At 53.6% G+C, this 57,671-nt stretch carries 49 protein-coding genes (1 of these 49 running past the window's edge); 23 read left to right on the forward strand and 26 right to left on the reverse strand.

Annotated elements, in window-relative coordinates; all coding sequences use genetic code 11:
* Positions 1–152 precede the first annotated feature (152 nt).
* The 3 genes from FJM65_RS20150 (at position 153) to FJM65_RS20160 (ending at position 1,917) form a co-directional block, all read left to right on the forward strand.
* On the forward strand, positions 153–698 hold the full coding sequence (locus FJM65_RS20150; RefSeq protein WP_140623996.1) for a hypothetical protein: 546 nt from the start codon (positions 153–155) through the stop codon (positions 696–698).
* A gap of 90 nt (positions 699–788) precedes the next feature.
* The gene (locus FJM65_RS20155; protein ID WP_140623998.1) at positions 789–1,172 is read left to right on the forward strand and encodes a hypothetical protein; all 384 of its coding nucleotides are present in this window, start codon (positions 789–791) and stop codon (positions 1,170–1,172) included.
* Positions 1,173–1,272: 100 nt separating this feature from the next.
* Complete coding sequence (locus FJM65_RS20160; RefSeq protein ID WP_140624000.1) at positions 1,273–1,917, forward strand: hypothetical protein; 645 nt, start codon at positions 1,273–1,275, stop codon at positions 1,915–1,917.
* Positions 1,918–1,985: 68 nt separating this feature from the next.
* On the opposite strand, the gene def is transcribed toward FJM65_RS20160, so the two are convergent.
* The 6 genes from def to FJM65_RS20190 all read right to left on the reverse strand — a co-directional run bounded on the left by def (position 1,986) and on the right by FJM65_RS20190 (position 9,233).
* Positions 1,986–2,555 carry a peptide deformylase gene (gene def, locus FJM65_RS20165; RefSeq protein ID WP_140624003.1) on the reverse strand — a complete coding sequence of 190 codons (570 nt, stop codon included), beginning with the start codon at positions 2,553–2,555 and terminating at the stop codon, positions 1,986–1,988.
* On the reverse strand, positions 2,552–2,968 hold the full coding sequence (gene ruvX, locus FJM65_RS20170; RefSeq protein ID WP_140624005.1) for a Holliday junction resolvase RuvX: 417 nt from the start codon (positions 2,966–2,968) through the stop codon (positions 2,552–2,554). The genes def and ruvX overlap by 4 nt, the downstream gene beginning before the upstream one ends.
* A gap of 82 nt (positions 2,969–3,050) precedes the next feature.
* Positions 3,051–5,471 carry a TonB-dependent receptor gene (locus FJM65_RS20175; RefSeq protein WP_140624006.1) on the reverse strand — a complete coding sequence of 807 codons (2,421 nt, stop codon included), beginning with the start codon at positions 5,469–5,471 and terminating at the stop codon, positions 3,051–3,053.
* Positions 5,472–5,477: 6 nt separating this feature from the next.
* Positions 5,478–6,848, reverse strand: a complete 1,371-nt coding sequence (locus tag FJM65_RS20180; protein WP_140624008.1) for an HTTM domain-containing protein — start codon at positions 6,846–6,848, stop codon at positions 5,478–5,480.
* A gap of 67 nt (positions 6,849–6,915) precedes the next feature.
* Positions 6,916–8,031, reverse strand: coding sequence for an imelysin family protein (locus FJM65_RS20185; RefSeq protein WP_140624009.1), 1,116 nt, complete (start codon positions 8,029–8,031; stop codon positions 6,916–6,918).
* A 95-nt stretch (positions 8,032–8,126) separates the two neighbouring features.
* Positions 8,127–9,233, reverse strand: a complete 1,107-nt coding sequence (locus FJM65_RS20190) for a DUF4856 domain-containing protein (protein ID WP_140624011.1) — start codon at positions 9,231–9,233, stop codon at positions 8,127–8,129.
* A gap of 278 nt (positions 9,234–9,511) precedes the next feature.
* Here FJM65_RS20190 and FJM65_RS20195 point away from each other — a divergent pair, with 278 nt between their 5' ends.
* The 5 genes from FJM65_RS20195 to FJM65_RS20215 all read left to right on the forward strand — a co-directional run bounded on the left by FJM65_RS20195 (position 9,512) and on the right by FJM65_RS20215 (position 16,392).
* Positions 9,512–11,164 carry a S41 family peptidase gene (locus FJM65_RS20195; protein WP_181163815.1) on the forward strand — a complete coding sequence of 551 codons (1,653 nt, stop codon included), beginning with the start codon at positions 9,512–9,514 and terminating at the stop codon, positions 11,162–11,164.
* A 283-nt stretch (positions 11,165–11,447) separates the two neighbouring features.
* A complete protein-coding gene (locus FJM65_RS20200; protein ID WP_140624015.1) occupies positions 11,448–12,653 on the forward strand; it encodes a homogentisate 1,2-dioxygenase in 1,206 nt (401 codons plus the stop codon).
* A gap of 95 nt (positions 12,654–12,748) precedes the next feature.
* On the forward strand, positions 12,749–13,276 hold the full coding sequence (locus FJM65_RS20205) for a hypothetical protein (protein WP_140624017.1): 528 nt from the start codon (positions 12,749–12,751) through the stop codon (positions 13,274–13,276).
* 16 nt (positions 13,277–13,292) lie between these two features.
* Positions 13,293–13,670 (forward strand): co-chaperone GroES, encoded by a 378-nt coding sequence (locus FJM65_RS20210; RefSeq protein WP_140624019.1) that lies wholly within the window; start codon positions 13,293–13,295, stop codon positions 13,668–13,670.
* Positions 13,671–13,881: 211 nt separating this feature from the next.
* A complete protein-coding gene (locus tag FJM65_RS20215) occupies positions 13,882–16,392 on the forward strand; it encodes a DUF5916 domain-containing protein (protein WP_140624020.1) in 2,511 nt (836 codons plus the stop codon).
* Between the two features lie 30 nt (positions 16,393–16,422).
* Here FJM65_RS20215 and FJM65_RS20220 read toward each other — a convergent pair whose 3' ends face one another.
* Genes FJM65_RS20220 through FJM65_RS20230 form a run of 3 tightly spaced genes read right to left on the reverse strand, consistent with a single transcriptional unit; the run spans position 16,423 to position 18,160 of the window.
* Positions 16,423–17,019, reverse strand: coding sequence for an NADH-quinone oxidoreductase subunit C (locus FJM65_RS20220; RefSeq protein WP_140624022.1), 597 nt, complete (start codon positions 17,017–17,019; stop codon positions 16,423–16,425).
* Between the two features lie 33 nt (positions 17,020–17,052).
* Positions 17,053–17,604: an NADH-quinone oxidoreductase subunit NuoB gene (gene nuoB / locus FJM65_RS20225; RefSeq protein WP_140624023.1), complete on the reverse strand. Its 552-nt coding sequence runs from the start codon at positions 17,602–17,604 to the stop codon at positions 17,053–17,055.
* A gap of 37 nt (positions 17,605–17,641) precedes the next feature.
* A complete protein-coding gene (locus FJM65_RS20230) occupies positions 17,642–18,160 on the reverse strand; it encodes an NADH-quinone oxidoreductase subunit A (RefSeq protein ID WP_140624025.1) in 519 nt (172 codons plus the stop codon).
* A 568-nt stretch (positions 18,161–18,728) separates the two neighbouring features.
* Here FJM65_RS20230 and FJM65_RS20235 point away from each other — a divergent pair.
* Complete coding sequence (locus FJM65_RS20235) at positions 18,729–20,165, forward strand: thioredoxin-like domain-containing protein (protein ID WP_140624027.1); 1,437 nt, start codon at positions 18,729–18,731, stop codon at positions 20,163–20,165.
* 6 nt (positions 20,166–20,171) lie between these two features.
* Here FJM65_RS20235 and FJM65_RS20240 read toward each other — a convergent pair whose 3' ends face one another.
* From FJM65_RS20240 to FJM65_RS20255, 4 genes are all read right to left on the reverse strand, one after another.
* Entirely contained in the window at positions 20,172–20,735 is a 564-nt protein-coding gene (locus tag FJM65_RS20240) for a DinB family protein (protein WP_140624029.1), read from the reverse strand.
* A 60-nt stretch (positions 20,736–20,795) separates the two neighbouring features.
* Complete coding sequence (locus FJM65_RS20245) at positions 20,796–21,299, reverse strand: Crp/Fnr family transcriptional regulator (protein WP_140624031.1); 504 nt, start codon at positions 21,297–21,299, stop codon at positions 20,796–20,798.
* 48 nt (positions 21,300–21,347) lie between these two features.
* Positions 21,348–22,121 carry a hypothetical protein gene (locus FJM65_RS20250; protein WP_140624032.1) on the reverse strand — a complete coding sequence of 258 codons (774 nt, stop codon included), beginning with the start codon at positions 22,119–22,121 and terminating at the stop codon, positions 21,348–21,350.
* 136 nt (positions 22,122–22,257) lie between these two features.
* The gene (locus FJM65_RS20255; protein ID WP_140624034.1) at positions 22,258–22,545 is read right to left on the reverse strand and encodes an acylphosphatase; all 288 of its coding nucleotides are present in this window, start codon (positions 22,543–22,545) and stop codon (positions 22,258–22,260) included.
* Positions 22,546–22,728: 183 nt separating this feature from the next.
* On the opposite strand from FJM65_RS20255, the gene sdaAA reads away from it, so the two are divergent.
* From sdaAA to FJM65_RS20270, 3 genes are all read left to right on the forward strand, one after another.
* On the forward strand, positions 22,729–23,634 hold the full coding sequence (gene sdaAA, locus FJM65_RS20260) for an L-serine ammonia-lyase, iron-sulfur-dependent, subunit alpha (protein WP_140624036.1): 906 nt from the start codon (positions 22,729–22,731) through the stop codon (positions 23,632–23,634).
* Positions 23,635–23,855: 221 nt separating this feature from the next.
* Complete coding sequence (hemB, locus tag FJM65_RS20265) at positions 23,856–24,827, forward strand: porphobilinogen synthase (RefSeq protein WP_181163816.1); 972 nt, start codon at positions 23,856–23,858, stop codon at positions 24,825–24,827.
* A gap of 770 nt (positions 24,828–25,597) precedes the next feature.
* On the forward strand, positions 25,598–29,362 hold the full coding sequence (locus FJM65_RS20270) for a S8 family serine peptidase (RefSeq protein WP_140624041.1): 3,765 nt from the start codon (positions 25,598–25,600) through the stop codon (positions 29,360–29,362).
* A gap of 320 nt (positions 29,363–29,682) precedes the next feature.
* Here FJM65_RS20270 and FJM65_RS20275 read toward each other — a convergent pair whose 3' ends face one another.
* From FJM65_RS20275 to FJM65_RS20290, 4 genes are all read right to left on the reverse strand, one after another.
* Positions 29,683–30,483 carry an SPFH domain-containing protein gene (locus tag FJM65_RS20275; RefSeq protein ID WP_140624043.1) on the reverse strand — a complete coding sequence of 267 codons (801 nt, stop codon included), beginning with the start codon at positions 30,481–30,483 and terminating at the stop codon, positions 29,683–29,685.
* Between the two features lie 2 nt (positions 30,484–30,485).
* Positions 30,486–30,674 (reverse strand): hypothetical protein, encoded by a 189-nt coding sequence (locus FJM65_RS20280; RefSeq protein WP_140624045.1) that lies wholly within the window; start codon positions 30,672–30,674, stop codon positions 30,486–30,488.
* A gap of 222 nt (positions 30,675–30,896) precedes the next feature.
* A complete protein-coding gene (locus FJM65_RS20285) occupies positions 30,897–31,286 on the reverse strand; it encodes a hypothetical protein (protein ID WP_239023038.1) in 390 nt (129 codons plus the stop codon).
* An 85-nt stretch (positions 31,287–31,371) separates the two neighbouring features.
* A complete protein-coding gene (locus FJM65_RS20290) occupies positions 31,372–32,214 on the reverse strand; it encodes a hypothetical protein (RefSeq protein WP_140624047.1) in 843 nt (280 codons plus the stop codon).
* A gap of 232 nt (positions 32,215–32,446) precedes the next feature.
* On the opposite strand from FJM65_RS20290, the gene FJM65_RS20295 reads away from it, so the two are divergent.
* Positions 32,447–33,649, forward strand: coding sequence for an NADH-quinone oxidoreductase subunit D (locus tag FJM65_RS20295; protein ID WP_140624049.1), 1,203 nt, complete (start codon positions 32,447–32,449; stop codon positions 33,647–33,649).
* Positions 33,650–34,112: 463 nt separating this feature from the next.
* On the opposite strand, the gene FJM65_RS20300 is transcribed toward FJM65_RS20295, so the two are convergent.
* The 7 genes from FJM65_RS20300 to FJM65_RS20330 all read right to left on the reverse strand — a co-directional run bounded on the left by FJM65_RS20300 (position 34,113) and on the right by FJM65_RS20330 (position 42,112).
* On the reverse strand, positions 34,113–35,486 hold the full coding sequence (locus FJM65_RS20300) for a LutB/LldF family L-lactate oxidation iron-sulfur protein (RefSeq protein ID WP_140624051.1): 1,374 nt from the start codon (positions 35,484–35,486) through the stop codon (positions 34,113–34,115).
* 239 nt (positions 35,487–35,725) lie between these two features.
* The gene (locus FJM65_RS20305) at positions 35,726–37,282 is read right to left on the reverse strand and encodes a M28 family peptidase (protein WP_140624052.1); all 1,557 of its coding nucleotides are present in this window, start codon (positions 37,280–37,282) and stop codon (positions 35,726–35,728) included.
* A gap of 78 nt (positions 37,283–37,360) precedes the next feature.
* A complete protein-coding gene (ispF, locus tag FJM65_RS20310) occupies positions 37,361–37,846 on the reverse strand; it encodes a 2-C-methyl-D-erythritol 2,4-cyclodiphosphate synthase (RefSeq protein ID WP_140624053.1) in 486 nt (161 codons plus the stop codon).
* A 231-nt stretch (positions 37,847–38,077) separates the two neighbouring features.
* Complete coding sequence (locus FJM65_RS20315) at positions 38,078–38,902, reverse strand: aldo/keto reductase (protein ID WP_140624055.1); 825 nt, start codon at positions 38,900–38,902, stop codon at positions 38,078–38,080.
* Positions 38,903–38,957: 55 nt separating this feature from the next.
* The gene (locus FJM65_RS20320; protein ID WP_140624057.1) at positions 38,958–39,407 is read right to left on the reverse strand and encodes a MarR family winged helix-turn-helix transcriptional regulator; all 450 of its coding nucleotides are present in this window, start codon (positions 39,405–39,407) and stop codon (positions 38,958–38,960) included.
* Positions 39,408–39,563: 156 nt separating this feature from the next.
* The gene (locus FJM65_RS20325) at positions 39,564–40,013 is read right to left on the reverse strand and encodes a PepSY-like domain-containing protein (protein WP_239023039.1); all 450 of its coding nucleotides are present in this window, start codon (positions 40,011–40,013) and stop codon (positions 39,564–39,566) included.
* Between the two features lie 839 nt (positions 40,014–40,852).
* The gene (locus FJM65_RS20330) at positions 40,853–42,112 is read right to left on the reverse strand and encodes a M16 family metallopeptidase (protein ID WP_140624059.1); all 1,260 of its coding nucleotides are present in this window, start codon (positions 42,110–42,112) and stop codon (positions 40,853–40,855) included.
* Positions 42,113–42,443: 331 nt separating this feature from the next.
* Here FJM65_RS20330 and FJM65_RS20335 point away from each other — a divergent pair, with 331 nt between their 5' ends.
* The 10 genes from FJM65_RS20335 (at position 42,444) to FJM65_RS20380 (ending at position 56,493) form a co-directional block, all read left to right on the forward strand.
* Complete coding sequence (locus FJM65_RS20335) at positions 42,444–44,423, forward strand: alpha-ketoacid dehydrogenase subunit alpha/beta (protein ID WP_140624061.1); 1,980 nt, start codon at positions 42,444–42,446, stop codon at positions 44,421–44,423.
* Between the two features lie 123 nt (positions 44,424–44,546).
* Positions 44,547–44,726 carry a hypothetical protein gene (locus tag FJM65_RS20340; RefSeq protein WP_239023040.1) on the forward strand — a complete coding sequence of 60 codons (180 nt, stop codon included), beginning with the start codon at positions 44,547–44,549 and terminating at the stop codon, positions 44,724–44,726.
* A gap of 32 nt (positions 44,727–44,758) precedes the next feature.
* Positions 44,759–45,130 carry a hypothetical protein gene (locus tag FJM65_RS20345; protein ID WP_140624065.1) on the forward strand — a complete coding sequence of 124 codons (372 nt, stop codon included), beginning with the start codon at positions 44,759–44,761 and terminating at the stop codon, positions 45,128–45,130.
* 24 nt (positions 45,131–45,154) lie between these two features.
* Positions 45,155–45,496 carry a bacillithiol system redox-active protein YtxJ gene (gene ytxJ / locus FJM65_RS20350; protein ID WP_140624068.1) on the forward strand — a complete coding sequence of 114 codons (342 nt, stop codon included), beginning with the start codon at positions 45,155–45,157 and terminating at the stop codon, positions 45,494–45,496.
* Between the two features lie 182 nt (positions 45,497–45,678).
* Positions 45,679–46,383, forward strand: coding sequence for a hypothetical protein (locus FJM65_RS20355; protein WP_239023041.1), 705 nt, complete (start codon positions 45,679–45,681; stop codon positions 46,381–46,383).
* Between the two features lie 118 nt (positions 46,384–46,501).
* Positions 46,502–47,404: a lipoyl synthase gene (gene lipA, locus FJM65_RS20360; protein WP_239023042.1), complete on the forward strand. Its 903-nt coding sequence runs from the start codon at positions 46,502–46,504 to the stop codon at positions 47,402–47,404.
* A gap of 424 nt (positions 47,405–47,828) precedes the next feature.
* A complete protein-coding gene (locus FJM65_RS20365) occupies positions 47,829–51,095 on the forward strand; it encodes an ice-binding family protein (RefSeq protein WP_140624070.1) in 3,267 nt (1,088 codons plus the stop codon).
* Between the two features lie 26 nt (positions 51,096–51,121).
* Positions 51,122–52,060, forward strand: coding sequence for a PorP/SprF family type IX secretion system membrane protein (locus tag FJM65_RS20370; protein WP_239023043.1), 939 nt, complete (start codon positions 51,122–51,124; stop codon positions 52,058–52,060).
* 18 nt (positions 52,061–52,078) lie between these two features.
* A complete protein-coding gene (locus tag FJM65_RS20375; protein WP_140624072.1) occupies positions 52,079–54,064 on the forward strand; it encodes an OmpA family protein in 1,986 nt (661 codons plus the stop codon).
* Positions 54,065–54,204: 140 nt separating this feature from the next.
* Positions 54,205–56,493, forward strand: coding sequence for a TonB-dependent receptor (locus tag FJM65_RS20380; protein ID WP_239023044.1), 2,289 nt, complete (start codon positions 54,205–54,207; stop codon positions 56,491–56,493).
* An 11-nt stretch (positions 56,494–56,504) separates the two neighbouring features.
* Here the strand turns inward: FJM65_RS20380 and FJM65_RS20385 are convergent, their stop codons facing one another.
* Positions 56,505–57,026, reverse strand: coding sequence for a DUF4136 domain-containing protein (locus tag FJM65_RS20385; RefSeq protein ID WP_181163817.1), 522 nt, complete (start codon positions 57,024–57,026; stop codon positions 56,505–56,507).
* 347 nt (positions 57,027–57,373) lie between these two features.
* On the reverse strand, positions 57,374–57,671 hold the end of the coding sequence (gene gcvP, locus FJM65_RS20390; RefSeq protein ID WP_140624076.1) for an aminomethyl-transferring glycine dehydrogenase. It continues 2,621 nt past the right edge of the window; only the last 298 of its 2,919 coding nucleotides appear in the window; its start codon lies off the right edge, out of view; its stop codon occupies positions 57,374–57,376.

Raw genomic sequence — 57,671 nt, forward strand, 5'->3', positions numbered from 1 at the left:
ACTGGCTCTTAAGGCCACAAAACCTAATTAATCTTATTCCTTCCTTTCTTCTCTTTTAACTCAAGTTAGAATATAAACTCAAACATAGGAAAATCTATAGTGCATAAATGCACCATAGCCAAGCCGTTGGCCAAAAACAAAAGAACAAGAAAATGGCTGTAACACCAACTGTTGCGAATGATGATGACTCTCCCTTTTATAAAATCATGGAAGAAAAGGGGAAAGTATGGGAGAAGATAGCAGGTGAAGTAGGTGCTAAAATAAGCGGCTCTTACAACGCCAACATCTTAGAGTTTGAAATGACTCAGAAAGTGAATTCGCACCAGCTGAGCGTCTATGGGAAAAGAGAGCTCACCACAGTCAACAACAGGGGAATATTTTCTGAAGTCCTAAAGCTGGAGCTAAATGCTGGTGATATAGACCGTGAAAAGTTCTTGAAGGTAGGCGGGGGAGGCTTTCTGAACATTTTCTTTAACTTGTCTGGTGAATACAGGCACAAAGCTTTTGTTGATGGCTACAAAGTAAAATACAACTCCGCATCAGTCCTCGAAAAAGTAATTAAGACCAAAATCTTCGAAATCTCACAGGTGAACAGGTTGAGCGTTGGTGCTGAAGGACTTAGGCTTGAGGTGCGGGAGATACCTGTGGATGCAAGGCATGCGAGGACGATAAGAGACTTTTGGCAAATTATAAACTAAGGAAAGTCTTTGGCCAACCTCATGTAAACTCTATGCGTGGCTAATGCCTCATACAAGGTATACACGAGCCATTGTCCTTAACTTCAAAGTATGAACTTCCTTAACTCCTTATTGTATGTTCGGTATGAAGATAGAAATGCTCTTCAAATTATTGGATGGTGGGAGCTAAGAAGGCCACTCTATAATATTATTGTTTTGGTATGTGGGCTATTAAGTATGGCAGTGATGCACTTACTGGTTAAGCTGGGACCTGGAGAGGATTTACAAGAACCAATTGCAATTGTTGGGTTTGGCTTTTTATGCAACTTAGGTTACTCTCTCGGCTGGGTAACTGAAATAATGAATCAGAAGTCACAAACATACGGACCCAAAATGTTTAAAGTGGGTTTATACTTTACTTTGTTCTGGGTGTTTTTACCAGCGCTGATACATATACTGTTGTGGGTTAGCAGAGGCTTTGAGAGAATGCAGTAAGAAAAACTAACTAAGCATGAACGCCGACGGCAAGTATACTTCGTGCTCTGCCTAGCCAACCTGCTGCCTAAAATCGCTATCACCAACCTTAACTATAACCATGAAATCAAACTTTCTACTTTTAGCCTTGTCAGTGTGTGGCTTTGGGGCACTTGCGCAGTCAAACGAGCCGGTTCAGCCTACGGGTTTGGTAAGTATGACGAAGCTTGAGGCCGGGCTCCAGGGCATTGGCGTAGGGTATGAACTCCCTTTCAGTAGCAAATGGTCTGTTAACCTAAGCGCGGGCCTGGGCGGCGGATATTCTATTGAGAAGAACAGCTATGCCAACGGGTTCCACAGCACGTTCATTCTCAACGAGCCGGTAGCTTATTTCAGGTCTGAACTCAAGTACACCTATAACCGGCAAAAAAGAATCGAAAAGGGGAAGCCTGTGCTAAACAACGCCGGCAATTACGTGGCTTTCCAAACCAAGTATGCCACCAGCAGGGTGTTCGGAAGAAGCGACTGGGGCTTTGTTAACGAGCCTTTGAACAAGACGCTCCTGAACGAGGTGCATTGGGGCATGCAGAGGCCGCTAGGGCAGCGGTTCCTGTACAACCTGCACCTGGGTATAGGCTATGCCAGAGATTTCAACTACCGGAATAGCCAGCTTTATCCGGCGGCAGGCCTTCAGTTCGCCTACGTCATCTCTAAAAGAGGCGGCCATAACCAAAATACGGCAACATTAAGTACAGACACACCCTGAAGTATAAAAAGACCGGCCTGCCACAGTTAAGTAGCAGGCCGGCTTTTCTTTGATTCCAAAGTATAATCTTAACGCTTTTTGGTCATAGACGGAAAGCTCATCTTGTAATCTGCGTCTACCTCACCCTTCGAGATCTTGGAGAGCTTGTTCTTGATCAGGCGCTTTTTCAGGCCGGAGAGGTAATCCGTAAACAGGATGCCTTCGATGTGGTCGTACTCGTGCTGGATGACGCGGGCGGTCATGCCGTCGTAGGTGTCCTCGTGCTCGTTCCACTCCTCATCGAAGTAGCGGATCACGATACGCTCGGGGCGGTACACCACCTCGCGCACACCCGGTATGCTCAGGCAGCCTTCCTCAAAGCCCCACTCTTCGCCGTCTTCCTCCACAATCTCCGGGTTAATAAAGGCCTTTTTCACGCCTTTGCCCTTGTCCTCATCGTCCATCATCGGCTCCGAGTCGATCACGAACAGGCGGATGCCCTTGCTGATCTGCGGGGCGGCCAACCCAACACCGTGGGCGTGGTACATGGTGGCGAACATATCGTCAACGAGCTCTTTCAGCTCCGGGAAGTCCTGCGGAATATCCTGCGCCGGCTCTTTCAGTACCGGGTCTCCGTAGGCGGTAATTGGGTAAATCATATACTTCTGCTTTCTAAATACGATTGTAAAATAATGGCCGCGCTGATGCGGTCTACGTTGCCTTTGTCCTGACGGTCTTTCTTCTTCATGCCTCCGCTCAACATTGCCTGCTGGGCTATTTTGGAGGTAAAGCGCTCATCTATTAAATGCACCGGAATGCCTGGAAAAGCTTTCTGCAACTGCCTGTGGAAACCCACCACATGCTGCGTCGCATCAGTGTCCTCGCCGGACAGGCGCTTGGGCATGCCCAGCACAAAGGCCTCCACGGGCTCGCGCTGCACATAGTCCTTCAGATAGGTTAACACATCTTTGGCATGAACGGTTTCTAATGGGTTGGCAATGATCTGCAACACATCGGTTGCTGCCAGCCCCACACGCTTGGTTCCGTAGTCAATTGCCAGAATTCTGCCCATTAGTATACCTTTAGGCTGCAAAGGTACGGATTTTAATGATTGATAACCACCTGGCTGCGGGCCAGCATTAATGGGCTGTACGTTACAGCTTAAACTCCAGGGTAACGTAGTAGTTGCGGGCATCCGACGGGATAATGCCGGGGCCGGGGTAGCCGGTGGCGCGGCGCGTAAAGTAGCGGTTATCGGTCAGGTTGTTAATGCCGGACTCCAGTGTGAAGCGCCTGTAGGTATAGCTGCCCGAGAGGTCCATTACCCAGTAAGCCGGTATCATGCCCACCACGGCGGTCGGCTCCAGCTTACTGTTTTCTGCGTCCGTGTACTGTTTGGCAGTGTAGCTGTACTGGTAGGCCAACTTAAAGTTGTTTCGCTTGAACGCAAGACCTGTTTTGGCTATGATGGCTGGCGCCATCTCCACTTGGTTTCCATCAACCGATTTATCTGGCGAGTCATACACCGTATGCACCAGCGTAATGTTGGAGAAAGCAGAGAGGCTGGTTGGGTGATCTGCGCCATAGTATAGCTTCAGCAGGTCGGCTTCCACAAAAGTTTCCAGGCCATAATGGTAAGAGTCTCCCACATTGGTGCGGATGCGCTCAATCACATAATTCTCATTCGCCCTGCTCAAAAAGTTGATCCGATCCTTGTAGGCTAGATAAAACAGGCTGGCGTCGTAGTTTAGCACACCACTGATGTTGCCTCTTAAGCCAAGGTCTGTGCTGTAGCCGCTTTCATCCTGCATGTTCTGGTCCGGGAATTGGTTCGGGTTGATCACGCGCATGTCGTTGAAGTTGATGGCGCGGTAGTTCTGGGAGAAGTTGCCGTATACTTCCATCTGTTCGCTCGGCTTATAGCTCAGGCCCACGCCCAGCAACAGCACGTTCCGGGAGCTTTCCCGCTCCTCGGGCACCACTTTGTCGCGTACCACATTCCCGGCCTGGTCAGCCTTCACATCGCGGTAACTGCCGTCGGCGTTCGTGTTGATCCACTCGTAGCGCACGCCCGGGGTTATACTTAGCGTTGGCGTGAGGTTGAAGATGTTCTCGGCAAAAAGAGCCACGTTGCGGCTCAGGTAGTCGTAGCTGGATTTGTTAGGCGCCCCAGTCTCGGAGTAGAAGCTGAAGTTAGCGTCAGCCGCCAGGGAGCCGTCGCCCTGCTTCTGGTCGGTGAAGCCGCGGTAGTAGCGGGCACCCACCAACAGCGTAGAGAAGGAGCTGCCTAGGTCGTAGCGATGGATGAGGCGCGTTTCGTTGCCGAAGTTGCGGAACTGGTCCTGCAAAAGCGTACGCGGCTGCGACAGGTCGTCCGGGCGGCTAATCTTGCCCATAAAGCCCAGGGCATCGCGCTGCGCCAGCAAACCAAAGTTGCGGATGTTGAGCTTGGTGCGCTCGCTCAGGCGGTAGTCCAGCGTCAGGGCCATCAGGTTCCAGTTCACCTTAAACCAGTTGCGGTCGCGAACAGATTGCCGGGCATCCCGCTCAAACTCAACATCGCTTAAGCCGCCGGGCTGCTGCGCCAGGTAGTCCATGTAAGTATAGTCGAAGCCGATCTCCAGTTTCTCGGTAGGCTTGTAGTGCACAGAGCTGAAGGCGGTGTGGGCATCAAAGCCGGAGTTGTCACGCCAGCCGTCGCCGCGCTTGTACTGGTAAAAACCGTAGTAGTGGAACTTGCCTTTGCTGCCGCCAACGCTGTTGAAGGAGTTAAACAATCCCCACGAACCTGCCGTCTGGCGGGTGGTCAGCTCAAACGGCTTGTCCTCCGGGCCTTCCTTCATCACAAAGTTGATCATGCCGCCGAACTGCGTGCCGTACTGCAAAGAGGCCGCGCCGCGCACCACCTCTATGCGGTCTACTGCCTCGGTGGGCGGGGTGTAATAGCTTTCCGGGTAGCCCAGAGCATCGGCCGAAATGTCGTAGCCGTTCTGGCGGGTGTTGAAGTTGGAGGTACGGTTCGGGCTGAGGCCACGGCCCCCGATGCCCAGCTGCAGCCCGGCGCCGTCGCTCTCCCAGATGTTAAGGCCGGCCACTTTGGCAAAAACTTGGCGGCTGTTGTTGGTGGCTTTGTTGGCCGTGATGTCGCTGAGCACCACCACCTCGCTCTTCTTGCCCTCGTAAATGGCGGCGCCCTCCACCGAGTTCAGGCGGGTAATACCGAAAGTCTTTTCGCGCTCGCCCTTCACGTTCACCTCGCGCAGTTGCCCCTCCAGCTGCTTCAGCGAGAAATCAAGTATAACGTCGCTGTTGCTGATGGTCACCTGCTGCGTTGCCGAGCCCCAGCCCACGCTGTAGGCCGTTAAGGTATAAACACCGGGAGCCAGGTCGGCTATGGTAAAGTTTCCTTTGGAATCTGCCTTAAAAAGAGAGCCGGTGTTGGTAAGCAGCACCTCGGCCTGCGGCACCGGCTGCTGTGTGGCGGTGCTGGTAATTTTACCAGCGATGGAGAAGGTTTGGGCCAGTGCAGCCAGCGAGCTGCAGAGCACCAGAGCGATAGTGAGCGTTACGCGCATTGTCTTTTATTTCTGCCCCAAGGCCTCTTGCGGCGGAGCGTCTTGTTCTAAAGGTAATATCCAGGGCTTGGGCAGGAAGCTGTCTTTTTCGGCCGCTAAATTAACGGTTGGGTCGATTAAAAGCCTGCTGCTGCGGCCATTCATCGCTACGTATACTTCGGCACGCACCTGCGCACCGGGTATGCCGCGGGAGGCAAAGTCCTGCTGCAGCATGTGGGCAAACTGCAGGAGCATGTCGGGTTGGGTGGCTACTTGTTTTTCCTGCGTGACGGTCAGGTAATCGCGGTTGTTGATCTCTATTTCGCGTCCGGTCTTAGGGTCGCGCACATAGAAGAAGGCTGTTCCGGTTTTCTCCATCAGCATTACGCGCCACGAGAAGCGGTAGCCCTGCTCGGTCCAGAAAAGCGGGCCTGGGTAAAGTATAAAGCGCCACGGCACCAGCACCTGCAGCACAAAGTATACTGCCACCAAACGCAGCAGCGGCTGCGCCGATACCTCCGCAAATTTCGGGAAAATAGGCTTTCGCACCTTAGCCATACTTCTAAGCCCATTCAGCACCCGCTCATGGAAGCCCTCGGAGAAGAAGATCAGCGTACTGGCCATCATAATGTAAGGGAACATGCCGATCTGGAACAGCACCGCCGTGAGCACGTGGAACACGATCACCGTAAGGTAGGCCAACGGCCGGCTCTTGCGCCAGCTCAGGAAAAATGGAATCGTGAGGTCATAAAAAGCGCCGAACCAGCTGAACAGGTAGGCCACCCATACTTTGTCGAGCCACGGGCCGATGAGCGGCAGGTGCGTGTGGGCCGGCAGCCAGTAGCGCAGCGGCATGGCCTCCAGCAGCCAGTCGGGGTTGAGCTTGGCCACGCCGGCATAGAAGTACACCAGCCCCAGCTGCAGCTGAAAGATCAGCACCGTCCAGCGCGGCACGTGGCTTACCCAGGTATGCGGGTTGCGCAGCACATCCAGCGAAAAATGCCGGTTAGCCGGCACCAGCACCAGCAGCAGCGCCACCACGCTGACAAAGTAGTAGTGGTTGAGGTAATTGGTCTTGTCGATGAGCTCGACGTAGGTAAAGCTCAGGAAGAACAGTAGCGCCGACAGGCGGTAGAACAGCCCGAGCAACATGCCCAGCGCCGCCACGGCCATCATGGTAAACAGCGCATACATGCCTGCCTCGCCCAGCGGCCGCACCCACTCAAAGCCATAGTAAGTAAAGTATACCTTGGGCTGCACGTACAGCTCCGTTACCCAACCCTTAGCCATAAAGCGTATGATACTGGCCAGCATCATACCGCCAAAAATAACGCGGAAGGCCGCCAGCGGAGCTGCGGAAACAGGAGCAGTAAGGTATGGCTTCAGCTTCTGGAGCATGGGTTAAAGTATATTTTTATACTTCCTGCGGTCACACCTGTAAGTATAGCCGCAGGAAGAGGTAAGGTTAATCGCCGTCGTTATCGGTGTATGAGATGGTAACGCCCAGTGCGGCTGGCATGTCGGTTTTGGTCAGCACGATGAGCTTCTGCAGCTCGTCGTATACCTTGAGCACGGCCGGCTGCTGCGTGGTCACCGCCTCAGAAAGCGGCCCTTGCACAGCGTTCGCGGCAGCCAGCGCGGCATCAAACTGCGCCTCAATGGCATCAGAGAGCATCCCGTTTTCGTAAGGCGCCTGTACGTGGTCCAGGTAGTCATCCAGCCCAGGGCCGTTGGCGCCGCTTGGCGTCATGCCCATAAAGATGGCCTTTTCAGCCTGGATGCTCTGCTTCAGCAGCTCCAGCGAGGTTTGGCTATAATAGGCTTCCACTTTGTCTGGCAGTGCGGTGCCTGAGGTGGACTTTCCGGCTGGCAGCCCGACTTTATACCTCTTGGTCACATCGATGTCGGAGTTAAGCCCATTTACCAGGTTGCCCACAGCGCTGCCCACGGCGGTGCCTTGTGCTTTCATAAAGGTAGCGGCATAGTCGCCGCTGGTCCAGCCGTTGTACACGGCCTCCGCGCGCTGCTGAACCAGGTTGGTAACGTCCTGCAGGTACTTTTTGCGGTTAGCTGCGTTGGTGCCGGAAGTATACTGCTCTACCACGGCAGCCTCTGTGCCGGCGCCATACAGCAGGTAATCCAGGGCCGGGAAGCCCTTGGCCGCGTAGTTGGCGGTAAGCTGCAAATCGTAAGTGCCGGAGGAAATGTTGCTCTCGATCTGGCTCGTGGCGGTAGGGTAGGTGTTCAGGTTGGTACGCAGCATCTGCTCGTCTGCCGGGCCAAACTCATACACGCTCACGTCCTGCCAGGCCAGGTAGGCCTGCTGGTAAGCCGTGCGGGCCGCGGCCAGGCTTTCGGCCGTCGGCGAAGCCACAAAAGCATCGGCGGCAGTGGCCATGGCCTCTACTTTATCTTTGAAGTTGCCATAGGCCGGCATGATCAGGTTATCGGCATAGTTTGCCACCATGGCCTGGCGGTCGTAGTCGTTGTCGGGGCTGCTGTCCTCGCTGTCGGAGCCGCAGCTACTGAGCAGGGCCAGGCAGGCCAGCGCCATTACCGAGTATCTTTTCAAGTCTTTCATACTTATACTTTTAAAACGCGAAAAGGCAGCAGCTGTGGGAATGGCCTCTCCTCAGCTGCTGCACTTATCTAAAACACTAACTATTGTAGTAGGCGCTACAGTTGGCCTTTAATGCTATCCATGCCATAAGCAGTGCTCAGGGTGTTGATGGCGTTGCTGATATCGTCTGCTGTTGTCTCGTACAGGTTGGTGCCGATGGCGTCCATCACCTCCTGGTACTTGTCGTCTGTCAGTTTGCGGTCAGACTTGTACTGCAGGCCCATCACAAAACCCATTGCCTCAGACAGGTAGTGGCTTTTCTTCGCCTGGTCTGCTACGTTCTCCTTGGCGGCGTTCAGCTCATGTATGGCTGCGGCGGCTACCAAGCGCTCCCACTCGGTGCGCACGGTGGCGGCAGCTTCCTCTTTGCCTTTCATGTCTTTGGCAGAGATGGCGGCGCGGCCTTTCAGGAAGGCGTCCATGATAGCCTTGTTGCTACCCAACGCAGCGTCTACCTGGTTGCTGTAGTTGGCCCAGAACTGTGCGCCGTCGGTAGTGGCCGGGAAATCCTTTGGGGCGCCGAAATAACCGAAGGCTTCATCCCAGTGGTGCTCCATCGCAGTGCCTTCGTCCTCGGTAACAGTGGTGTTATCCACGGCAGCACCGATTTTCTCCTCGGTCAGGTAGCCGTCCACCGCCTGGTAGTAGAAAACAGCCCCCATCAGGCCCTTCTGGATCACCTGCGCCAGCTCCACGCCGTTTGCGTTCACCAGGTAGCTTCTTTGGCCGTCGGCGGAGGTAAGGATACCGGCTTTGCCGCTAATGGCAGGCGTTGTGCCCAGCAGGCTGGCCTGTGCCACCTCGTCAAAATAACCCTCAAACGTTTCCTGGGCTGTTAGTATGGTCTTGTTCTTCAGCTGCTTGGTAGTGGCCTCGTTCAGGCTGGCGTCCGAGAAGGGGCTGTTAGCGTTGGCATACATGTCCTTCATCAGCTGCGCATCAAGCTGAGCGCCTTCATGGCCGGTTTTGATGTAGTTGCTTAGCTCCGTCAGCATGTCCATCCGGGTGATCTGGCCAGCGTAGTTCACGTTCTCAAAGTTGTAAGTAGACGGCACGTTGTAAGACGGTGCGTCTTCATCGTCATCGGAGCAGGAGGTAAAAGCTACGCAGGCGGCTAGTCCTACAAAGGCCAGGGCTGTGTGTCTTTTGATTGAGTTAAGCATGCAGTGTCGTATGTTTTATTTAGACTTAGTTTAAATAATGGTGCAAAGCTAAGCAGCTTCTATATTAGACCCAAGAGTTATTTAGAATTATTTTAAATAGATGCCAGGGTAGATCTAAAGCTGCAGTTGCGGGCGCAGAAGGAGATAGGCAACTTTAACAATTTTGTATTTGTATAGATAGAGAGGACCTCAGTATATTTAAGGTAAATTTTTGTACTACTTTGCCGTGCTTGTACTGTGGCATTTTATCTACTTTATACTTTAAACATATGGACGAAATGGAGCATGGAGAGGAAAACAGGAGAGTCCGGAACACACCGTTTCAGATTAAGTTACCGCTTTTTATAAGCCTGGCGCTGGTGGCGGGCGTGCTGCTGGGGGCCACCACTTTTTCGCCTTCCATCAACAACCCGCAGGGCACGGCCAAGAGCTACCTTAAGTTCCGCGACATCCTGAGCTACATAGACCGCGATTACGTGGACCCGGTAAACGTGGAGGAGCTGACCGACTACGCCATCGACAAGATGCTGGAGAAGCTGGACCCGCACACCGCCTACATCCCGGCGGAGGAGCTGGCGATGGCCCGCTCTTACCTGGAGGGCGACTTTGAGGGAATCGGGGTGGAGTTCAACATCTTTAAAGACACGATTTATGTGATTACGCCGCTGAGCGGAGGCCCCTCTGAGGCGGCAGGCATACAGGCCGGTGATAAGATCATCAAGGTAAACGGCGAGAACGTGGCCGGTACCGGCATCGACAACGAAGGGGTGTTTAAGCGCCTGCGCGGCCCCAAAGGCACCGAGGTGGAGCTCACAATACTGCGCAACACGGTTAAAAAGCCGCTGCAGTTTACCATTGAGCGCAGCAAAATCCCGACGCACTCGGTAGACGTGAGCTATATGGTGGACAGCAAAACGGGCTACATTAAAGTAAGCCGATTTGCCTCCAACACCTACGAAGAATTTATGGCGGCCCTCACAGGGTTGAAAGACAAGGGCATGAAGCAGTTGCTGCTGGACCTGCGCGGCAACCCCGGCGGGTACATGGACCATGCCATCCGGATGGCCGATGAGTTCATCAACGATGAAAAGCTGATTGTATACACTGACGGCAAAGGCGAGCGCTACGACTCCAAGACCTTTGCAGAGAAAAGAGGCGTGTTTGAAAAAGGCTCGCTGGTAGTGCTCCTGGACGAAGGCAGCGCCTCCGCCTCCGAGATCGTGGCCGGCGCCCTGCAGGATAACGACCGCGCCCTGATTGTAGGACGCCGCTCGTTTGGCAAGGGCCTGGTGCAGATGCCGATCCCGCTCAACGACGGCTCCGAGCTGCGCCTGACCATCTCGCGCTACTACACGCCAAGCGGCCGCTCCATACAAAAGCCTTACGGAGGAGACGCAGAGGAATACGAGATGGACATCCTGCACCGCTACGAAAACGGGGAGTACTTCCACCCGGACAGCAGCCTGTTTGCCGATTCGCTAAAGTATAAGACCTTGAGCGGGCGCGACGTGTACGGCGGCGGCGGCATTATGCCGGATGTGTTCGTGCCGCGCGATACTACCGAGCTGTCGGAGTACCTGAGCCAGCTGTATAACAAGAACATGATTCGGGAGTATAGCCTGGCGTATTACCAGAAGCACAAGCGGGAGCTGGAGAAAATGCCTTTCGAGAAGTTTAACAAGAACTTTGAGGTAACAGACAAGATGCTGCAGGAGGTAGTGCAGATGGCCCAGACAGCCGGTGTGGAGTACAATGAGGCGCAGTTTAAGCGCTCCCGGAACCTGCTGCGCAACAACCTGAAGGCCTTTATCGCCCGCAGCGTCTACGGCAACGACGGTTTCTTCCCGGTGCTGCACCAGGCCGACGATGAGTTTCAGGAAGCCTTGCGGCATTTTAGCCAGGCACAGAGTTTGGCCGCCGGCAGTATGTAAGCGTTAGCGTAGCACGTATTAAGGAGCACGACCTCTGGACAAAGGACTTGGCGAATAAGGTGAAGAGATAAGTGATAGTGGTTGCCCTCCTTAGTCCCTCCTTCCTGAGTGTCCCCCTTTGAGGCTTGGAATCCCGAACTTGTTCCGGGAGGGGTGGGAGGTGACCACTTTATCCGAAAAAACCTTCGTTAAGTAGTCATTTGTCACAAAGACAAAAAAGAAGGTCCTGATACCTGATACGTGCTACGAGTAGAACCAAACGATACCTTAAAACTAATCATACATGGCTTTTTACTATAAACTCGGGGAGATCCCGCACAAGCGCCACACACAGTTCCGGCAGCCTGACGGCAGCCTCTACGCCGAGCAGCTGGTGGGCACGCTGGGCTTCAGCGGCGTCTCATCGCTGCTCTACCACATCAACCCGCCTACCCAGATCAGCCGCATCGGAGAGCCGAAGCCGTTTGCGCCCAAAAGGGCAGAAGGTGTAAAGCTGGCGCCGCAGCACCTGCGCACCGTGGAGGTAAACGCCACCGGCCCCGACTACCTCAGCGCCCGCAAAACCATGCTCTTCAACAACGACGTGGCCATCAGCCTCTGCAACCCATCGGAGCCCGAGATGGACTACTACTACAAGAACGGCCAGGCCGATGAGGTGGTGTTCGTGCACGACGGCACCGGCGATTTGCTCACCCAGATGGGCCGCATCCCATTTGGCCCCGGCGATTACCTGGTGATCCCGCGCACGGTCATCCACAAGTTCCGTTTTGATAAGAGCGAGAGCCAGGTGAGGCTGCTGGTGATCGAATCATTCAGCCCTGTGGAGACGCCGCGCCGCTACCGCAACCACTTCGGCCAGCTGCTGGAGCACTCCCCGTTCTGCGAGCGCGATATGCGTCCGCCGGTGGAACTCATCACCGAAACCGAGAAAGGTGAGTACCTGGTGCAGGTGAAAAAGGAGGGAGAGCTGCACCAGTTCTACTACAAGTCCAGCCCGTTCGACGCCGTGGGTTGGGATGGCTACTTCTATCCATACGCTTTCAACATCAGGGATTTTGAGCCGATAACAGGCCGCATCCACCAGCCGCCTCCCGTGCACCAGACTTTCGAGGCGCACAACTTCGTGATCTGCTCCTTTGTGCCGCGCCTGTTCGACTACCACCCGCTGTCCATCCCGGCGCCCTACAACCACTCCAACGTGGACTCCGACGAGGTGCTATACTATGTGGAGGGCAACTTTATGAGCCGCAAAGGTGTGGACCGCGGCTCGTTCACCATCCATCCCGGAGGTATACCGCACGGGCCGCACCCGGGCACCGTGGAGGCAAGCATTGGCAAGAAGGAAACAGAGGAGTATGCCGTGATGATCGACACGTTTAAGCCGCTGCACCTGACGGTGGACGCCCTGCCATACCTGGACGAAAACTACCCGATGAGCTGGAACGAAGACAGCGACGGCAAAGTGCGCAAAGGCGATATGTTTGACTAAACTGCCTAATGTTTCGTAACTTGCGGCCGGAATAGTATGCGCGTATGCTGCTGTTTTTCCGGCCGTACGTTTTTCACCCTTATACTTTAAAGTTGATGAGAAGAATGATGTTGATGGCGGTGCTGCTGCTGGCGGTGGTGGCTTCAGCCTGCGAGAAGATAGAGGATCTGCTGACCTTTTATGTAAACGAGGAGGAGACCTTTACCATTGACTCGGGCTTTCCGCTGGGGGCTTTGGTGCCCGCTACGCCCTTTACCGTTACCACAAACTCCGAGGAAACGTTTAAGAACAACAAGACCCGCGCCGCGCTGGTAAAGAACGTAAGCCTGAACCGGCTGGAGCTGACAATAACCGACCCGAAAGAAGAGAATTTTGATTTCCTGAAGCGGATCGAGCTGTACATCTCCAGCGAGAACGAACCGGAACTGAAAATCGCTTACCTGGACGAAGTGCCCGAAGGCGCTACCACCCTGAAGCTGAAGTCGACGAACGCGAAGCTGGACGAGTACATCAAAAGCAATAATTATACTATCCGCACCATGGCCGAGATCGCGAAGCCGGTTGCGGAAGACATCACCATTAAAGCCGACATGCGGTTTAAAGTAACTGCAGATCCCTTATAAGATGGATACATTACAAATGAGAATTTCAGAAGATAACAAGTTAGAGAAGATCATCATTGTGGGCGACCGCGTGCTGATAAAGCCTAAGACCTCCCGCGACCAGACCAAAAGCGGTTTATACTTGCCGCCGGGCGTGCAGGAAAAGGAGAAAGTGCAGGAAGGCTACATCATGCGCGTAGGCCCCGGCTACCCCATCCCCGCCGACTTTGGCTACGATGAGGAGGCCTGGGGGCAGGAGGAAGAGGAGGTGCGTTACATCCCGCTGCAGGCAAAGGAGGGCGACCTGGCCATCTACCTGCAACGCGACGCCATCGAGATCAACTACCTCGGCGAGAAATACTTTATCGTGCCGCAGTCGGCTGTGCTGATGCTGGTGCGCGAAGAGGACCTGTAGCGCCCAGGAAGCACCCATAAAAAGAAGAGCCATACTTACCTTAGTATGGCTCTTCTTTTTTTCTAATTATATAGTGATTTACCTATATTTGTGACCTTATAGTCCAACTGGATGTCGTGACATTTAAATTATTTTTGCGCCTAAGCAACCTTTGCCGCTGCAGCTTCATCTTCTTAGATATCGCCTACCAATACCATGTTACTATAAAACTATGAAGCTAAAACTACTGCTGGCTCTTTTCTTCTGTATGCCTTGCCTTAGCAGCCTGTATGCCCAATCGGAGAAGCAGGAGCAGAAGAAGTATAACTACCCCCAGAAAACGCTGCAGGCGCTGCGGGTGCAGGAGGCCCCAAAAATAGACGGGGAGCTGGATGAGGCCATCTGGCAGCAAGCCGACGTAGCCACGCAGTTTATCAAGAACAGGCCCAACCCCGGGCCCCTGGAGAAGCACCCGACGGAGGTGCGTATACTTTATGATGATGCCGCTATTTATGTAGGCGCCATTATGCACGATGTGTCGCAGGACTCGATTTACCAGGAGCTGGGCCGCCGCGACGACCTGGGCAACACCGACTTCTTCGGCATTTTTCTGGATACCTACCTGGATGAGATAAACGGCTTCGGCTTTGTGGTGACGCCCGCTGGCGTGCAGCTGGATGCCCGCTACTCGTCCAACGGCGAGGACTGGAGCTGGAACGCGGTATGGGAGAGCAGCACCAAATTAAACGAAACCAGTTGGGTGGCCGAAATGAAGATCCCGTACTCGGCCATCCGGTTTAGCAGCAAGCAGGAGCAGGTATGGGGGCTGAACTTTATGCGTAACCGGCAGTCTACGCGCGAAGGCTTTTTCTGGAACTACGTAGACCCGGCCAAGGACGGCTTTGCCAACCAGTGGGGGCGGCTGGAGGGCCTGCGAAACATTGAGGCTCCGCTGCGCCTGTCGTTCACGCCTTACATCTCGGCTTACCTGGAGCGCTACCCAACGCAGCTGCAAAACCCAGACAAAACATCACACGCGCACAACTTTAACTTTGGCGGCGGGATGGACGTGAAGTATGGCATCAACGACGCCTTTACCCTGGACATGACCCTGATCCCGGACTTTAGCCAGGTGCAGTCGGATAACCGGGTGCTGAACCTGTCGCCTTTTGAGCAGCAGTTTGATGAGAACCGCCCGTTTTTTCTGGAAGGCACGGAGCTGTTCAACAAAGGCGATTTCTTCTACTCCCGCCGCATTGGGGGGGGGCCCGTTAATGCCGGGGCCATTTACGATGCCGCGTACGAGGGATACACCGTGACCGAGAGCCCCAGCGAGACCAAGATGATCAACGGAACCAAGGTGTCGGGGCGCACAGAGTCGGGCCTAGGCATCGGTATCTTTAACGCGGTGGTGGGGGAGCAGTACGCGGAGCTGGAGGATAAAGAAGGCAACCGGATAAAGCTGAAAACGCAGCCGCTCACCAACTACAACATCGCCGTGTTCGACCAATCCCTGAAAAACAACTCTTACGTAACGCTGGTAAATACCAACGTAATGCGCCAGGGCTCCACCTACGATGCCAACCTGACGGGGCTCCTCTTCCGGCTGGCCAACAAGGGGAACAAGTATGCGATTGACGGCAAGGCGGCCTTGAGCCAGCAGTTTCATCCCGGCGATACGGACCGCGGCTACATGTACCGCGTGGGGGCCGGCAAGGTGAGCGGCAACTTTCAGTTCAGCGCCTCGCATACGCTGTACTCCGACAAGTATAACCCCAACGACCTGGGCATTCTGTTTACCAACAACTCCTCGGAGCAGGAGGTCAGCTTCTCTTATAATATTTACGATCCGTTCTGGAAGATGCTGAACCTGTATACGACGGTGGGGGCAGTGCATGAGCGGCGCTTCCGGCCTAACAAGTTTCAGAACCTGGTGGTGTATGGCAACGTGAACGGCACGTTTAAGAACTTCCTGAGCGCGGGCATCAATGTAAACCTGGAGCCGGTGGTAACCTATGATTTCTTTGAGCCGCGCCTGAATGGCAGGGTATACGCCTTCCCGGTAAACTATACCTTGGGCGGTTGGGTATCTACGGACTACCGCAAGCGCTTTGCCACAGACGTAAGCCTGACCTACCGCAGCTTTGACGAGCACAACCGCCACAGCCTGAGTTATGGCGTGTACCCGCGCTTCAGGGTTAACAACCAGCTGAGCTTTAACTATGGCTTTGAGGCAAATAACCGCTACGACGACATGGGGTTTGTAAAGGTGCTGCGGTATAAAAACGAGCAGGGCGTTGAGTGGAAAGAGCCGGACGTGGTTTTCGGGCTGCGCGAGGTGCGCTCGGTGTACAACAGCCTGTCGGGGAGCTATACGTTTAACAACCGGATGTCGCTGCGGCTGCGCGTGTGGCACAACTGGAGCAAGGTTAACCATACCAAGTTTTTCCGGCTGCAGCACAACGGGGGGCTGGAGGCCTACCAGTATGAGCCTGAGCAGTCGCCGGATGTGAATTACAACTCCTTTAACCTGGACATGGTGTACTCGTGGTGGTTTGCGCCGGGCAGCGAGATCAGCGTTGTCTGGAAAAATGCCTTTGAGGAGCAGCTAAACGAGGTAAGCCCGTTTTACTTCGATAACTTCTCGCACACGCTACGTTCGCCGCAAAGCAGCACGTTCTCGGTAAAGGTGCTCTACTACCTCGACTACCTGACACTGCAGCGCAAGCTAAAGAAGGGATGAAAATAGGTGCCGCCGAGGCAGGCGCAAAGTTTATGCTGGCTTCTCCCGCTTATCCGAAAAAGGCGTGGGCGCTGAGGTCAGCCATTGCGGCTCGCCTTTAAAGCCATTCAGCTCGTTGTGCTGGTCAAAAGGGACTTTAATGCCGTGATAGTACTCCTGCAGTTGGTAGTCTTTGCGGAGCGGATGGCCCTCCCAGTCGGCGGCGCAGAGGATGCGGCGCATGTCGGGGTGATCTTTAAAATAGATGCCGAGCATATCAAACACCTCGCGCTCGTGCCAGTCGGCGGTGCGCCAGATGTGGCTGACGGTAGGCACCTGCGGGATAGCTTGCTCCGCCGTACTGTTGCGCGGCAGCTGCACTTTCAGCGTCAGGTGATGATCGTAAGGGATAGAGTATAAAGTATAAGTCACCTCCATAGTGCCAGCTTCGGGGCCGTTGTCCATACCTGTCAGGCAGGAGAGGAAGTCGAAGTAAGTTTGCGCGTTATCATGCAGCTCCAGGCATACTTCGGGCAGGCGCTCGGTTTGCAGCACCAGGTAGGGCTGCAGCGCATCAGCCTTGGCCTCCAGTATAACCTCTGCGCCAAACTTATCAAGTATAAAATCCTGTAGCTCTCCGAAATTCATAATTCTGATTGAGTGAATTAGCGATTGAGTGAATTAGGAAACTGCTCCCTTATCGGCATCTGCCACGGGCTGTTCCTGCTGCGCGCGCTTCGCCATGATCTGCTGCACGGCTCGGGGCTCCCGTATGGTTTCTTTCCGGATGATCTCCTGTAGCTTCAAAAAGCCGCCGATCAGCGCCTCCGGCCTTGGCGGGCAGCCCGGCACGTATACATCCACGGGTATAATTCTGTCCACGCCTTTTACCACATGGTAGCCATGCTCCCAGTAGGGGCCCCCGCAGTTAGAGCAGCTGCCCATGGATATTACGTAGCGCGGCTCCGGCATCTGCTCGTACAGGCGGCGCACGCGGTCGGCCATCTTAAACGTAACCGTGCCGGCCACAATCATCACATCCGACTGTCGCGGAGAGGCTCTGGGTATGATGCCGAAGCGGTCCAGGTCGTAGCCGGAGGCGTAGGCGCCCATCATCTCGATGGCGCAGCATGCCAGGCCGAAGCCCATCGGGAACAGCGAGGTCAGTCGCGCCCAGTTAAGCAGGTCGTCCAGCTTGGTGATTACAATGCCGCCTTCTCCGGTCTTATCCACGTTTTAGAATTAGGAATGATGAATGACTAATCAAGAATTATACTTCGTTTGCCCTTTGCCCTGTGTCTTTTGCCGCAGTGCCATACTTTCGCTCGTTCACGCGTTGGTATACGTCCATCGGTATGTTAGAGCGGCTCTGCGGCAGCACCGGCTTCGGTTTTATCCAGTCTAAATGCCCTTTGGCCCAGGCATACGCCAGCCCCAGCACCAGCACCCCAATAAAGATGAACATCTCTGCCAGCGAAAACCATCCCCACACGCCGTCTGTGGCCTCTATTAATTCGCGGCGGCCAAACACCGTGGCCCACGGGAACAGGAAGGCCAGCTCCACATCAAAAATAATAAAAATGAGCGCCACCACGTAAAAGCGCGGGTTAAACTGCACCCAGGCGTTCCCAATCGGCTCCTCACCCGACTCATAAGTAGTTAGCTTCTCCGGGTTAGGGCGGCTGGGGCGGATAATCCTGGCTGTAAGTAAGCCGATCACCACAAAAATAGCCCCGCCTACCAAAAAAAGCAGGATGGTTCCGAAGTCTGAGATATAGTTTTCTGCCATTGTGCTGCAGCTGTTTAGGCAAATTTACGATAAAATTGTTTGAATACCCTATCAACCTCCTGGCGCAAGCGTCCGCTTGTGCTTTTAGACTTCCATAGCCGCCGCTTTCTGCAACTAGAGGCAAGCTATACTTTCTAGCGGCTGTTCATCCTCAGTCTTACATAGCTATCGTTGTATTGCTTACTTGGCTCCCTCCAAGGCCGGGAGGCCTCGCCTTCGGGCATCGCGCTGTGTGCCTGAAGCTGCCTCCGCGCTGCTCCGGCTGCCGCGTTCGCGGCACCGCAACATGCACAAGGCGCTCAACCCAAAGGCTGGGATCATTTTTAGATAGCCACTGCTGACGGAGCTTGAACCTGGCTCCCTCCCCTGTTCTTAGGGGTGGTTGGAAAGGGCTAGAAGGAGAATTGTCAACGAGCAATTCCCCTCCTCGGAGGGGCAGGGGTGGTTGGACCCGACACTGCAAACCTCCCGCTCCTGTTCTTAGGGGAGGACCTGACCGGAGTAAACAAAACGCCTCTTAAACCTGTAACAATTAAAGCACCCTGTACTCACTAATCATACTTTTATTATGCTTACCGGACGCGTAAACGCACCAGAGATAAACACCGAACATGGCTGGCTCAACACCGACAGGAGCTGGTCTATCAAAGACTTTCAGGGGAAGATCGTGCTGCTGGATTTTTGGACCTTTGGCTGCATTAACTGCCAGCACATTGTGCCCGACCTGAAGCGGCTGGAGGAGGAGTATGCTGAGGTGCTGGTGGTGATAGGGATACATTCTGCCAAGTTTGATGCCGAGAAGCGGAGTGACACCATCCTACAGGCAATCCGGAAGTTTGGTATTGAGCACCCGGTGGTAAACGACGCAGACTACAAAATATGGAACCAGTACGGCGTGCGCGCCTGGCCCACCACTGTGCTGATAGACCCGAACGGCAAAGTGATCGGGCAGCATGCCGGCGAAAAGGTATATGACACGGTGCGGCCCTACATTCAGAAGCTGAAGGAAGAGTATAAGGAGGTGCTGAATCATGAGCCGATCCGTTTCCACGTGGAGCATGCGCCGGCGCAGGAGGAGCGTTTATACTTCCCATCCAAGCTGATCAGTGATGCCGAAGGCAACGTCTACCTCTCCGACAGCGGCCATAACCGCATCCTGAAACTAAACCAACAGGGGCAGGTGCTGGAGGTAATCGGCAGCGGGGCGCAGGGCTTCAGGAACGGCAGCTACGCAGAGGCCACGTTTTATGAGCCGCACGGACTGGCGCTGCATGAAAGTATACTTTATGTGGCCGATGCCAAGAACAACGCCATCCGCAAAATAGACCTGCAGGCAAAGCAGGTATACACGGCAGCCGGCACCGGTGAGTTAGGCTATTACTTCCTGGATGATAAACTGAACGAGCCTGTAATCCCGAACAGCCCCTGGGATTTGTACATCTATGGCAGCAGCCTGTTTATCGCCAGCGCCGGCAACCACCAGATTCTGCGCCTGGACCTGGCTACGGAGAAAGTATACCGTTTTGCCGGCAGTGGCCGCGAGGCACTTACCGATGGCCCGCTACACGAAGCAGCCTTTAACCAGCCTAGTGGCCTGGCCATTAACGGACCGGTGCTTTATGTGGCCGATGCCGAAGCCAGCGCTATCCGCACCGTAAACACGGAAACCGGCATGGTGCTTACCCCGCTTGGCCGCGGGCTGTTTGACTTTGGCGACGTGGACGGCGACACGGACGATGCGCTGCTGCAGCACTGTGTGGGCCTGGAGGTAATAGACACCGACGTATACATTGCGGACACCTACAACGGCAAGGTAAAAGTACTGGACATGCAGCGGCAGCGGGTGCGCACCCTTGCCAGCGGCTTCCACGAGCCCAACGACATCATCTTCCTGAACGGACAGCTTTGGGTAACCAGCACCAACAGCCACCAATTATTTACAGTGGATATACACTCTGGCGAGAAGCAGGAGGTGCAGGTGCGCTTTGCGCCTGCCAACGTATAAACCAGGCTAGGCTGCGGCCTGCTGCGTCAGTTGCTGCTTCACCCGCAAGGCCTGCTGCACGTGCCGCTCCTGGTGTGCCACCACAAAGGCCAATGTTTCGCCAATCCGCATGTTCAGTAGCTTAAAAAACTCCACCGGCACTGCCTTCTTGTTCAGTTTTGCCTGCTTTGCATCTTCCAGCATGTGCAGTAGCTCCTGTTGGTGCTGCAAAAACTCCTCGGTGGTGGCGCGTTTTAAGTGGCTGTCGTTCGGGTTCATATGCTTCACGGTTTTGTGCTTCTTCATGTTCTGCGGCCGCACCATGTCCACCGATTTTTTGCCCAGCCAGCTAAAAGTTATACTTGGCACACAGTTCTCGCATGGGTTCTGCGCAATGGCCTTGGCCAGGGCGGGGTTGTAGTAGCGGCTGTAGCGGTTCAGGTGCTCCAGGCACTCCAGCATGCTCCAGCTATCGGGAGTAGGTTTGTAGTTGAGGTCTACCAGGCTTAGAGAGGAAAATTCCTGCGCTACGGTTTTGCAGAGGTCTCTGGTGGTTTGCGAGAGTTGTTCCAGCGTTGTCATGGCTTTCATAGTTTTAGGTGGTACAGCACAAAGGTACAGTAGCTTATACCGCTAAAACCTTGACAGGGATCAAGAAATAAACCTCAATCTGCTCAGCGTTTCGGGCGACATGCGCAGATAGGAGGCAATATACTTTTTGGGGATGTGCTGGAACAGGTGCGGACTGCGCTGCAGGACGCGCTGCAACCGCTGCCCCGGCTCTGGCAGCAGTAAATCTACCTCACGCTCTATCTTGCCTACCAGTGCTTTCTCCAGCTGCTCGTACCAAAACCTTCTAATGTTGGGGCGCTCCTCCACCAGCTGCATAAAATTTGTTTTGCTGATGCCCAGCAGCTCGCTTTTGCGAAGGGCCTGTATGCAGTAATCGGAGGGTTTGCCGGCCACAAAAGAGGGAAAGGAGACCAGCAGCGTGTTTGGGTAACCAAAGCCCACACAAATCTCCTCGTCGGGCAGCGGGTAGTAAATGCGCAGCGCACCGCTTACCACAAAGTATAAGCCCTGCTCCACCTGCCCCTGCCGTATCAAAAAATCAAGCCTGTTTAGCTGCACCTGCCTCTGCCAACGCGCCTCCAAAGCGGCCGCGTGGGATCTGCTGGAGGAGGGGGCGGAGGGGCATGGAGTTTATAATGAATTAAGTACTTGCTCTTCCCTATCTATGTCTTCTTGGTCATAAGGCAAAGCTGTTGTAATCCTATCTTCAATAGCTGATCTCAACAGGGTTTTCTTCTCATGGATTACTTTTGCATAAATTTCTTTATGATGTTGTAGTTGCCGATGACTATACCAGTTATGTAGCTCTTCTACACGTAAAAAGTACCGATCAACTAATTTTTCAACGTCAATATTTTCCTGTTGATCATTTATAAAATCTTTTGCTTTTGCCTTCCAGTTACTGTCTTCGAACTCTAATGAAGACTTCTTTATATTGAAGGATGTAGTAGTAATTTTGCCATGGAACCTCTTTATCGAAACAATAGCTGGTAGTTTATCATGACTAATGAAGTTCCTGAGCCCTATTATAAAATGATGTTCGAGGTTGTTCCTGAATTCTTTATCTAGAAACTCTTCATATTCGATAAAAATTTTATCTGCTTGATTGTATAGTTTATCCCTATGGTTTCTTGTGTGAGGAACTAACGCCGCTGCAGCAGAGCAGAAGTTAAACAGCAAACGTGTTAACCTATCTTGAATTTCCCAACGTATCTCTTTACTCTCCCATAAGCTATTGTTAGAACTCATTAGATTATGTTCATCAAGAGCATTTCTTAAATCTTTGTAGTTGCCGCTAAAGATATTAAAGGAGCGTCTAATGCTTTCAATCTCTTTAATAAGGAGATAATCATCAGATTTCTTAAAGCTCTCTATTAAATGTAGAGATTGTGGAAAGTTAATCATATAGCGATTATTTGAAGCCAATATAAGCATTATATGATAACTTTTTAAAATTCTAATGTTTCCCTTAGCCTACACATTATCAACAAAAAAGCACAAGCGGACGCTTGCGCTAGTGTCACGTGGAAGAAAGATTCCCCTACCGCCGCTGCTCAAACTTCTCAAACCCCTCCAGGCTATCCTTCTCCTCTACCTCCACCTGCTTTACCTGCGCGCGGCGCGGGCCGTCTTGCGCCCATTGCTCCAGCTGCTTTAGCGCCTCGGGGCTTCCCTCTGCTTCTAAGTATACCGTGCCGTCCGGCTCGTTCTGCACAAAGCCGGTAAGGCCGAGTTCCTGCGCCTTTTCCTCTGTGCTGGCCCTGAAAAAGACCCCCTGCACTTTGCCGTGCACGCGCATAGCGACGCGTTTTTTACCGTTGTTTTCCATCGTTCAAGTATAAATCTGGCTGTAGCTTTCAGAAACGAGCGAGGCGGCCATAGGTTAGCGTGCTTATACTTTTAAAATACAGAACATTTCCGGGCTGCGCTTTTGTTATCTTTGAAACACGTATACTTGTACGTGAGGCCGGGCAACCGGCCTGCGCAACATAACCAGAAGGAATTAAGAGCAATGTCATTACTATTCACTGATTTTAAGAGCTGGCAAAAGCACTGCGCTGAAACCGGCGAACCATTATACCAGCCCGTGCTGGAGTACGAAATCGAGCAAAAGGGCCGCACAGAGGAGTTTATCTGGGAAAATATAGCCAAGGCTTACGACGTGATGAAGGACGCGGTGAAAACCGGCCTTACCGAAGACATGAAATCCCGCTCGGGCATGGTGAACAACGGCGCCAAGAAAGTGGCCAAGTCGCCGGTAACGGTGCTGTCGCCGGAGTTTAAGCTGCTGGTGTCGCGGGCGCTGGGGGCCAAGGAGGTGAACTCCTGCATGGGCCGTGTGGTAGCTGCGCCTACAGCCGGCGCATCGGGTATACTTCCGGGCACGCTTACCACGCTGCAGGAGCTGCACAACCTCGACGACAGAAAGATACACGAAGGGCTCTTGATAGCTGCGGGCATCGCCCTGATTATAGAGCAGAACGCCTCCCTGGCCGGTGCCGTAGGCGGTTGTCAGGCCGAAACAGGTAGTGCGGCCGCCATGGCGGCCGGTGCCATCGTATACTGCCTCGGCGGTGATGTGCCGCAGGTGTTTAATGCCGTGGCTATTACCATCCAGTGTATGCTGGGCCTGGTGTGCGACCCGGTGGCCGGACTGGTGGAAGTACCGTGCATTGTGCGTAACGCCAGCGCCAGCGCCATCGCCTTCTCCTCCGCACAGCTTGCCATTGCCGGCGTAGACCCGGTTATTCCGGTAGACCAATGCGTGGCAGCCCTTGGCGAAGTAGGCGAAAGCATGGAGCGCAAGTATAAAGAGACAGCCGAAGGAGGCCTGGCCAACACCCCGAAAGCCCGCGAGATAGAGAACTTCGTGCTGGTGCAGGACGTGGAGATTCTGCCGGATGAGGACGACCAGTAACCAGTGATGAAGGGGATTTAGCTGGTTTTAATTCTGTAGAGACGCAATACCTTGCGTCTCTTTTTTTTTGCAGGCTGCCATTACTGGTAATCAATTATACTTTTTATTCCCCTCCCGACAGATACCGGTACTATCCCCACAAACAAACAGCTTTTCTGCCATTTAAGCCGTACCTTTGCAGGAATGCAAAACAGAACGTTTTTCTGTAAAAATTTATAGTTATGATCAGAAGACCAAGACGCAACCGCCAGACGGAAGCCATACGTAACCTGGTGCAGGAAACAACACTGGACGTAAACGATTTTATACTTCCGCTTTTCGTTATCGAGGGGCAGAACCAAAAGGTAGAGGTGGCCTCTATGCCAGGCATCAACCGCTTTTCTATTGATACCCTACAAGAGGAGGTCGCCTCTTGCGTAGACCTGGGGATTAAAGCCTTCGCGCCGTTCCCAAGTATACCCGACCAACTCAAGGATAAGTATGCCACTGAGAGCCATAATTCAGAGGGTCTCTACGCCAGAGCCATCCGAGAGATCAAGAAGAACTTCCCGGACGTAGTGATTTTCTCAGACGTAGCCATGGACCCCTACAGCTCGGACGGCCACGACGGCATTGTGGAAAACGGCGAGATCCTGAACGATGAGACCCTGGAGGTGCTGGGTAAAATGGCCTTGGCGCAGGCGCAGGCCGGTGCCGATGTGGTGGCCCCGTCGGATATGATGGATGGCCGTGTAGCGCACCTGCGCCACGTGCTGGACGAGAACGGCTACCAGAAAGTAGGCATTATGAGCTACACCGCCAAGTATGCCAGCGCCTTCTATGGCCCGTTCCGCGATGCCCTGAGCTCCGCCCCTAAAAAAGGCGACAAGAAAACCTACCAAATGAACCCGGCCAACAGCCGCGAAGCCCTTTTAGAGGCCGAACTGGACATTGCCGAAGGCGCAGACTACCTGATGGTAAAACCTGCCCTGGCTTACCTCGACATTATCAAGTCGCTGCGCGAGAACTCGCACCTGCCTATTGCGGCTTACAACGTGAGCGGGGAGTATGCCATGGTGAAAGCCGCTGCCCAAAAAGGCTGGCTTGACGGCGAGAAGGCCATGCTGGAGAGCCTGCTAAGTATAAAGCGCGCCGGCGCCGACATCATTCTTACATACTTCGCAAAGGAGTTCGCAGAGCTTCAGAGACGATAACCAAGTATAAAACTTATACTGTAAGAAAGCGCGCTGGCAATAGCCGGGGCGCTTTTTTGTTTTGGAGGGGTTACCCCACTTTTAAGAAAAGGTGAAGGAGTTTCGCAGGCATAAACCCACCCCTAACCCCCAATGCCGTCAACTTAAGCGTTTAAGTTTGCCGTTGTTGCGTGTTCTCACCAACAACTAGCTGGTCAGAAGACACAGCAAGGGCGACTGTCATACTGGAGGCAACCCGAGATATTTCTTAAGTTGACGGCATTGCCCCTAACCCCTCCTTGTCTAAGGAGGGGAACTCTGTGTTAGCTGCGTCAGCTGCGGCTATCGAAAACTGATCCCAGCCTTTGGGTGGGGGTAGGGGCCCTCGAAAAAGAGCGCCTTGTGCATGTTGCGGTGCCGCGGATGCGGCAGCCGGAGCAGCGCGGAGGCAGCTTCAGGCACACAGCGCGATGCCCGAAGGCGAGGCCTCCCGGCCTCGGAGGGAGCCAAGTAAGCAATGCAACTGTAGGTATGTAAGACTGAGGATGAATGGCAGCTAAGAAGTATAGCTTAGTTCCTGCTGCAGGAAGCAGTGGCTAATGGGGGCACAAGCGGACGCTTGCGCCAGTGAAGGATTCGGCAGCAGGAAAGATGCAAACAAGCTCAGCAACACCTTTCAGGATCAAATCTAACAAACTCATACATAACACACCCTCTCCAGGAACCACTTTGGCTTTATCTTGCTTTTATAGTATCTTTAGAAAGGAACACATTTACCCTGCCATACCTATATGAAGAAGTTGAGCCTTTGGCTTGTTGCGCTTGGCCTGGCTACAGGCTCAGCGGCATTTGCGCAGCAACCTGCTTTCTCCCCTGATCATACCAACACGCAGGCGCTGCAGCGCATTGCCAAGTCTGCCGAAGCGAAGTACCGGGCAAACCGGGAAAAGGCCCTGGAGCTGGCAGAGAAGTATGGCTGGGTCATCGAGAGAATAGGTAAAGACGGGCGCGTAATCTCTTTGCAGGGCCTGGATGCCACCGGGCAGCCGGTTTACTATATCACGTATAACAACTCCAGCGCGGCTGCCACTACACGCACAGACCAACTCTGGAGCGGCGGCACCCTGGACCTTAGCCTGAATGGCAGCAGTAGCAGCGTCGCGAACAAACTGGCCCTGTGGGATGGGGGGCGGGTGCTGGCATCGCACCAGGAGCTGACAGGCCGCGTGGACCAGCGCGATAACCCCACCCAAACCAGCGAGCACTCCACCCACGTGGCCGGCACCATGATAGCCACCGGGCTTAACCCCCTGGCGCGCGGCATGGCCTTTGGGTATAAATCGCTGCTGGCCTATGACTTTAACAAAGATGGGGCAGAGATGGCCACTGCCGCCAAAGATCTGCTCCTCTCCAACCACTCTTACGGCAGCCTGGCGGGGTGGCATTTTAACTCCGACCGCAAAGGCACTGACGAGGACCCTTATTGGGAGTGGTGGGGCAACACCAGCATCAGCAAGAATGAAGACTATACCTTTGGCTACTACAACGACGAAGCCGCTAACTGGGACGACATCGCGTTTAACGCCCCGTACTACCTGATTGTGAAGTCGGCGGGCAATAACCGGGGCGAAACCGGTCCTGCCGTGGGCAAGCCATACTACCAGCGCACCAGCAACGGCAAGTTTGAGCTGGTAAAGTCGCGCCCGCAAACCCTGAGCAGCAACGATGCCTATGACGTGATCACGACCACGGGCACGGCCAAGAATATACTGACCGTAGGCGCTGTAAAAGCCATTGCAGATGGGTATAACCAGACGCAGGACGTGGTGATGACCGGCTTTAGCTCGTGGGGGCCTACGGATGATGGGCGCATTAAGCCGGATTTGGTGGGCGATGGGCAGGAAGTGCTCTCCACCTCCTCCGCCAACGACAGAAGCTACCAGGTGCAGAGCGGCACCTCTATGGCCGCCCCCAACGTGTCGGGGACGCTGCTGTTGCTGCAGGAGCACTTCTCCGGCCTCAACCAGGGCCGGTTTATGCGCGCCGCTACCCTCAAGGGCTTGGTGATCCATACCGCAGACGAGGCAGGCGACGCACCAGGGCCAGACTACCGCTATGGCTGGGGATTATTGAACGCCGAACGGGCCGCCACGCTCATCAGCAACTCCGACCAAACGCACCTGCTGCAGGAAAAAACGCTGGCACAAAACGAAGAACAAACCATAGAGGTGACCGCCTCCGGCAAAGGCCCCTTGCGAATTACCATATCCTGGACCGACCCGAAAGGAAAAGTAACCGCCGAAGGTGCCAACCCGCTGAACAACCGCAGCCCCAGACTGGTAAACGACCTGGACCTGCGCGTGGCGGGCAACGGCAAAAGCTATCTGCCCTGGGCTTTAGACCCTGCTGCACCAGCAGAGGCAGCCAAGCCAGGCGATAACGTGGTGGATAACGTGGAGCAGGTGCTGATTGCCGATGCCGTGCCCGGCACGAAGTATACGATCAAGGTAAAACATAAAGGAACGCTGCAGGAAGGGCCGCAAGCCTATACTTTGCTGGTAAGCGGCGCGGGCGGTACGGCAGTTTGCGCCAGCGCCCCCACATCCAGCCAAGGCACCCGCGTCAGCAAGTTTAGCTTTGGAGGTAAAAGTATGACCCTGGCGGATGACTGCAGCACTTACCGTAACCTGATGACCAACATTTTTGCTGTGGAGCCGAGCCAGGCAATTCCGCTTCAGTTGGAGTTGGGCAGCTGCGGCACGGCAACGGCCAGCGTGGCCAAAGTATACATCGACTGGAACGGGAACGGCAGCTTCGGCGATGCGGGAGAGGCAGTGGCTACATCCGGAGCGGTGAGCGGCAACTTTGCGGCAACCGTAAAAGCGCCGGACAACCTGACTGCCGGAGACAAGGTGCGTATGCGGGTGGTGGTGCAGGAAACCGCTGACGCCGCTGCTGTTAGTGCCTGCGGCAGCTATGCCCGCGGCGAAACGCAGGATTATCTGCTGCAATTCATAAAGCCCCAGCGGGATATTGCTTTGGAAAGTATACAGCCTGCGGGAGGTTCGGCCCTGTGTGCGAACCCTGCCCAGAAAGTAGTGGTAACGCTGCGCAACAGCGGCACCTCGGCACAACAGAATATACCGGTGGCTGTAAAGGTGCTTAAAAACGGGCAGGAGCAGCAAACGCTCACCGGAACCTTTGCCGGAACGCTGCCTCCTTTCGGACAGGCGGAACTGGTGCTGGAGGAGCCGTTTGCAACTGAGGCAGGCGCCACCTACGAGCTTTTAGCTACCTCAGAGCTTACCGGAGATGCCGTGGCGGGCAACAACCAGCGCAGCTATACTTTTGCCGTGGCAGCAGGAAACGAGCCCCCCGCCGATGCAGCGGCCTTCCGGTGCAGCGACAGCCCGGTTTATACGTTGTCGGCAGAGGGAGGCGGCGCGCCTTACTGGTATACTTCGCTTAGCGGCACTACCCCGATTGCGGCTGGCAACCAGGCGCAGGTGACCGCCGATAAGGCTGGCAGCACGCTTTTCGCAGCTTTTAATGATTTTTCGGCCACGGTTGGTCCTAAGGACAAGAATGTTTTTGCCGGAGGAGGGTATAACCAGTTTACGCCGGATGTGCAGATAACTACCAGCGCCCCAATGGTGCTGGAGCAGGCACGGCTATACATTGGCCACAGCGGAAAAATCACCTTTACAGTATATGATACCAACGGAGCACCGGTTTCATCCCGTACTCTTCCGGTTACAGCCACGCGCACCGAGCCCGGCGAGGGCGTGCAACCCGACGACCCAAACGATGAGGGACAGGTATACTACCTGGGGCTGCAGCTTCCGCAGGCCGGTATGTATAACATTGCTATTTCGTACGAGGGCGGTGCCACCATTTACCGCGACAATGAAAATGTAAAAGGCTACCCCTTTGGCGTCGATCAGGTTTTCACGATCAGTGGCAACACCGCCAGTGCCGAATGGGCAGGCTACTATTACTACTTCTACGACTTGAAAGTGCGCGCCCTGGGCTGCCCAAGCCCGCGGGTGGCCGTGGCCCTGAAAGAAGGCGTGCCGCTGGAGCAGCCGCGCATTACCCGGGAAGGAAAGGAACTGGTGTCGAGCCTGCCGGAGGGAAACCAGTGGTACCTGGACGGCCTGCCGCTGGAGGGAGCAGACGCCCGCCGCTTTACCCCAACCCTGAACGGACAGTATAGTGTCATGGCCTTTAAAAACGGCTGCGTGTCGCAGATGTCGCTGGCTTACAGGTATGAGGTGGAAAGCGCTACTCGCGATGTGGGGCCGGAACTGGTGGTTTTCCCGAACCCGAGCGGCGACGGCAAATTTAACTACACCGTAGAAACCACTGCCCCCGAAGACCTCACGCTGACGGTAGTAGATATGCTGGGAAACCTGTTGCATACGGCTTCGGTGCGGCAGATAAACGGGCAGTACAAAGGCATGATCGATCTATCTGGTCGGGCGAACGGGCTCTACCTGGTGCGCCTGCAGCACGGCGCTAAAGTATACACCCGCAAAGTGATGATCCGGAAATAAAGAAGCATACCTGTAGAACTCAAACCTCCTTGTTAAGAAGAGTAAAAAAAGCTTTCGGCCCGCCTCTGCCTGCCGCTGCCAGAATCAGTTGGCAGGGGCGCTCAAAGTTTCTAAATTCCCCTCCTCGGAGGGGCAAGGGGTGGGTTTATACTTCAGCTAGTGACAGCAGCGACTATAAAACTTATACTTCAGCCAAAGTAGCTAAAGATTCCCCTCCTTAGCTAAGGAGGGGCAGGGGTGGTTGGACAACAAGATGCTGAAAACAAAAAAGGCCGCCGGTTGTTCTTCCGGCGGCCCTTCTTTTATACTCAGTTATACTTTTACTGCACGTTCTTGAAGAAGGTGGGCGAGTTGCTGTAGAGCGGAGTTTTGCCGTCCCACTTCTCAATAAACTGCTGCTGTATGAGCAGCGGCGTGAGCGTGCGCTGGCGTAGTTCGTTGGCGCGGGCTTCGGCTTCGGCTTCCACTATTTTCTTGCGGGCCTGGGCTTCTGCTACTTTCAGCTCGTTCTCTACCTGCAGGGCCTGCTGCACGGCGCGGTTCTTCAGGTTCACGGCACGCACGATCTCGTCGGGGTACTGCAGGCCGCTGGTCATCTGCTCCAGCTCAAAGCCCTCTTTTCTTAAGGCATTATCAAGCGCGATCTGCACTTTGTCTTCAAAGCTCTGGCGGTTTGAGATGATGCTGTCGGTGCTATACTTGTTGAACTGGATGCGGAAGGCGTCGCGGGTGTAGTTGAACAGCGTGGTCTTGGTGATCAGCTCAATATCTTTGCGGTACTTGCTGAAGATCTTCGGGCTCTCGCCGGGGCTCACTCTAAACGAGATGGTCGGATCAACCGTGAAAACGGAGCCGTCTTTGGCGTTTACGGTAAAGGCCGGGTAATCCACCGTCTGCACGAAGGTCGGGAACTGGAACACCTCCTCGGTGAAAGGGTTGAACCACACGCGTCCTGTTACCAGGTTCACGTCCTGCACGCCTTTATCAGTGCCGTAGAGTTTCACCAAAATGCCCTCATGGCCTGCATCAATGCGGGTGCAGGATTTCATGGCGGTAATGGAGAACACAAGAATAAGTATGAAGCTGATGCTCCAGGTTAGGAGCTGACGGGCATTGTTCATGGTTAGGGTTTAAGTTTGTTGATGGAAAGACGGATAACGAAGAAATTGGCGATGACGAGCACCAGCAGCAGTCCTAAGCCGATAGCTACCTGCAGGTCGGAGGGCTGGCGTACCAGCGAAGCAATTTCTGTAAAGGTTAGAATATCGACCAGGAGCAGCAGGCCGAGCAAAATGACGTACGGGAATTTCATAATAAGTATATTATAAAGGCAATATACCGAAAACCTTTTGATCTTTCACTTCCTTAAAGCCGATTGGCCGGTAAAAAGTATGGGGAGCCAGTTTGTAAAGGCGAAAGTATAGATGTGAGTGTAAAGCCAGTTACAAACTGGCATCAAGTACGCTACATTTGCGCTGGCGCTAAACATGCGGCATTGACGGCAGCTTGCTTGTTACCCTCTGCCCACATCATCCTAACGATACTTACTTTTCAGATCAGGTGTAGTGAAGAAAACATACGCAAAAAGTATTGCAAAAACTGAGTAGATCAATGCTGCCACCCATAAGTAGCTCAGGCTTGTATCCTTTACTGCCAGCTTAGCCAATGCGAGTGCCCCGATAACAAAATGGGCCAGGTTGCCAAGCGCAACTGGCCTGCTGTAAATTCCGCCTATCAGATTTGCTTTAGCTGTCCAGTTGATCATGGCAAAGCCAAAGTATAAGGCTCCCAACACCTGCAAAACGACGGCAGCAGCTTCAGGTACCCCTAAACCGCTGGCAACTTCCTGCGGCAGAAAAGATAATACCAAGCCTGCCATACCCATGGTAACAGCACTTATGGTCATTAGTAGTTTTGTGTTCATGGTTTTGTGTTAGGTTGATTATGAATGGCCTTTGGAGGGGAAGTATGAGATGTATGCTAGGATTAGTGGGAGGTATCTATCAGAACTAATTAATTATTTCCTTAATTTCTTGTCTTGTAGATCTACTGTTAAGGACATTAATTTTAGGTGAAAGTTGTTTAAGCTTTGAAAGATGAAAGTTGCACTTCCAAAGAACTCGCCATTTAGCAAATTGCAAATCTTGTTTATCCTTTAGAAAGAGAGTTAATCTGACATAAAGCATTTCATAACCCATGTAAAGAGCAATAAAATAAGCGCAAGGTATGAAAGAAATTGAAAGGATTATTGGTAGCAAGAAGGTAGTCAAAGTTGAAGGATTAGCAAAGTCGTTTATATGGCTATATATGTCTATCAAAGAAATTACTATAATTGCTAATCCACCAATTGTTAATATCCATTCAATTCCAACTTTAACCTTTTGAGTTCGCTCTTCACGCTCAGCAATTAGCTTCATTCCTGTCAGAAAGGCTAATACTGGTAACATAACAAGTTCTGTAGTTAAGCTGAATTGGTGAAGGTTGATTATGAATTCGAAGACTAATAAAAGTTTTAAGTTGTCAAGGAGTAGCTTAGTGAAAAAGTTTTTTTCTTTTTCAGCTTTATTCAGTGAAAATAAAATAATGACGCCTGAACCGAAGAACCAGAGCAATGTATTTTTAAGAAGAGTTTGACTCCATAAATCAATCATTCTTAAAATATAAACTACTCCAACTGAGTATAGCATTGCAAGAAGGATAATAATTAGAATGGAAGGCTGAAAGAAAGCACGTAAGACTTTATATAGAGCTTTCCGTATTGATTGATCAAACAGGATGCTGATAGTAGCAACAAGAGTCCAAGCAATTAAGGCTAACTCTCTATTACTGAATATTTCTTGAAGCTTATACATTCATGTTATATTCTTAAGCTACTAAATTGAAAATGCACAACTATAAGATGTTACAAATGATCCTGGCAAATGTATAAATATAAGTATTACTATAATAAGTGCAATATATAAATTTCTGTTTTACTTTTTGTCAGCCCTTCCCCAACAAACCCCTGCACAAATCCCCCTTTTTTCCGAACTTTGCAGAAGAGGCAACTCTCTGACTCTTTAACCCTCTAACTCACTAACTCCTGTGTCTATCTACAAAAACTACCTGCTGCAGTCAGAGCCGAACAAGTTCAGCCAGGATGCGCTGAAGGCCGGCGAGATGATTGTGAACATGGGGCCGCAGCACCCGAGCACGCACGGTGTACTGCGCCTGGAGGTGGTCACCGACGGCGAGATCATACAGGAGGTGGTGCCGCACATCGGTTACCTGCACCGCTGTTTCGAGAAGCACGCCGAAAGTATGGCCTATAATCAGACGTTGCCTTACGTGGACCGCATGGACTACCTGGCCGCCATGAACTCGGAGCATGTGTGGTGCATGGGCGTGGAGAAGCTGCTGGGCATAACCGACCAGATTCCGAAGCGGGTGGAGTACATCCGGGTGCTGGTAACGGAGCTCAACCGCATCGCCTCGCACTTTGTGGCCATCGGCACCTACGCCATCGACATCGGGGCCTTTACGCCGTTCCTGTGGCTGCTACGCGATAGAGAGCACATTCAGCGTTTGCTGGAGTGGGTTTCGGGCGCGCGGATGCTGTACAACTACATCTGGGTGGGTGGTTTATACTATGATCTGCCCATCGGCTTTGAGGAGCGCTGCCGCGAGTTTATAGACTACCTGCAGCCCAAGCTCGACGAGCTGGACACCATACTGCTGAGCAACAAGATCTTTATAGACCGCACGGCCAACGTGGGTATACTTCCACTGGATGTAGCGATCAACTACGGCTGCTCCGGCCCGATGCTGCGCGGCTCCGGCCTGAAGTATGATTTGCGCCGTGTGGATGGCTACAGCGTGTACCCTGAGCTGGACTTTGAGGTACCGATAGGGCAGGGGCTTGCCGGCACCACCGGCGACTGCTGGGACCGCAACTACGTGCGCGCCCTGGAGTGTCGCGAGTCCGTCAAGATCATCCGCCAGTGCCTCGACCAGCTTACCGGCGACCACAAACGCACCCCGGACTTCGACCCACAGGCGGCTTGCCCCAAGAAAATGCGCATGACCGGAGCGCAGGAGTTATACTTTAGAGGCGAAACCCCGCGCGGCGAACTCGGCTACTACTTCCGCACCACCGATCGCTCCGATGTACCCTTCCGCGCCAAAGGCCGCGCCCCAAGCTTCGTGAACCTCTCGGTGCTCCCCGAGATCAGCCGCGGCTGTATGGTAGCCGACCTCATCGCCATCGTCGGCTCTGTGGATATCGTGCTGGGCGAGGTGGATAGGTAGCGTTAGGTTGTTTATTATTAGTTATTGGTGTTGTAGGGACAGGTCGCGACCTGTCCCTACAACGGCAGTAGCTATGAAGCTTATACTTCAGCCAAAGCAGTTACGGACTCCCCGCCTTGGATAAGGAGGGTATAAAGGGGGGTGACCCGGCACTGCAGAATAAGCCTGCCCATCACCCTCCTTACTTTTCTTTAACCCACCCCTAGCCCCTCCGAGGAGGGGAATAAGGTACGGTACTGTGAGATTCCCCTCTTGGGAGGGGTAGGAGTGGGTAATCTACTGCAGAACTCAACCTGATGCCTCCGGCCTCCGTGAAGTCGGAGACTTCACACCATAAATAGGACACGAGTCTGGAGACTCGCGCCAGAAATAAGCTGATTATTGCTGGGTATCCTGTGCATCCTCTAATTCTGGAAATCCTGTTTCAGAAAAAAAGCCTGCTTCATCAGCAGGCTTTTATACTTTATCCCCGTTGCTCCTTCCAGAGCTGGTTAAACGATTTTTTCGGTGCTTGCAGCGGTTCGCGGCGCTTGCTCCAGGTATCTTTCTGCACGTAGCGCAGCACAAAGTTCTTGATGCTGGCCGGGGCCATGTTCATCAGCCTCCGGCTTTTCATGGCCTTCAGCCATAGTTTAATCGCGGTTTTCTCCTGGCTATCGGCCATGCCCTCGTCTACGCTCTGTTTGCGGTTTAGCAGCAGCAGGTTGTGTATGTTGATCTTAACAGGGCACACCGAGGTACAGGCGCCGCAAAGGGAGCTGGCAAAGCTCAGGTGCTTGTGCTCGGCCATGCCGTTGTAGTGCGGCGATATCACCGAACCGATCGGGCCACTGTAGGTGGTTTCGTAGGTATGGCCGCCGATGTTCTTGTATACCGGGCACACGTTCAGGCAGGCGCCGCAGCGGATGCAGTTCAGGGCCTCGCGCTTCTCGGGCAGGGCCAGCAGATCGGTGCGGCCGTTATCCAGCAGCACCACGTACATCTCCTCCGGGCCGTCTTTCTCCTTCGGCTGGCGCGGGCCGGTAAGTATAGTGTTGTATACGGTTACGTTCTGGCCGGTGCCGCTGGTGCTCAGCAGGGGCCAGAACAGGTCCAGGTCCATGATGGATGGGATCATCTTCTCGATGCCCACTATGGCAATATGCGTTTTAGGGAAGCTGGTGGAAAGGCGGGCATTGCCCTCGTTTTCGGTGATGGCCACGCCGCCCACATCCGCAATCAGGAAGTTGCCGCCTGTAATGCCTACCTCCGCCGAAGTATACTTTTCGCGCAATAACCGGCGGGCCACGCCTACCAACTCCTCAGCGTTATCGGTCGGGGGGATGCCCAGCTTGCGCACGAACAGGTCGCGGATATCAGTCTTAGACATGTGCATGGCCGGGGTAACGATATGGTAAGGCCGCTGCTCTGCCAGCTGCACAATATACTCGCCCAGGTCCGTCTCCACCGCTTCGATGCCGTTCTTCTCCAGGTAGTCGTTCAGGTGTATCTCCTCCGTCGTCATCGACTTGGACTTTACAATAGAGCGGGCACGCTTGCGCTTCATAATCTCCCCAATCTCCTTCAGCGCCTCCTTTGCGTCGCGGGCCCAGATCACCTTGCCGCCACGGGCGGTAAAGTTGGCCTCAAACTCCATCAGGTACTTATCCAGGTTGTTGATCGTCTGGGTTTTTATGAAGGAGCCGCGCTCGCGGGCCAGTTCATGGTCGGTGTATTGGGTAAGGCCCCGCTGCACAGCGGCGTTATACTTGCCGATGTTGAACTTAATGGTGGCGCGGTGGCCCTGGTCAAATGCTTTCGTTTCCGCGTCTTGCAGAAACTGTTTCAGTTTACTCATACTGCTTTCCCCTTACGTTTTTCCGGGACAAAGGCTGCACCTGCGGCTGCCCTATAAAAAGAAAAACACCCCTAAAGGTATAAAGTTAAAAAGTTAGAAGGTTAGAAAGTATGTGAGTTTTTGAATCGGCGACTAAAAGGACTATAATTAATTCTGATTAACTACAGTTTACCTTCAGACCAACTCTAACTCCTTAACTTTCTAACCTTCTAACTTTTTAACTCTCTAACTCAGAAGTCTTACTTCTTATTGCTGTCTACCACAATTCTATTTTCGCGGTTGGCCAGCTCCCATGCCACGTGGAACGCCAGGCGAGCCACTTTCTCAGCATAAGGGTAGATGATTTTGTCCGGCTCGTCGCCCGGCTGGTGGTAATCGTCGTGCACGCCGTTAAAGTAGAACACGATCGGAATGCCGTGCTTGGCAAAGTTGTAATGGTCGGAGCGGTAGTAGAAGCGGTTCGGGTCGTTCTCGTCGTTAAAAGTATAATCGAGCTTCAGGTTCACGTACTTCTCGTTCATCTCCTCGTTAATCTGGTGCAGCTCCGAAGAAAGCTTATCGGCACCGATCACGTAGATGTAGTTGCTGTCGTTGGTCTTCTCGTGCTCGTAGTCCATGCGGCCGATCATATCGATGTTTACGTCAGCCACCGTGTTCTCCAGCGGGAAGATCGGGTTTTCGGAGTAGTACTCAGAGCCCAGCAGGCCTTTTTCCTCGCCCGTAACAGTCATGAACAGCACGCTGCGGCGCGGGCCGTAGCCAGCTTTCTTAGCCTGGGCAAACGCTTCGGCCATTTCAATAACAGCTACTGTGCCGGAGCCATCGTCGTTGGCGCCGTTGTAGATCTTGTCGCCGCCTTCCGCTTCTTCGTCTATGCCTACGTGGTCGTAGTGAGCGGTAACTACTACAACCTCGTCTTTCTTATCAGTGCCTTCCATGTAGCCCAGTACGTTCTCCGTAGAAAGCGGCTCTGTGGTTCTTCCCATCAGGATACGAATATCGGAGGCAGGGGTGAAAGACGCAGTGGAGGCGTTCTGTGCTGTCTGCTGCAGTTTCTCAGGCGTTGTGCCCAATAAAGCAGCGCCAACGGTTGGCGTCGTGAAGAGCGTGGCCGAACCCTGGTTGCCTTTGCCTTTCTGAGAAACAGAAGGCTGCTTTAGGCGGTGCGAGAAACGCTCAGCCATGGCGCGATACGCATCGGCTGGCAGCACAAACGCAACGCCTTTCGCGCCTGCCTTTTCGGCTGCGGCAGAGAAGGGGCGCATTTTTGTCTGGATTTCGTCTGGGCTGGCAAGCAGCGTTACCACTATTTTGCCAGAGGCATCAGCTGTTACTTTGTCTGCATCAGCGGCATAAACTGCCTGCACCGCCTGCTCTGTGGTGAACGGAGAGGAGCCGAACGGGAAGAAATCCTGCATCATCAGGTACTTCTCGTTGCCAATGGTGATGTGGCCTTCGCCCCAGGTGCTTTTCTCCAGGTCAAAGGTTTGGTAGTATGGGTTGGCGGTGTTTGCCTTTACCGGTCCCATCAGGCCATCCTCGCGGAACTCGCGGGCAATGTACTCGGCGGCCATTTTCTGACCTTTATCGCCGGTGTTGCGGCCTTCATACTCATCCGATGCGATGATGTGCAGGTGCTTAGACAGGTCTTCTGCCGTAATGGTTTCGGCGTACGTTGGTGCGGCCTCGCTCAGTTTGGCCACATCGGTGGTAGGGTTACTGGCGCTTGGGCCCTTGGCGCAGCCATAGCCTACGGCGGCTAGCATCAAGGCAGCGTAGAGATTGTGTCTCCTCATGGTTTAGGTATAGTTTAGTTCAGTTATAAAGTACAGGTTTAGACGGGTGCAGGAGCTGCAGGTTTAATCTGCTGCTGCCTACTCCTTCGAAATGAGCACCGTAGCAAACGCCGCCACGCCCTCTTTTTTGCCCACAAAGCCCAACTGTTCGGTGGTGGTGGCTTTAATAGAGATATCCTCCTCCGGAATACCCATTACTTCGGCCAGGCAGGTTTTCATAGCGGGGATGTGCGGGTTTACCTTTGGCTCCTGCAGGCAAACCGTAGAGTCGATGTTGCCGATCTCGTAGCCTTCGCGGGCCAGCAGGTGCACCACTTCCTTCAGCAGTATCTTAGAGTCGATGCCTTTATACTTGGGGTCTTTGTCGGAGAAGTGGAAGCCGATGTCGCGCATGTTGGCGGCGCCCAGCAGGGCATCGCAGATCACGTGGATCAGCACATCGGCGTCGGAATGGCCCAGGGCACCGTGCGTGTGCGGAATCTTAATGCCGCCGAGCCAGAAATCAAGCCCTTCCTGCAGCTGGTGCACGTCGTAGCCAAAGCCGGTTCTTATTTTCAATTTCATAGTTAGTAATCCGAAGTATAAACGGGTAAAGCCCAACGTATGGCGGGCTTAAAAGGTAAATCTAAGCTAAAATTACGATTTTGCGCTATTTTAAGCACTGATTTTTGCGTGCTCAAGGCAAAGCCCGGCAGCCCTGCCAACAGAAGCGCCTGCTAAAAGTATAGCAGGCGCTCCCGGTAAACCATGGGTAAGGTTGTTGGCTTATGCCAGTTTATAGTATACTTGCTTTTTCTACAAAGTGTCCCAGGCCGGTGCCCAGGCAGGATTTACGAGGCGGGTATTTTCCTGCGTCAGCTGGTTTATCTGCTGCATTTCCTCCTGCGTCAGCTCAAAGTCAAAAATAGCGGCGTTGGATTTCATGTGCTTTTCGCTGGAGCTTCTGGGAATGGCCAGCACCCCATCCTGCTGCAAGAGCCAGCGCAAGCTTACCTGTACTTCAGTTTTATCATACTTGCTGCCTATGCTTTTGAGTGTTTCGTTGCCCATTACCTTGCCCTGCGCAATGGGGCTATAGGCCGTGAGCGACAGGTGGTGCCGGCGCAGGTAATGGTATAGCTTGTCCTGGTTCAGGAAGGGGTGATACTCTACCTGGTTGGTGAGGATGTCGGCGCCGGTGGCCAGCACTTTGTCGAGCAGGGCGGTGGTGTGGTTGCTGACGCCAATATGCTTGGCATAGCCCTTCTGCTGCGCCTTCATCAGCTCCTCCATGTACTCTTCCACCGGCACCTCGGCATTAGGCCAATGGATCAGCAGCAGGTCTACATACCCGGTGTTCAGTTTGCGCAGGCTTTCCTCTACCGAGGGCATAAAGCTTTTGCGGCCCAAGTTGGCTGGCAGCACCTTCGTGGTCAGAAACACGTCTTCGCGTGGAATGGCTGAGGCGGCGATGGCGCGGCCAACGCCTTCTTCGTTTCCGTACATCTGGGCCGTATCTATATGGCGGTAGCCGGTTTCGAGGGCGGCTCTTACCATGGTGTCAGCAGTATTGTTATCGAGTTGAAAAGTGCCGAAGCCAAGCGCCGGCACCTTCACGTCTTTTACTGTGGTATACTTCATAGTTTGTGGGTTTATACATTATTTGTTTATACAAGTGTGTGCGTTAAAAAATAAGCTACCCGCGTAGCTTATCTAACAGGTTGCTTACCAACACGGCTTCCTGGGGGCTGAGGTTATGAAACCGCTTGAACAGGGAAGGAAACTTCTCATCCACCTCCTGCAGCTTTTTAAGGCCGTTTTGGGTAAGGCGCACTTCAATCATGCGGCGGTTGGTCTGGCAGATGTCGCGGGTTACGTAGCCCTTCTCAATCAGCTTGTCGATGAGGCGGGTAACGTTGGAGTTGCGGTCTACCATGCGGTTCTGGATATCGCCGAAGCACACCGGCTCCGGGTGCTGCCCGCGCACAATAGACAGCACGTTGTGCTGTTGCAGCGTCAGGCCCAGCTCCTTAAAGAACGGCAGCTGCTGCTGGTTCACCCAGTTGTTGGTAAACAGGAGGTTGGCCATCAGCCGGCGGTAGTCGTCCTTAAACTCGCCCTGGTGTATTTCTTCTTCTATGCGCATACTTTGTGCTTGATGTACAAAAGTATAGTTTGTTGTTTGTGTATACAAGTATGGAAAGAAAAGGTTCTGAGCCGCATGGCGGGTATGGCCGGGATAAAAACAAAGCGTGAGGCAGGTGCCCCACGCTTTGTGAAAAGGGTAGTTCAGCGCTTGTGGCTAGTCCCAGTAGGGCTGCTCTGCCGGCTGTCCGTCGGAGGAGAAAACATACTTTTGCTCCTGGTTATCCTTTTCCAACTCTACCTGGTAATAGGTGTTGCCATCCTGCACCACCGCGTCAGCGTCATCAACCCTGAAGCCGGCGTAGTTTTGGCTGATGCCCGCTTTTACTTCTTCGGGTAGCTCTGCCTCGGGTACATCATACTTGTGCTTTAGCAGCGTGCCGGAGGCGCTGAAGAGCGCATCATAATCCACGGTGGCCACGTCAAACTCGGCCTCGTAGTCTTCGCCTTTCTTCTCCCACTCCACGTTTTGGGCATCCGGGAAAGTGCTGCTGAAGGTTTCTGTCACGGCGGCTGGCACATCGCCGGGCTTTATGTCATCGCTGTTTTTATCGCAGGCAAACAGAGAGCCGCTCAGAAACAGAAGCGCAAAGAATGTTGATTTCATGATGTAATTGCTTTAAAGGTTAAACAATATGCCAAAGCTATAACCTGAATCTGAAGCAATATTGGAGCAAACCTGAAGCAATTCTGAAGATAGGGTGGTTTTGTGGAGCCGGGACTAACTATCCTTTCCCCTATGAACAGGGGAGGGAGTTCGGCAAACCTCAAGTTGCTGTTCCGGACTTCCTCGTCCGGGACTTTCTCTGCTGCGGACATCCTTGTCCGCGTGTCTGCATTACCAGGTCCAACCACCCCTGCCCCTCCTTGTCCAAGGAGGGGAGTTACTCCACCCCAGCCCTCGAAAAGGAGCACCTTCTAGGTTTCCGGCTAGATTTCCGGTGCCCGGCTGGGCAGTGCGACGTCAGGAGCAAAGGAAATGTAGGTAGCGCGATGCCCTTATCGAGGACCCCTACCCCCAAGGCGAGGCCTCCCGACCTGGAGGGCACCAAAGTATGAAATGCAACAGTAGCTTTGTAAAGCCATGGATGAACAGAAGCTAGAAAGATTAACTTGGCTCCAGTTGCAGAAAGTAGCGGCTAAATTATAAAGACATTCGGTTACGGAAGTATAAAGTATAGCCAAAGTTAAAAATGTGGCTTTTCAAGCCAGTTGAGTTACGAATTCAACATCATAAAAGGACACAAGTCTGAAGACTTGCGCCAGAAGCTAAAATATAAAGGCACAAGCGGACGCTTGCGCCAGGGAGAGCCAGAGGGGGAGCTATGAAAGGATGGAAGAAGCAAGTATAACCTGAGGTTGAGCAGCAACTATACTGACAAAACCTAAAAAGAAGAAAGGCCACCAAAGTATGGCAGCCTTTCTTTTTTCTCAGAAAACGCTAAACTATGCCTCCACCGGCTGCTCCTTCTTCTCCGCCTTATAAAGCAGGGTAGAGCAGTTGGTCTTGCGCAGTACTTCCTGGGCGCAGCGCTGAATATCGTCCGGCGTGACGGCCTGTACTTTCTCGCCTTCCTGGTTAATAAAGTTGGCGTCGCCGAGCAGTTTGCTGTAGGCCAGGTTCATGGCGCGGTTCAGCAGCTCGATCTCCGAGAACACGATGCTGGTCTCGGCCTGGTTCTTCACCTTGTTCAACTCCTCCTCGTCCACGCGGTTATCGATGAGTTCCTCCACAATGGCCTCTACGGCAGCATTCGCCTCCTGCAGATCTACGCCCTCGTTTAGCTTGCCCTGTATGATGAGCAAGCCTGGCTCCACGCTTCCGGTTACCGATGCCGAAATAGAGTTGAACAGCTTCTTCTCCTTCACCAGTTGCTCGTACAGGCGGCTCGACTTGCCGCGGCCCAGAATGTCACTGATCAGGTCTACGGCGTGGTAATCGGGGTGCTGGCGGCCCGGCATGTGGTAGGCTTTGTAAAGGGCGCTGAGCGGCACGTCGGAACTTACCTCCAGCACGCGCTCCTCCGTCTGCCGCGGCTCCTCTTTCAGCTGGCGCTCATACTTCTCGCCGGCAGGTATAGGGCCGAACCATTTCTCCGTCAGCTCCTTGGCATGGGCAAAGGTCACGTTGCCGGCCACTACCAGTACAGCATTGTTCGGCGAGTAATGTTTGCGGAAGAAGGCCTTCACGATATCCATCGTCGCCTCCTCAATGTGCGCAATCTCCTTGCCGATGGTGGCCCACTTGTAGGAATGCTCCTTGTAGGCCAGCGGGCGTAGCTTCAGCCACACATCGCCGTAGGGCTGGTTCAGGTAATTCTGCTTAAACTCCTCTACCACCACCTTGCGCTGTACTTCCAGGCCATGGTCGCTAAAGGCCAGCTCCAGCATACGGTCCGACTCCAGCCAAAAGCCCGTTTCCAGGTTCTGCGCCGGCAGCGAGAGGTAGTAGTTCGTGATGTCGGGGCTGGTGAAGGCGTTGTTCTCGCCACCCACGCGCTGCAGGGGCTCATCATACACCGGAATATTCTTGGAGCCGCTGAACATCAGGTGTTCGAACAAATGGGCAAAACCGGTGTGCGCCTCCTCCTCATCGCGCGAGCCCACGTCGTACAGCACGTTCAGCACCGCCATCGGCGAAGTATGGTCCTCATGCACGATCACGCGCAGGCCGTTGTCAAGGGTAAATTCTTTGAACTCTATCATATCTCTTAATTGCTCAATTGTTGGGTTGCTAAATTGTTAGCGTACGGTTTAAAAGCTCTTAACCGGGTGCCTCCTTCAATACTATAGGCAGTTATACTTTTAACGTTGGCAGCGGCTATAGTTTATACTTTACAGATATAGAACATAGAGACTTTTGTGTCTATGCTTGCAGCCTTTGCAGCTTTTCTGTAGCTTTTGCACGGCAAGTGCAGCTTGCCATTTGGCGCCTGTGTAAGATCAACTAAACAAAAGTATAAATTAATGGCATACCTTACAGGTGCCTTGCCCATACTTTAACCCGACAAACTATAACGAGGTTTTCATAAAAGCGATGAACTATAACCGCAAAGAGTATTCTGAAGAGGAGCTGATACAACTATACCGCGCCCTGCTGAAGCCGCGCATGATTGAGGAGCGCATGCTGGTGCTGCTGCGCCAGGGGCGCGTGAGCAAGTGGTTCTCCGGCATTGGGCAGGAGGCCATCTCGGTGGGCTCGGCCATGGCGCTGGAGCCTGACGAGTATATTCTGCCGCTGCACCGCAACCTGGGCGTGTTCACGAGCCGGGGCATCGACCTGGGCCGCCTGTTTGCGCAGTTCCAGGGCAAAACCCACGGCTTTACCAAGGGCCGCGACCGCTCTTTCCACTTCGGCACCAACGAGCACCACATTGTGGGCATGATCTCGCACCTGGGTCCGCAGCTGGCCGTGGCTGACGGCATTGCCCTGGCCGACCTGCTGGAGAACAAGGAGAAAGTGACGGTGGTGTTCAGCGGCGATGGCGGTGCCTCGGAGGGAGATTTCCATGAGGCGCTGAACGTGGCGGCGGTGTGGGGCTTGCCAGTGATCTTCCTGATCGAGAACAACGGGTATGGGCTTTCCACGCCAAGCAACGAGCAGTTCAAGTTCAAGCACTTCATCGACAAAGGCCCGGCCTACGGCATCGATGCCCTGCAGATAGACGGCAACAACATCCTGGAAGTATACGACACGGTGCGCCAGGCGGCGGCCAGCATCCGTAAGAACCCGCGCCCGATGCTCATCGAGGCGATTACCTTTAGGATGCGCGGCCATGAGGAAGCCAGCGGAACCAAGTATGTGCCGCAGGAGCTGTTCGAGAAATGGGCCAAGAAAGACCCGGTGGAAAACTTTGAGCGTTACCTGCTGGATGAGCTGGTGCTGACGCAGAAAGCCATGGAAAGTATAAAGGAGGAGCTGAAGGCCGAGATAGAGGAGGGGCTGCAGACAGCCTTTGCCGAGCCGATGCCAACCGCCAACCGCGAGCAGGAACTGGCCGATATGTATAAGCCTTTCTCTCAGGAGGTGATTCAACCAGCCGGTGAAGGTAAAACAGAGCGCCGCTTCGTGGATGCCATCTCCGACGGCCTCCGCCAAAGCATGGAGCGCTACCCGGAGCTGGTGCTGATGGGCCAGGACATAGCCGAGTACGGCGGCGTGTTCAAGATCACCGAGGGTTTTGTGGATAAGTTCGGCAAAGACAGGGTTCGCAACACTCCGCTCTGCGAATCGGCTATACTTGGTGTTGGCCTGGGCTTGTCGGTGCGCGGGCAGAAAAGTATGGTGGAGATGCAGTTCGCCGATTTCGTGAGCGCCGGCTTCAGCCAAATTGTGAACAACCTGGCTAAGAGCCACTACCGCTGGGGCCAGCACGCCGATGTGGTGGTGCGCATGCCAACAGGTGCCGGCACAGCGGCGGGTCCGTTCCACTCGCAGAGCAACGAGGCCTGGTTCTTCCATACGCCGGGCCTGAAGATCGTGTACCCGTCCTCGCCTTACGATGCCAAAGGCTTGCTGAACGCCGCCATCGAGGACCCGAACCCGGTGATGTATTTTGAGCACAAACTGCTCTACCGCTCCATCTCGCAGGAGATTCCGGACGATTATTATACTATAGAGATCGGCAAAGCCAAAACCGTGGCCGAGGGCGATGACCTGACTATTATTACCTACGGCATGGGCGTGCATTGGGCCAAGCAGCTGCAGCAGGAGCTAGCGGATGCCAGTATAGAGATCCTGGACCTGCGTTCCCTGCTGCCTTGGGATAAGGACGCCGTACGTGCCGCCGTGGAGAAAACCGGCCGCGTCATCATCCTGCATGAAGACAACATGACCGGTGGCATTGGCGGTGAAATAGCTGCCTGGATAAGCGAGCACTGCTTTGAGCTGCTGGATGCCCCGGTGGCCCGCGTGGCCAGCCTGGACACAGCCGTGCCTTTTGCGCCGCCGCTGGAGCAGGAGTTCCTGCCAAGGCAGCGCCTGCGCGAGAAAGCCGAAGCGATGCTGAATTACTAAAACTAGAAAGGCAGCACCGGGTAAAATTTTGTAGTATGCGGTGCTGTTTTTGTGTTTAAGCTGCCTATAACAATTTTAAATTCATATATTTGCATCATGCGTTTATTTCGCCCATACCTATTTATGATGCTGTGCCTGATACTTGTTGCCGGTGCGGGGTGCCAGCGCAAAGGCATACCTTGCCCTAAGCCCACCAGCAGGCGCACCATCAAAATTCAGGGAGACAGAGCCGAGGGCTTGGAAGCTATTAAAGTGAACAAGAACAAAAACGGTATGGTGAAGAAGCGACGCGGCTTGTTTTAGAAACCAGTTCAAACAGAATCAGTATAAAAACCATGATGAAGGTGTGCGCTACGGATTTCTGCTTTAAAAAAGCTTGTAAGTATGGCCTGGGCCTGCTGCTGTTTTTCGTGGCCGGTACTTTGCCGGGCTATGGGCAAACCAGCTTCGAGGCGTCGGCTAAGCATGAGCAGCAGCTGCGAAAATCGCTGCGGGAGGCGGAAAAAGTAGATGCAAAGTTTAAAGAGACACACCTGAACACGGACGCTTATACTTTTAAGAAAGGGGCATCGGGGCGCAGGCGCGTGCGTAACAACGAGCGCGACAAAATGCAGTTCAACGTAAACGGTGAGCCTGTCAGGAAGCTGAAGATTTTTGGTAAGAAAAGAAAGTATAACACGCGCGCCGACAAGAAAAGATCACATTAAGATAGTATAAGACAACAAGCATATATGAATTGGCACCCACTTACAAGCGTAGAGCAGCTGGATGAAATTGTAGAAGAGTCGAAGGAGACGCCGGTGGTGATTTTTAAGCATAGCACGGCCTGCTCCATCAGCTCCACCGCCAAAAGCCGCCTGGAGCGCCAGTGGGCCGGTGCCGGCCTCGACCACGTGAAGCCTTATTACCTGGACCTGCTGCGCTACCGGCCAGTGTCTAACGAGGTGGCGGAAGTGCTGCAGGTGACGCATCAGTCGCCGCAGCTGCTCCTGTTGCAGGATGGGATGTGCACCTACGATGCCTCGCACCTGAGCATTAGCGTGGATGCCATAAAAAAGCATATAAAGGCCTAGCAGCTGCGAGGGCTGAGGGAGCAACTCTAGCCACATCACTTTCTGCCAGCCCACGTATACTTTACTGCGACGGTTAAACAGCGCATGCCTACATTCTACACTGTTTGATAAATGCCTAAAGCTTAAGTATATTTATACATTCTGAAACGCACTGGCCCGTGATAAAACTCTTTACTTGCATATTGTCGGCAGTTCTTCTGGTGGCGATGCCAGCCTTCGCCCAGTCTGAGGAAGATGAAAGTTTCCAGCGGGAAACGAGCTACGGCATCAACTTCAACTCCAACGGGGGGCTGATTGGTGGCGTTTTCGTGCGCTCCTCGTTCTACATGAACGAGAAGATGTACCAGTTCGGCGGCATTGAGATAGTGGAGGTGAAGCACCCCAAGGAAGAGCGCTACCTGAACTATGTGGGCGAGCCGTTTGTGTATGGCAAAAAGAACTACTTTTTTGTGGTGAGGCCGCACTATGGCCGGGAGCTGGTGCTGTTCCGGAAGGCGGCTGAGTCTGGGGTGCAGGTGAATGCCGTTGGCGCCATTGGCCCCTCTATCGGGCTGCTGGTGCCGTACTATATAAAATACAGCTACGACGGCACCACCAACGATGTGCGCAGCGTGCCCTACGACGAAAACGTGCACACCAACTCCGACTACATCCTGGGCAGCGAAACCGTTTTCCGGGGCTTGGGGCAAACCAAGTTCAGGCCCGGCGTGCATGCCAAGGCCGGCCTTAGCTTTGAGTACGGCCGTTACCGCGAAAGTATAGCGGGCATTGAGGTAGGGGTGGCCGTAGAGTACTTCCCGAGCAAGCCGGTCATCATTCCCCTGGCCGAAAATAACAACACCTTTACCTCCGTGTACCTGAACCTGTATTACGGCAGCAGAAAGTAAGCCACGGAAACCTTTTGCGCATCCTGTTGTTAAAGAGGCATACCTTGCCAACGCCACATTTTTGGCCTGTGGCTAAACTCTTTACCTATAACTTCCTTATCTTTGCAGCATGGATGAAATGATGACACTTCCGGTTATTCAGCCTAACGCCAAGCCCGAGGGACTTAATGCGCTGGGCCAGCCTCGCAAGCCAAACTGGCTGCGTGTAAAACTGCCGGTTGGGAAGGAATACGCCAAAGTACGAAGCATCGTAGACGAATATAAACTGCACACCATTTGCGAGAGCGGCAACTGCCCTAACATGGGCGAGTGCTGGGGTGCAGGCACCGCTACTTTCATGATTCTTGGTAATGTGTGTACCCGCAGCTGCTCTTTCTGCGCTGTGGCCACCGGCCGCCCCAACGAGTACGACGAAGACGAGCCACGCCGTGTGGCAGAGGCTATACAATTAATGGGCGTGAAGCACGCCGTAATCACCTCCGTAAACCGCGACGAACTGAAAGACCGTGGCGCCGCCATCTGGCACGAAACGGTGAAGCAGGTAAAGCTGCTGTCGCCTGCCACAACCATCGAAACCCTTATCCCGGATGTGAAAGGCACCTGGGATGCCCTGATCACGATGATCTCGGCAGGGCAAGAAGTGGTGTCGCATAACATGGAGACGGTGAAGGAGCTGTACCGCCGCGTACGTCCGCAGGCCAAGTATGACCGCTCGCTGGAGCAGATCCGCCGCACCAAGGAGTATGGGCAGCGCACCAAAACCGGCATCATGCTGGGCCTCGGCGAAACCCGCGAGCAGGTATACCAGGCCATGGACGACCTGGCGGCCAACGGCTGCGACATCCTAACCCTGGGCCAGTACCTGCAGCCTACAAAACTGCACATCGAAGTGGCCGAGTTTATCCACCCGGACCTGTTTGATCATTACCGCGAGGAAGGCCTGAAAAGAGGTATAAAGTACGTAGAATCCGGTCCTTTAGTACGATCCTCATATCATGCGGAGCGACATGTAAACGTATAGCGCCAGAATTTTAACAAAAGATTTCCCCTGCTGCCAAAATAGGTAGCAGGGGATTTTTTTTGTCTTTTTTGGAGGAGTGCCATCATGTTGCATTTTTCTAATTATTTGATAAAAATATTTTTATATATTTGAAAATAATGTTGTTAAATGTAATTTTAACAGCGATTAACCACTGCCCAAGCCTATGAAACAAATTTACTGCACTTCTATGAAGCTATTTTTTTCCTGGTATACCTCAAGGTTTCCTGATTCACTAACACAGGCTGTCAGGCTATGTTAGTACACAACAAAAAATCAATATAAATATCCATATATTTAATTGGGTGCGTATAACCATTTCCCTCTTTTTAAGTAAAAGAAGGTAGCATAGATACAGCCCTATGTATGAATATCTGAGTGACGTTATACAGTTATATCTTAATTTATGATTAAACATTTACTGCTGACCTTTCTATTGCTGATGGGCAGCATCACCCTTAGTCTGGCGCAGACAAACGAAGTTAGTTTGGGCCAGGCAAAAAACTTCGCGGTGCTTGCCGCCACGGAGGTCACCCTTACAGGCACGTCGGGCGTTAACGGGCATATTGGTGTCCGTCCCGGAGGTGTGATTAATGGCACAGCCAACATTGATGGCGAATTTGAAATTGGCACACCCGCCGCCGAGGCTGCTTACCAGGATGCGCTGGAGGCCTACAATAGCCTAAAAGCTATGCCTGCTACCCCGGCAAATCTTGATGCCACAGCTTTTGAGCCAGGCGTATACGTGATTGATGGCGACTTTACCTTAAGCAAAACCCTAAAGCTGACCAGCAAGAATAACCCTGGCGGTGTGTTTGTGTTTATTGTGAACGGAAGCATCAATACGCTTGCCTCCAACGCGGCCATGCTGCTGCTGGAGCAGACTAGCCCGGACAATGTGTATTGGGTTGTCAGGGATGAGGTGAACATAGGATCGAACACCGACTTCCAGGGCACTATACTTGCCAAAGGCAATATCACCATACATGATAAGGTAAGCTTTGTAGCGCGTGTAATTTCTCTGGAAGGATCCGTGAGCTTGGAAAACAGTACGGTATCGGCCCCTGTGGACATTCGCGTGGATGTGCAGGTAACCAAAACAGCAGAGCAGAAAGAGTATAAGATAGGCGATGAGATCACTTATACGTTAACAGCGATAAACAAAAGCGAAGGTGTAGCCTACGAAGTAGTGGTGACTGACCTGGTCCCCCTTGGGTTGGAGTACCTTAGCCATGAGAGCCCGGACGGAACGACGGTAGACCTGAGCCAGTTGGCCACAGACAAAAAGATCTTCTGGAACATTCCTGCCATTTCTTATGCGGGAAGTACAGCATTGAAGATCACCTTCAAAATTACGGATGAGGGTGTAGCAGAAGACGGAACAGTTAATATCAGGAACATTGCCGTGATCGGCAGCAAATACCCTGAACCAGACGATAAAGACGAAGACAACGAGACCGACTTTCCGATCGATGTGCCAGAGCTCAATGCTGACCTGAGCATAACCAAGACTGCAGACAAGGAGACCTATACTTTAGGCGATGAGGTAACTTACACGGTTGAGGTAACAAACAACGGGCCTTACGATGCTGAGGCGATCACGATCACAGACAAACTGCCGGAAGGGCTGGTGTTTGTGTCGGCCTCTCCGGTGGGGTACGATCCGCTTACAGGAGAATTTGCCCTGGCCGCGCTAGCCGAGGGAGAGAAAGCCACTGTCACCATCAAAGCCAGAATTATAGGGGTGGGCGAACTCACAAACCTAACCGGTAGCATAGCCAACACGGCCACAGTGGCTACCAGCAGCACCACCGTGCCGGACAAAGTGCAGGACAACAACAACGCTACGGTTGCAATTGGAATAACATGTAACATATTAACAGACGGTATCGCGCTTACCGGCGGCGAGACAACGCTTTGCGAAGGCCAGCAGACAACCTTCACCCTGCCTGAAAACCTGGGACTGGAATACACCTTCTCGTATGAAGGAGGGGTTGCAAAGGTTTCCGAAACAGAAAACACTGTTACAGTTGAGGCATCGGCCAACGGCAAAGTCATCGTATTGGCGACCGACCTGTGCGGTAACACTTACACAAGTGAAGCAGAGATAACCGTTACGCCGCAGCTAACCCAGCCGACAATCACCGGCTCCGACAAAGTATGCGAGAACAGCTCAGGCAACGTGTTCGCCGCCACAACTTATGAAGGCGAGGTAAGCTATGAGTGGAGCACCACCGGCGATTTGGAAATTACCTCGGGCCAGAACACCTCAACGGTTGAGGTAAGCGCCGGGGGCAACGGAGGCGTTCTGATGCTAAAAGTAACGAACGGCTGCTTTACGGTAACAGCTACTAAACCAGTAGGCGTAAACCTGCTGCCTGCTGCCCCTGAAAGTATAACCGGCCCGGCAAAAGTATGCGCCGGAACGGAGCAGACATATATAGCTGCAGAAGTGACCGGAGCCGCATATTATACCTGGCAGTTGCCAGAAGGCTGGTCGTTTGTAGGCGACGAGACAGGCCGTGAGGTAACCGTGCTGGTAGGCGAAGCAAGTGAAGAGAACAGCAGCATCAGCGTAAAGGCCAACACGGAATGCGGTGCCAGCCTGAACGCAACCGCTATAGATGTGGCAGTAAACGACGTGCCGGAAGCCCCGGTTATTACAGGGGAGAACGGCGCCTGCATCGGCACCACGCTGGTGTACGAAGTGCCTGCCCTGGACGGAGAGAACATCACCTACGAGTGGAACGTGCCTGAAACATGGGGAGAGATCACAGGACAGGGTACTTCCAGAATTGAGGTGGCGGTTGGCCAGGAAGGCGGCACCATCACGGTTGCCATCAGAAATGAGTGCGGCTTGGGCGCGGTAGCCTCTAAGGAGGTAGCCCCTGTGCTGGCGCCAACAGCCCCGGTTATCACAGGCAACACCGACATTTGCGAGTATAGCCAGCAGCTGACTTATACTATCTCTAACCCGGAGGATGGCGCTACTTATACTTGGGCGCTGCCAGATGGCTGGAGCTTTGAGGGCAGCAACACCGGCACTAGCGTAACGGTGAATGCAGGCACAGCCGGCGGGGCCATCTCGGTGGTAGCTGCCAACGGCTGCGGTACTGTAAGTGGGCAGCTACAAACGGTAGTGTTCGCGCCTCCTGTAACGCCAGGTGCCATTACCGACAACAGCAGCGTGTGCGACGGCCTGATATTCACGATTGACCCGGTGGAGGGAGCCAGCGCCTATACCTGGAACGTTAGCCAGGGCTTCACCATCGTATCGGGGCAGGGCACTACCACCATCACCGTAAAAGCAAACAAGCCAGACATAACCGGAACGGTAACAGTAATGGCTATCAACGGCCCTTGCAGCAGCATGGAGGCTTCCGCGCCGATAGACGCAGCCAAGGCCGATGGCAACCTGGAGTTCCCGAAAGCCTTTAGCCCGAACGGCGACGGCACCAACGATAACTGGGAAATCAAGAACCTGGAGAAATTCCCGAACAACGAGATCATCATCTTTAACCGTTGGGGATCTGAGGTTTTTAAGGCTAAAAACTACCAGAACAACTGGTCTGGCAAGGGATTGGAGCAAGGCACTTACTTCTATAAAGTAAGGGTAACAGTTTGTGACGGCGTAGTGAAGGAGTTTACCGGATACACTACCATCTTTAGGTAAGCAAGGCTTTAATACTAGTAATTCAGATGAAAATGAGAATATTTTACCTATTGCTGGCCTTGCTGCTTACCACGGCCGCAAGTGCTCAGCAAAATCCGCAGTACTCACAGTATATTTTTAACAGCATGTCCATCAACCCGGCCTATACGGGTAGCAAGAATGTGCTGAACATAAACGCCTTCCACCGCTCGCAGTGGACGGGTGTGGAGGGCGCCCCTACCACGCAGTCGCTGGCAGTGGACGGGGTGATAGCCAACGACCGGCTGGGCCTGGGCCTGAACGTAACCCGCGATGAGCTGGGCGCGCAGAGCACCACCAGTGCCTACGCCAACTTCGCCGTAAAGCTGCAGGTGAGCCAGAACGCCATTTTCAGCCTTGGCCTGGCCCCGGGCCTGGTGCAGCACATGATAGACGGCACAGAGTTCGGCATCGGCAATGACCCCGGCATCCCAACCGGCAAAGAAACGGCCATTAAGCCTGATGTAAAGATTGGCGCCTACTTCCACACAAAGCGCTTCTACGCCGGTTTCTCGGGCACTGATCTGCTGCAGTTTAAGGACATGGAGCAGGTGGAGCCGGAGCGGCACTACTTCTTCACGGCGGGTTATGTGCTGGATGTGTCGCCTTTCATAAAGCTGAAGCCAAGCGTGTTGGTGAAGGAAGACTTTCATGCCCCGACAAGTATGGACCTGAACGCCTTTGTGCTACTGGGAGACCGCCTGTGGCTGGGCAGCTCGTACCGCACCAGTATGAATGTTTTCAACGATGCAGAGACCGGTGATGTGGAAAAGCGCACGGCAGTGGCCTTTATTGGCGAGCTGCAGGTGCTGAAGCAGCTGCGCCTGGGCTATTCTTATGACAAGATGCTGAACGGATACAGCAACCAGAGCACCCACGAGGTGTCGGTAGGCTACTACCTCTTCCGTAAGAAGGAGACCAAGATGATGACGCCGCAGTACTTTTAACCCAAAGCCGCATACTATATGAAATTTACCTATATACCCTTTTACTTAGCAGTTGCCGCCGTGCTGGGGCTCACGCCTGTGGCACAGGGGCAGTCGTCGCTGCGCAAGGCCAACAAACTGTACGACAACTATGAGTTTGCCCTGGCCATACCTGCCTACAAGGAAGCTATCCAAAAACACAAGCCGGAGCTGCAGACGGTGGAGCGCATCGCCACTGCTTACCGCCTCACGCGCCAGACCCAGGAAGCCGAAGTATGGTATGGCAAAGCGGTGTCGATGCCGGGCCGCCCGCCCATGAACTTATACTACTACGCCGAGGCGTTGCGCAGCAACGGCAAGTTTGCCGAAGCCAAGGAGCAGTACATGAAGTGGGGCGAGGAAATGCCCGAAAACGCCGAACGGGCCCAGCAGCTGATGGAGGCTACCGATAAGTCGGTGCGCCTGATGAAGCAGCCTGCGGTAGCAGAAGTAACCATGCTGACCACCCTCAGCCGAGGCAATGTATCCGACTTCAGCCCGGTGCAGTATGGCAGCAACGGCGTTATCTTCACCTCCGACAGAGGCGTGCAGAAAGAAGGCAAAGACGCCAAAGTATACGGCTGGACAGGCCGGCCATACTTGCAGCTATTTCTGGCGCATGAGAACGGCCAGGGCGATTACAGCCAACCGGAGCCGCTGCAGGCTGTTGTAAACACAGACTACCATAACGCGACGGCCTCTGCCGCAAAAGACGGCGGCAAGCTATACTTTACCCGCACCCAAATGGTGCCTGCCCTGGGCAACACAAACGCCGACCCTACCAGCTGGGTGGAGAAAGGCGAAAACCAGAACCTGGTAAACCGCCTGGAGATTTATACTGCAGAGAAGCAGGGCGGCAGCTGGGGCAACATCCAGCCATTCTCTTACAACAAGGTAGAGGAATACTCTGTGGGCCACCCGGCGGTGTCGCCAGACGGGGAGGTGCTGTTCTTTGCCTCTGACATGCCGGGCAGCCTGGGCGAAACAGATATCTTCTACAGCCAGCGCCAAGCCGACGGTAGCTGGGGCGAGCCGGTGAACGCTGGCCCTGTAATCAACACCACCGGCCGCGAAAGCTTCCCTTATGTGGATGCGAACGGAAAGCTATACTTCTCCTCGGAGGGGCAGGCAGGTATGGGGGGCATGGATATTTTCTCAGCAGAAGGCGAGCTGGGCAACTGGCGCGCTGTAAGGAACCTGGGCTACCCTATCAACTCGCCTAAAAACGACTACGGCATTATGTTCACCGAGCCGGGGGCGCGGGGGCTGCTGTCCTCTAACCGCGACTCCCAAAACGGCACCGAAGACATCTACGCCTTCGAGGTGCTGCAGAAGCCGGTAGTACTGGCCGTCACGACTTTGGGCCGCTACCAGAACGATAAAAAGAAAACAGTGAGCGACCCATTGCCGAACACGCGAATTCTGATGAGCCAAAAGAACTCAAACGATTCTGCGGTGGTTATTACAGATGAGGAGGCACATGGGTTTATTGATGCCAGAGCCGGAAATACCTATACGTTCACCGGGTCTAAGATGGGCTTCCTGAAAATGGAGACGGGGATAGAGGTGCCGGCTACTGCGCCGGATACCGTGCAAGTGGCCCTGGTGTTTGATAAGAATGAGGTGGAGAAGGCTATTGTGCTGGAGAACATCTACTACGACCTGGATAAGTGGGAAATTCGCCCGGATGCGGCCCGTGAACTGGATAAGCTGGTGACGCTGCTGAAGAATAACCCCGAGATTGAGATTGAACTGGGCGCCCACACCGATAGCCGCGAGAGCTTTATGTATAACCAGCAGCTGTCGGAGAAAAGAGCCCAGGCCGCTGTAGATTACCTGGTGGCAAAAGGCATAGACAGAAGCCGCCTGACAGGTAAGGGCTATGGCAAAACAAGGTTGGTGAACAAATGCGGCGATGGGGTGCAGTGCCCTGAGGAGATGCACCAGCAGAACCGGCGCACCGAGTTCACTATCAAAAAGAACTAAAGATTTAAATTCTCATTAGCTTTCATAGTTTGGAAAGGCTCTGCAGTTTCTGTAGAGCCTTTTATCTTTATAGCCAAAAGTACTTCAGCCTAAACTTTGGGCGGCTCAAGTCGTTGTTTGATTGTTTACCTAACTCATTTATGGCTCTATACCGCTACACCTATACTTTACTGTTTATTTTACTGATGCTGCTGCCACAGCAGTTGCTGGCACAAGGGCAGTACAGCGGCTACGTGCTGCAGCGCGATACCGAGCAGCCGCTGCAGGGCGTAACCATAACCGCCAACACTGGCGAGCAGACGATCAGCAACGAACAAGGCTACTTTACCCTGGCTACTGCCGCGGCGGCACAGCGGCTGGTGTTTAGCTACGTGGGCTACAAAACGGAAGTGCGGCCAAACCCTAAGGTGGGGCAGGAGCTGCGGGTGCTGCTGCAGCCAAGCGCCGCCAGCCTGCAGGAAGTGGTGATAAGCGGCTACGAAACAAACCGGCCGCTGCTGCAAACGGCGGGGGCTGTGGGTATAGTTGGCCGGGAGGTGATCGGGCAGTTTGATGAGAGCTCGGTGGTGCGGGCCGTAAACACAGTGCCGGGTGTGCGGATGGAGGAGCGGGCACCGGCCAGTTACCGCATTTCTATCCGCGGAAGCTCCCTCCGCTCTCCCTACGGCATCCGAAACGTGAAGCTATACTATAACGGCATCCCTTTTACAGAAGCCAACGGCACCTCGGCCCTTAACCTGATGGATGCAGCCAACATAGAAAGCATAGAAGTGCTGAAGGGGCCAACCGGCAGTATATACGGTGCCGGCACCGGCGGCACCGTGCTCCTAGAGCCCCGACGGGCAGCAGCCGGAGAGCAGTCTGTAGAAGTGGGGGCCACTACGGGTTCTTATGGTTTAAGGCGATACACCGCTACCGCGCGCATCGGGGGCAAGCACAGCAGCACGCTGGTGCAGTACGCCAAGCAGGAGTATGAGGGCCACCGGCAGCAGTCGGCTATGGACAGGGAAGTGCTGCTGCTCAGCTCAGAGTTCAGCCCCTCAGAAAAGCGCACAGTGTCTGCCAACATACTTTATTCTGATTTATACTATGAGCTGCCGGGCGCGCTAACGCAGGAGCAGTATGAGCAGGACCCGCACCAGGCGCGGGGCGGCATGTATGGCAGCGTGGCGCAAAATGCCTCCATGAACCAAAAGAGCATGGTGGCAGGGCTGAAGCAGGAGTATACTTTCAGCGACAGGTTCCGGAATACAACCGCCCTCTACGGCATGCACCGCTTCCGCGACCATCCCTTTAACACCGACTATGAAAGAAACACAAACCAGGAAGTTGGCGGCCGCACCAGCTTTGCCTACACGGCCCAACTCGGGAGTATAGAGGGCACGTTTACGGCTGGAGCAGAGTACCAGCGCGGCTTCGAGGCATCCCGAACCTACGACAACAACGGCGGCAAACCCGATTCTCTCCGCACTGATGATGAAGTGGTGGCCAAAACTGGCTTTGCCTTTGCCCAGGCCGAGTTTAAGTTTCCGGCTGATGTTATTGCGACAGCGGCTCTGAGCCTAAACGACACAAAGTATGAAATAACGCGCCTGCACCAGGCCAGCAGTGGCAACTACACGTATAACCGGGATTTTAAAGCAGTACTGTCGCCACGGGTGGCTTTGCTCAAGCGCCTGACCGACCAGCTCAGCATTCATGCCAGCGTCAGCTCAGGCTTCTCACCGCCTACCGAAGAAGAGATACTGACATCGGATGGGCAGCTGAACGAGGCGTTGGAGGCAGAGAAAGGCACCAGCTACGAGGCAGGTATCCGGGGTTTTGCCTTGCAAAGCAGGCTTACTTTTGACGTGGTGGCCTATTATTTCAGGCTGAAGGAGTCGATTGTGAGCAGGCAGGACGTATCGAGTGTGGCGGTTTTCCGGAACGTGGGCAGCACCGATCAGAAGGGCATCGAAACAAGTATGGGGTATACGTTGCTGGACGATCCGGAGCAGCAGCTGAGCCTCCTGAAAGTATGGGCCAGCTATACCTTCAGCCACTTCCGGTTTGATGAGTACCAGCAGAACGAAAACAATTACTCCGGCAATAAGCTAACGGGGGTGGCCCCGCATGTCGCTACAGCCGGTTTAGACCTGAGCACCCGCTTTGGCCTATACCTGCACCTCACTACAAACTATTCAGATAAAACGCCGCTGAACGACGAAAACGCAGTTTATACTGATAGTTATATAGTGGCGGGCGGCAGAGTAGGTATAAAGCGGCAGTTGGGGCAGCGCTTTGGGCTGGAGGTTTTTGGCGGGGCAGATAACGTGACAGATGAGAAGTATAGCCTCGGCAACGACCTTAATGCCTTTGGCGGACGCTACTTTCAGCCCGCACCCGGCCGGAACTACTACGGCGGCCTCGCGCTGAAGTATAAACTATGAAGATTAAAGCCTTAAGAGGCCGGAGGAAACTCTGATAGAATATCCTCTACTACTAACTTAACATACTCCTCATCCTGCGTGGAAGGGTCCAGGTACGCATCGGCATAGCAACGCCACAACAGCTCGTTGGTGGCGGGGTCGATGATGTCTATCACCAGCGTTCCGGCAGGCAGCTCGTCTATGGGCCTAAAATCAAACAGCGTCGAGGTGTCGTAGCGGAAGCGGTAGCCATACCAGAAACTGTACCCGTAGCCAAACCCTTGCGGAAACTTGTAGCCTGCAGATGAAGCCTTTGACGTATCAACCGCTATGTCATAAGCAACCAGCAGGTCAGGGGCTACCACATCAAGCTGGAAACCGCTTTTCCTCATCTCCGCACCAATAGATTGCCGCACGTACTGGTCCAGCAAGCTGTTGTACTGAGGACCCGAACCACCTACGCGAGGCTTGGGCACTTCAGCGCTGTACAAGTTAAAGGTCTTGTACGAGTCGAAGTCCGTTGTCTGTGGGTAGGCAATCTCTATATCTGCCATAGGTACTCGTGAGCAGCCAGCAGATAATAGCAAGCAAATAAGAAAACTGCAGAAATAGGATGCTTGTTTCATATAGTAAGGGTGCTGGGGGATGAATAATGCAATTTATCCTAGTTTATATGGATCAGTTTATATAAATAAACTTTTCGCAAAGATAGATATAATTATCAGTGTAGTAACTTTTATTAAACTATATTACTTAATTTTTATATTTAAGCCAAATAGTATAATGTTATAATCGATTAATTATGCTGGGTGGTGTTACAAAGAAGTAGAAAGGGAAAGGGTAGGAGCACAAAAAAAGCCCGGCCTAAACAGCCGGGCTTTCAAGTATAAGTAGGATGCGGTTAGCCAATGGCTACCATCTCATTCCCGTTCTCGTTGTAGGCCTCAATCGGGGCGCAGGAGCAAACCAGGTTACGGTCGCCATAGGCGCTGTCGATGCGGCTTACGGTTGGCCATACTTTGTTATCGCGCAGGTACGCCATCGGGAACACCGCTTTCTCACGGGAGTAAGGGCGGTCCCAATTCTCTACCATCACTACTTTGGCCGTGTGCGGTGCGTTCTTCAGCACGTTGTTTTTCTGGCCGGCCTTGCCTTGCTCTACCTCCCGGATTTCCTCACGGATAGAGATCATCACGTCG

Source organism: Pontibacter mangrovi, from assembly GCF_006385705.1.
GTDB lineage: Bacteria > Bacteroidota > Bacteroidia > Cytophagales > Hymenobacteraceae > Pontibacter > Pontibacter mangrovi.

Excerpts from the sequence above, each read along its gene's own strand:
- FJM65_RS20335 (WP_140624061.1), top strand. The coding sequence starts at position 42,444 with ATGAACTATAACCGCAAAGAGTATTCTGAAGAGGAGCTGATACAACTA.
- ruvX (WP_140624005.1), bottom strand. The coding sequence starts at position 2,968 with ATGGGCAGAATTCTGGCAATTGACTACGGAACCAAGCGTGTGGGGCTG.
- FJM65_RS20345 (WP_140624065.1), top strand. The coding sequence starts at position 44,759 with ATGATGAAGGTGTGCGCTACGGATTTCTGCTTTAAAAAAGCTTGTAAG.
- FJM65_RS20185 (WP_140624009.1), bottom strand. The coding sequence starts at position 8,031 with ATGAAAGACTTGAAAAGATACTCGGTAATGGCGCTGGCCTGCCTGGCC.
- FJM65_RS20270 (WP_140624041.1), top strand. The coding sequence starts at position 25,598 with ATGAAGAAGTTGAGCCTTTGGCTTGTTGCGCTTGGCCTGGCTACAGGC.
- FJM65_RS20240 (WP_140624029.1), bottom strand. The coding sequence starts at position 20,735 with ATGAAAGCCATGACAACGCTGGAACAACTCTCGCAAACCACCAGAGAC.
- FJM65_RS20250 (WP_140624032.1), bottom strand. The coding sequence starts at position 22,121 with ATGATTAACTTTCCACAATCTCTACATTTAATAGAGAGCTTTAAGAAA.
- ytxJ (WP_140624068.1), top strand. The coding sequence starts at position 45,155 with ATGAATTGGCACCCACTTACAAGCGTAGAGCAGCTGGATGAAATTGTA.
- FJM65_RS20155 (WP_140623998.1), top strand. The coding sequence starts at position 789 with ATGAACTTCCTTAACTCCTTATTGTATGTTCGGTATGAAGATAGAAAT.
- FJM65_RS20330 (WP_140624059.1), bottom strand. The coding sequence starts at position 42,112 with ATGATAGAGTTCAAAGAATTTACCCTTGACAACGGCCTGCGCGTGATC.
- FJM65_RS20315 (WP_140624055.1), bottom strand. The coding sequence starts at position 38,902 with ATGAAGTATACCACAGTAAAAGACGTGAAGGTGCCGGCGCTTGGCTTC.
- FJM65_RS20380 (WP_239023044.1), top strand. The coding sequence starts at position 54,205 with ATGGCTCTATACCGCTACACCTATACTTTACTGTTTATTTTACTGATG.
- FJM65_RS20210 (WP_140624019.1), top strand. The coding sequence starts at position 13,293 with ATGAGAATTTCAGAAGATAACAAGTTAGAGAAGATCATCATTGTGGGC.
- FJM65_RS20370 (WP_239023043.1), top strand. The coding sequence starts at position 51,122 with ATGAAAATGAGAATATTTTACCTATTGCTGGCCTTGCTGCTTACCACG.
- FJM65_RS20305 (WP_140624052.1), bottom strand. The coding sequence starts at position 37,282 with ATGAGGAGACACAATCTCTACGCTGCCTTGATGCTAGCCGCCGTAGGC.
- FJM65_RS20180 (WP_140624008.1), bottom strand. The coding sequence starts at position 6,848 with ATGCTCCAGAAGCTGAAGCCATACCTTACTGCTCCTGTTTCCGCAGCT.
- FJM65_RS20300 (WP_140624051.1), bottom strand. The coding sequence starts at position 35,486 with ATGAGTAAACTGAAACAGTTTCTGCAAGACGCGGAAACGAAAGCATTT.
- FJM65_RS20175 (WP_140624006.1), bottom strand. The coding sequence starts at position 5,471 with ATGCGCGTAACGCTCACTATCGCTCTGGTGCTCTGCAGCTCGCTGGCT.
- FJM65_RS20375 (WP_140624072.1), top strand. The coding sequence starts at position 52,079 with ATGAAATTTACCTATATACCCTTTTACTTAGCAGTTGCCGCCGTGCTG.
- FJM65_RS20275 (WP_140624043.1), bottom strand. The coding sequence starts at position 30,483 with ATGAACAATGCCCGTCAGCTCCTAACCTGGAGCATCAGCTTCATACTT.
- FJM65_RS20340 (WP_239023040.1), top strand. The coding sequence starts at position 44,547 with ATGATGCTGTGCCTGATACTTGTTGCCGGTGCGGGGTGCCAGCGCAAA.
- FJM65_RS20200 (WP_140624015.1), top strand. The coding sequence starts at position 11,448 with ATGGCTTTTTACTATAAACTCGGGGAGATCCCGCACAAGCGCCACACA.
- lipA (WP_239023042.1), top strand. The coding sequence starts at position 46,502 with ATGATGACACTTCCGGTTATTCAGCCTAACGCCAAGCCCGAGGGACTT.
- hemB (WP_181163816.1), top strand. The coding sequence starts at position 23,856 with ATGATCAGAAGACCAAGACGCAACCGCCAGACGGAAGCCATACGTAAC.
- FJM65_RS20325 (WP_239023039.1), bottom strand. The coding sequence starts at position 40,013 with ATGAAATCAACATTCTTTGCGCTTCTGTTTCTGAGCGGCTCTCTGTTT.
- FJM65_RS20255 (WP_140624034.1), bottom strand. The coding sequence starts at position 22,545 with ATGGAAAACAACGGTAAAAAACGCGTCGCTATGCGCGTGCACGGCAAA.
- FJM65_RS20190 (WP_140624011.1), bottom strand. The coding sequence starts at position 9,233 with ATGCTTAACTCAATCAAAAGACACACAGCCCTGGCCTTTGTAGGACTA.
- FJM65_RS20160 (WP_140624000.1), top strand. The coding sequence starts at position 1,273 with ATGAAATCAAACTTTCTACTTTTAGCCTTGTCAGTGTGTGGCTTTGGG.
- FJM65_RS20230 (WP_140624025.1), bottom strand. The coding sequence starts at position 18,160 with ATGGCAGAAAACTATATCTCAGACTTCGGAACCATCCTGCTTTTTTTG.
- FJM65_RS20215 (WP_140624020.1), top strand. The coding sequence starts at position 13,882 with ATGAAGCTAAAACTACTGCTGGCTCTTTTCTTCTGTATGCCTTGCCTT.
- sdaAA (WP_140624036.1), top strand. The coding sequence starts at position 22,729 with ATGTCATTACTATTCACTGATTTTAAGAGCTGGCAAAAGCACTGCGCT.
- FJM65_RS20385 (WP_181163817.1), bottom strand. The coding sequence starts at position 57,026 with ATGGCAGATATAGAGATTGCCTACCCACAGACAACGGACTTCGACTCG.
- ispF (WP_140624053.1), bottom strand. The coding sequence starts at position 37,846 with ATGAAATTGAAAATAAGAACCGGCTTTGGCTACGACGTGCACCAGCTG.
- def (WP_140624003.1), bottom strand. The coding sequence starts at position 2,555 with ATGATTTACCCAATTACCGCCTACGGAGACCCGGTACTGAAAGAGCCG.
- FJM65_RS20285 (WP_239023038.1), bottom strand. The coding sequence starts at position 31,286 with ATGAACACAAAACTACTAATGACCATAAGTGCTGTTACCATGGGTATG.
- FJM65_RS20220 (WP_140624022.1), bottom strand. The coding sequence starts at position 17,019 with ATGAATTTCGGAGAGCTACAGGATTTTATACTTGATAAGTTTGGCGCA.
- FJM65_RS20235 (WP_140624027.1), top strand. The coding sequence starts at position 18,729 with ATGCTTACCGGACGCGTAAACGCACCAGAGATAAACACCGAACATGGC.
- FJM65_RS20280 (WP_140624045.1), bottom strand. The coding sequence starts at position 30,674 with ATGAAATTCCCGTACGTCATTTTGCTCGGCCTGCTGCTCCTGGTCGAT.
- FJM65_RS20195 (WP_181163815.1), top strand. The coding sequence starts at position 9,512 with ATGGAGCATGGAGAGGAAAACAGGAGAGTCCGGAACACACCGTTTCAG.
- FJM65_RS20320 (WP_140624057.1), bottom strand. The coding sequence starts at position 39,407 with ATGCGCATAGAAGAAGAAATACACCAGGGCGAGTTTAAGGACGACTAC.
- FJM65_RS20150 (WP_140623996.1), top strand. The coding sequence starts at position 153 with ATGGCTGTAACACCAACTGTTGCGAATGATGATGACTCTCCCTTTTAT.
- FJM65_RS20290 (WP_140624047.1), bottom strand. The coding sequence starts at position 32,214 with ATGTATAAGCTTCAAGAAATATTCAGTAATAGAGAGTTAGCCTTAATT.
- FJM65_RS20365 (WP_140624070.1), top strand. The coding sequence starts at position 47,829 with ATGATTAAACATTTACTGCTGACCTTTCTATTGCTGATGGGCAGCATC.
- FJM65_RS20205 (WP_140624017.1), top strand. The coding sequence starts at position 12,749 with ATGAGAAGAATGATGTTGATGGCGGTGCTGCTGCTGGCGGTGGTGGCT.